Origin of the sequence: Cryobacterium sp. GrIS_2_6 (assembly GCF_035984545.1) — a bacterium.
Classification (GTDB): Bacteria; Actinomycetota; Actinomycetes; order Actinomycetales; family Microbacteriaceae; genus Cryobacterium.
Genome location: NZ_JAXCHP010000001.1, coordinates 3,247,321 through 3,303,792, shown reverse-complemented (window position 1 = coordinate 3,303,792; position 56,472 = coordinate 3,247,321). Strand labels below are relative to the sequence as shown.

Sequence of the window (56,472 nt, the reverse complement as noted above, 5' to 3'; positions counted from 1 at the left end):
GAGTCCACAGGTTGTGCACAAGCCTCGCGGCGTTTCGCCCTCATTCTGCACAGTGTTATCCACAGGGTGGTTTGTTTCATGCGGAAAGCGGTCCGTATGGTGGGCACGCGGCCGGATTTCGAGGTGTGCCGGAATCGTCCGATGGTGTCGGCGGTCCCTGATAGAACATCACCACGGACAGAGGAGGCACGGTTGTCGATCGCACACCTGGGTCTGGCGGACAAACGCGGTACCGATCTGCGCAACGGCACAGAGACCCGGCACACCGAACGAACGCTCCCCCACGACCTCCTCGCCGAACAGAGCGCGCTCGGCGGCATGATGCTGAGCAAGGACGCCGTCGCAGACGTCGTCGAGACCGTTCGCGCCGCGGACTTCTACATCCCAAAGCACGAGCTGATCTTCGATGCGATCCTGTCGCTTTACGCGCAGGGTGAGCCGACGGACGTCATCGCCGTCACCGACGAACTCACGAAACTCGGCGAACTCTCCCGAGCCGGCGGCGCAGACTACCTGCACACCCTCACGAGCCTCGTCCCGACCGCCGCCAACGCGGGCTTCTACTCCTCCATCGTCGCCGAGCGGGCCCTGCTGCGCCGCCTCGTCGAGGCCGGTACCCGCATCGCGCAGATGGGGTACTCGGGCGAAGGCGAGGTGCTCGACCTCGTCAACAACGCCCAGGCCGAGATCTACGCCGTCACGGGCAGCACCGAGACCGAAGACTACGTGCCCCTCACCGACGCCGTGACTGCGGCAATCGACGAGATCGAGGCCGCCAAGGGCAAAGACGGCCAGATGACCGGCGTGCCGACCGGCTTCGCGGACATGGACGAGCTCACCAACGGGTTCCACCCCGGCCAGCTCATCATCGTCGCGGCACGTCCGGCCCTCGGAAAGTCGACGCTAGCGCTCGACTTCGCGCGCTCGGCCTCGATCAAGCACAACATGCCGAGCATCTTCTTCTCACTGGAAATGGGTCGCAGCGAAATCGCGATGCGCCTGCTCTCTGCCGAGGCATCCGTGCCCCTGCAGAGCATGCGAAAGGGCACGGTCGACGCGCGCGACTGGACCACAATCGCGGCGACCCGCGGACGCATCAACGACGCCCCGCTCTACATCGACGACAGCCCCAACATGACCCTCGTCGAGATCAGGGCCAAGTGCCGCAGGCTCAAGCAGCGCGTCGGACTCAAAATGGTCATCATCGATTACCTGCAGCTGATGACCTCCGGCAAGAAGGTCGAGTCCCGCCAGCAGGAAGTCAGCGAGTTCTCCCGGGCGCTCAAGCTCATGGCCAAGGAGCTGCAGGTGCCCGTGATCGCCCTCTCTCAGCTCAACCGTGGACCGGAACAGCGTGCGGACAAGATGCCGGCGATCTCCGACCTCCGGGAGTCCGGTTCGCTCGAGCAGGACGCCGACATGGTCATCCTGTTGCATCGCGAGAGCGCATATGAGAAGGACAACCCCCGGGCGGGCGAGGCCGACCTGATCGTGGCCAAGCACCGTAACGGGCCGACGCGAACCGTCACCGTCGCCTTCCACGGGCACTATTCGCGCTTCGCCGATCTCGCGCCCGGTTCGTAGATTCCGCGTTAAAGCGACCCCCGCATCCCCGGTACGCTAGCGGAAGGGCGGTAAAACCGCGCAAGCTTTCGGGTTGTCCGGATTTGCTCGTGGCTGGCCGCCGCGAAGGAGATACCCGCGTGAAGGTTGGCATTGGGCGAGAGCGCATCGAGGGAGAGCGGCGGGTCGCCGCGACACCGGAGACTGTGCAGCAACTACGGGGCCTCGGTGTCGAGGTCCTGATCGAGGCCGGCGCCGGAATCGCTGCAGGATTCTCCGATCGCTCATACACGGATGCCGGTGCCACCGTCGTCCCCGAGCTCGCGCTCGATGACCTCGACGTCTACTGCCACGTGCGCCCGCTCACCCCCTCCCGTGCCGCCAAGCTCCACTCCGGCCTCGTCACGGTCGGACTCGCGGCCCCCGCAAACGAACTTCCGACCGTCACGGCTCTCGCCGCGGCCGGCGTCACCGCCTTTGCCCTCGAACTCGTGCCGCGCATCAGCCGCGCCCAGTCGATGGACGCGCTGACCTCGCAGGCCCTCGTCGCCGGCTACCGGGTCGTTCTCGAGGCGGCCATCCGCTTCCCGCGGTTCTTCCCGATGTACATGACCGCTGCCGGCACCATCCCGCCCGCCCGTGTCCTCGTCCTCGGCGCCGGCGTCGCGGGCCTGCAGGCGATCGCGACGGCCAAGCGCCTCGGCGCGCGCGTCTCCGCGTACGACGTGCGCCCGGCATCCGCCAACGAGGTCACCTCGATGGGCGGAACCTTCGTGACGCTCGACCTGGATGCCGTCGAGGGCGCGGGCGGGTACGCCCGCGAGCTCAGCGAAGACCGCGCGGTCCGCCAGCGCGAGCTCCTCGCCCCCCACGTCGCCGCGGCGGATGTCCTCATCACCACGGCCGCGATTCCCGGCCGCCCCGCACCCCTGCTCGTGACGCACGACATGGTCGCCGGCATGCGGCCCGGCTCCGTCATCGTCGACCTCGCCGCCGAAACCGGCGGAAACGTCGAAGGCGTCGTCGCCGGCGTCGACACCCTCGTGCCGGTCGCGAGCGGGGACGGGACCGTCACCCTCGTCGGGATGAAGGACGCGGCATCCACGATGCCCGCAGACTCCTCACGCCTGTACGCGAAGAACGTCGCGAACCTCCTCGCTCTCATGACGAGCGAGGGCACGGTCGCCCCCGATTTCACCGACGAGGTCATCGCCGGCGCATGCCTCACCCACTCGGGCGAAGTGACGCACGAACCGACCAAGGCCGCCCTCGCGGCCCAGGCCGCGCTGCAAGGAGAAGACTGATGGATCCGATCACCCTGTTGACCGTGGTGGTGCTGGCGGTCTTCGTCGGCTTTGAAGTGGTCTCGAAGGTCTCGAGCACCCTGCACACCCCGCTGATGAGCGGCGCGAACGCCATTCACGGCATCATCCTGATCGGCGCGATCACCGTCGCTGGCCAGACGACCAACATCTGGCTGCTGGTCGTGGCGCTGCTCGCCGTGCTCCTCGCGACAGCGAACCTCGTCGGCGGCTTCGTCGTCACCGACCGGATGCTCAAAATGTTCGCCCCCCGCAAACCGGCCGGCACCGACGCGAAGGACACCGCCAAATGAGCCTGCTCAGCCCCGAATGGACCGGGCTTCTCTACCTGGTCTCCGCCGTCTGCTTCATCCTCGCCCTGCGCGGGCTGTCCTCGCCCAAGACCGCCAGGCGCGGCAACCTGATCGGCGCCGCCGGAGCGCTCCTCGCCGTCATTACGGTGTTCTTCTCGGTCCGGATGGACAACATCCCCGCCATCATCGTGGCCATCGCCGTCGGTTCGGCCATCGCCGCCCCGATCTCCCGCCGCGTGCAGATGACGCAGATGCCCCAGCTCGTCGCCCTCTTCAACGGCGTCGGCGGCGGCGCAGCCGCCCTGGTGGCCATGCTCGAGCTCGGTGAAAGCGCCAATGGCTGGACCAGGGTCGCCGTCGTCTTCACGATGCTCGTCGGCGCGGTGTCCTTCGCCGGCTCCGCCGTCACGGTCGGCAAGCTCCAGGGCCTGATCAGCTCCCGCCCGCTCGTGTTCCCCGGGCTGGCCTGGGTCATGGGCGGCATCGTCCTCCTGGCGCTCGTCACCGGCGGCTTCGTCGTCGGCACCGGTGCCGCCGGCTGGGCGGTCGTGCTGCTCGTTCTCGGCCTCGTCGTCGGCGCGCTGCTCGTGCTGCCGGTCGGCGGCGCGGACGTGCCCATCGTCATCTCCCTGCTGAACGCATTCACCGGGCTCGCCGTCGCGGCCTCGGGCATCGTGATCGGCAACCTCCTGCTCGTCGTCGCCGGCACCCTCGTCGGTGCAAGCGGCACGATCCTGACCCGCGCGATGGCCGCGGCAATGGGCCGCGGAGTCAGCGGTATCATGTTCGGCGCCTTCAAGGGTGGCTCGACCGCGGGCTCGACCACGCAGAGCGACCGTCCTGTCCGGTCCTCCAGCCCCGAAGACGTCGCCGTGCTGCTCAACTACGCCCAGCGGGTCGTCATCGTTCCTGGCTACGGTCTTGCCGTCGCCCAGGGCCAGCACACGATCGCCGAACTCGCAACGACCCTGCAGGCCAGGGGTGTCGAGGTCGTCTTCGCGATCCACCCGGTCGCCGGGCGGATGCCGGGACACATGAACGTGCTCCTTGCCGAGGCGAACGTTCCGTACGAGTCGCTCAAGGAAATGGCCGAGGTCAACCCCGAGTTCAAGAACACCGACGTCGCCCTCGTCGTCGGCGCGAACGACGTGGTCAACCCCGCGGCCAAGACCTCGCCCGGCTCGCCGATCTACGGGATGCCGATCCTCGACGTCGGCGATGCCCGCCAGGTCGTCTTCCTTAAACGCTCGATGCGCCCCGGTTTCGCGGGCATCGAGAACGAGCTGCTCTACGACCCGAAGACGACGCTGCTCTTCGGCGACGCCAAGGATTCCCTCACCAAGATCCTCGGCGCGGTCAACGCGCTCTAGGCTCTGTCCCCGAGCGGATGCTCCGAGCCGGCCCGCGTAGACTTGGCCAGTCTCGCCACCCGATAACGAGCATCCGCTACCGGCAGGAAGCCGCAGGCAGGAAAGGGGTCTTCGCATGGCCGACGCACCGGACAATGCCCGCACGGACCACCGCACCGCGGGCTATTGGACAGTGCCCCTCGTGCGCGCTGCGATCGCCGTCGTCCCGGCCGTCCTGATCACCTTCACCGCGAACCACTCTCCGGAATTCGGGCTCCTGGTGTTCGGCGCGTTCGCCTTCGTGAGCGGCGTCGCCGTCGCCGTGCTGAGCCGCCGCACTCTCGCAGACTCCCGTGAACGCGGCGCCTTCCTCGTGCAGGGCGTCGCCGGTGTGGTAGCCGGGGTGCTCGCGCTCGGCTTCCACGGCGGTGGGCTCGGCTTCTTCCTCTACCTCGTCACGGTCTGGGGCGTCGTGACCGGCTTCCTGGAACTGTCGAGCGGCATCCGCGCCCGGCGCAGGGACCCTGCAGACCGTGACTGGCTCGTGATGGGCGCGGCGACCGTGCTGTTCGCGATCGTTGTGCTGGTGCTACCGCCGAACGTCGTCGTCTCCGTCGGCCTGCTCGGCGCCTATCTCGTGATGCTCGCGGTCTACCTCGGCATCGCAGCGTTCTCGCTCAAGTGGGCCGTGGCGGCCGGCGCCGCCCAGGCACCCCTCGACTCGATTCACCCCGCAGCACCCAACGATTCGGACACTCAGTGACCCAGAACACGCCGCGCAAGCCCAGCCGCTCCGAAGTACTGAAGCCGCTCGAACTGGTCGGCCTCGCCGGCGTGATGGCCCTCTTCCTCGGGCTCGTCGTGCTGATGAGCACCAGGGAGCCGCTGCTCGCCCTGGTCGGGTTCGGCATCACGTTCATCGTGGTGCTCGTCGTGATCGCGATGCTCGTGCTCAACATCAAGCCCAACGACGCCGAGAAGACCGACATCGACGAGCAGGACAAGGGCCAGCAGCCCTAAGCCGGTCAGCCGAGGTAGTCGACGAGGCTGTCGGCGAGGCCGACGTATGCCGCGGGAGTCAGCGCGAGCAGGCGGGCCCGGGCATCCTCCCCGATCTCGAGCCCGGAGACGAAGGCGACGAGGTCTGCCTGGTTGATCCGCTTGCCACGGGTGAGCTCCTTGAGCAGCGCGTAGGGGTCTGCGATCGTCGACCGGCCGGCCGAGACCTCCGCCCGGATCACGGTCTGGATGGCCTCGCCGAGGATCTCCCAGTTGACGTCGAGATCGTGAGCGAGCAGGGCCCTGTCGATGTCGATCTCGCCGAGCCCGCGCACGATGTTGTCGAGGGCGAGCAGGGAGTGGCCGAAGCCGACGCCGATGTTGCGCTGGGTCGTCGAATCGGTCAGGTCCCGCTGCATGCGCGAGGTGACCAGGGTCGCGGCGAGCGAGTCGAGGATCGCCGAGGACAGTTCGAGGTTCGCCTCGGCGTTCTCGAAGCGGATCGGGTTGATCTTGTGCGGCATCGTCGATGAGCCGGTCGCGCCGGCCTGCGGGATCTGCCGGAAGTAGCCGAGGGAGATGTAGGTCCAGACGTCCGTTGCGAGGTTGTGCAGCACCCGGTTGACGTGGGACACCTTCGAGTACAGCTCGGCCTGCCAGTCGTGCGATTCGATCTGGGTCGTGAGCGGATTCCAGGTCAGCCCGAGGCCCTCGACGAAGGTGCGGGACACTGCCGGCCAGTCGATCGTAGGATCCGCAGCGACGTGCGCCGCGAACGTTCCGGTCGCACCGCTGAATTTGCCGAGATAGTCGTTGGCCTCGACCTGCGCGGCCAGGCGCTCGAGCCGGTACACGAAGACCGCGATCTCCTTGCCGACGGTCGTCGGCGTTGCCGGCTGGCCGTGGGTGCGGGCGAGCATCGCGTCCGCCCGGTATTCGAGGGCGCGCAGCCGGAGCAGTCCGATGGTCGCGCGGAGCTTGGGCAGCCAGACCTCGCGCACGGCGGAGCTCACGGTGAGGGCGTACGCGAGGTTGTTGATGTCCTCGCTCGTCGCGGCGAAGTGGGTGAGCTCGCTGATCCGGTCGAGACCGAGCGTGGTCAGGCGGCGGCGCACGAGGTACTCGACCGCCTTGACGTCGTGGCGGGTAGTGGCCTCGAGAACGGCGAGTTCGTCGATCTCGGCCTGGCCGAAGTCGGTGACGAGGGCGCGCAGCGAGGCCTTGTGTCCGGCGTCGAGCGGAGTCGAACCGAACAGGCTGCGATCGGTGAGGGTGATCAGCCACTCGACCTCGACGTGCACCCGCGCGCGGTTGAGTCCGGCCTCCGACAGGTACTCCCCGAGTTCGGTGACGGCGGTCCGGTAGCGGCCGTCTAGCGGGCTGAGGACCTGGGGGGGTAGTGGACTCATCGGACTCCCTGTCGAATTGCGGGCTCTAGTTGCGCGAAGAGCGCGAGGTTTGCCTTCTCAATCATGCCCAATACCGAGTCAAACAACGCATCGTCGGAATAGTACGGGTCCGGCACGTCGTGCAGGGACGCCTGTTCCTGGTCGAAGCTGAGCAACAGGCGTACCTTGCTCCTGTCCCGGTCGCTCACCGCCCAGTTGCGCAGGATGCGCTCCTGGGTGCGGTCGAGCACGACGACGAGGTCGTAGTCGCTGAACCAGACCGGGTCGAACTGGCGGGCGCGATGGTGGCTGCCGTCATACCCCTGCCGTTTGAGGGCGGTGACCGTGCGGGCATCCGCCTGCTCGCCGACGTGCCAGTCGCCGGTGCCCGCAGAGCTCGTGAAGATCAGCCGGCCCAGCCCGGACCGGGTGACCAGGTCGCGCAGGGTGATCTCCGCCATCGGCGAGCGGCAGATGTTGCCGGTGCAGACGAAGATGATCCGAAAGGGCGTCGCCTCGTCGGGGCGGATCGCCGAGAAGGTCATGGCTCCATTGTCCGTCACTTTCGCCTCCTCCACACCTGCTCGGGGGACCTCGCTTTCCCCAGGTTCCCGTCGGCCGGTGCTCCGGAGGTCACGGGCGCACAGGATCGGTCTGTCGGGGCCCGCCGGGTCGGCCTCGCGGAAGGGCAGGCCGATGCAGTGGTGGCAGTATCCGCCGGAAACCGACCGGTTGACCGAACTGCGGCACCAGCGGATGCTGCTGCGCACCCTGGCCGACGACATCGCCCTCGCGGCGCGCCGGCTTCTCCCCGCCGGAGCCCCGGCAGAGTGGCGCTCCGAGGCGCAGCGCGCCTATCTCGAACGCCGCTGGGAACTCGCCGCGCTCCTGGCCGGGGCGGAGCGGAGCATCGAGGAGACGCTCACCGCGGTGCTGGCGCGAATCGACGGTGTGAAGGCGCAACTCGCGGCCGAGGAGGTGGCGGCAGCGGCCGCTGCGACGACGTCGGTGCCGCAGGCACCTGGCGGAACCCGGGCGACCTCCGGAGGATGGTCTGAGTGAGCGGGCCGGGGTCGGGCGAGGGACTGCTGATCTCCAGTGGTGGCGGGACCCTCGTCGCGACGGACGCCGTTCTCGCCGAGGCGGCCGTGCTCCGGGCGCTTCAGACGGAATCCGAGTCCTGGCGCGCCCGGCTCGCCCGGATCCGGGCGCTCGACTCCTCGCCGACCCCCGCCGTGCGCTGGACGGACGCCGACCCGGGCCTCGGCATCCTGCGGACCGACACGGTGCTCGCCGACATCAGTGAGCGGAGCAGGACGCTCGCAGACGCCCTCGTGACGGCCGCGGAAGGATACGGGCGCGTCGAGCGGGTGGTGGAGCGGGCGAGTGGCGTCGCGGGAGCGTGGCTCGGCTACCTCGTGGGGCGTGCAGCCCCGCTGATGATCCTCGGTGCGCTGCCGAACCTCGCGGCCTTCGTCCTCGGCGGACTCGTGAGCAGGGCGCTCTTCGGCGGCGCCGTGGCCGGAGGGAGCCTGGCGGAGGTCGCGGCCTGGTTCCAGGCAAACCCGGGAGTGTTGAGCGACCCGGCCGTCGTCGCCGCGGTGCGCGTGCTCGTGTCCTCCGCCGACGACGCAGCCGTCGGCGCGCTCGGGTTGCCGTTTCCCGCCGCACTCGAACTGGGCGACGAGGGGCTCGGCCTGCTCGGTGTCTCGTCCGTCGCGGGGGCGGCGCTGCTCCTGGTCCGCCCGTTCGGCCTCCTCGCGGAGACGCCGGTGAGCGTGCACCGGGTGACCGAGACCGGAAGCCCGCTGCATCCGGCCGTCCTCGCGGCCCTGGCCCCTGACGGGTTCGGGGAGCTCGCCCGGCGAATCCCCGACGCGAGGGCCGACGGTCCGCAGATCCGGATCGAGCGCTACGCCGGCGCCGCAGGCTCCCCGCCGTCCTGGATCGTCTATGTCGGCGGCACCGCGGAGTGGGACCCGACCGGCACCGTGCAGCCGTTCGACCTGACCAGCGATGTCGCCGGCGCGGCGGCGGGCGACGCGGGTTCGGGCACCGGCAACCTCGGCCCCTCCGGTTCGTATCGCGCCGCCGTCGAGGCGATGCACGCGGCCGGGATCCAGCCGCAGGACCCGGTGCTCCCGGTCGGGCACTCCCTCGGCGGCCAGATCGCGGTCCAGCTCGCGGAGTCCGGAGAATTCAACACCGTCGGCGTCGCCTCCTTCGGCGGCCCGACGGCAGCGCTCGCCATTCCGGCCGGGGTGGAGGCCGTCACCGTCGAGCACACCGACGACATCGTTCCGGCGTTCGGCGGCATGCCGCCAGGGGTCGACGACCGGGTCCTCGTGCGCAGCCGGGCGTTCGCCGCCGGTGAGGCGCCGACGGGGCAGGCGTTGCCTGCGCATTCCCTCACGAGCTACCAGGCCACCGCTCGCCTGATGGACGGGTCGGCGGAGCCGAACCTGCTGCGCTTCCGGGACACCCTGGCCGGGGTCGGCGCAACGGGACCGGCCGAGGTCACCCGGTGGCGCGGCATCCGCGTGACGGGGCCGTTAACCCGGGCCGTGAACCCCGTACGTGAACCCGGTACGGGGGGCGGGTTACTGGCGGCCGGTGGCGGGACGCGCGAGCACACCGAGCAGCCAGCTGATGATGCCGAGAACGAGTGCCCCGAGCACCCCGGTCCAGAAGCCGTCGACCTGCAACCCGAAGCCGAGGCCGTCGGAGATCAGGGCCACGAGCATGAGGAGCAGTCCGTTGACGATCAGCGCGAGGAGGCCGAGGGTCAGCACGTAGAGCGGGAAGGCGATGACACGTACAAAACCGCCGATCACGCCGTTGACGAGACCGAAGATGAGGGCGATGAGGAGATAGGTCACGACGATGGCGCCGGTGTCCGGCGCATAGGGTTCGACGCTCACCCCCGACACGAGGAGGGTGGTGAGCCACAGGGCGACGGCATTGAGGATCAGCTTGATCAGAAATCGGGCCATGCGACCACTATGGCACCTGGCCAGCCGCTGCGCACTCGTCGCGCTGACGGTTGCGCTGCCGGTTGCACGGCCGGTCTCCGCGCAGCCCATGCGGCCGCGCGAATACGCCCCGGCGTAGAATCGCCGAGTGAGCCCCACAGACCAGTCAGCGGTGCGACTGCGCCCCGAAATCATCGCCCTCCCGGCCTACAGGCAGGGAAAGGCGGCAGCCGCGAGTGCCTTCAAGCTCTCGAGCAACGAGAACCCGTTCGGGCCGCTGCCCGGTGTGATCGCTGCCGTCGGCGCCGAGACGACGTACAATCGCTATCCGGATGCCTCCGCGTCCGAACTCCGGGAACGCCTCGCCGCACGCTACGGGCTTTCGCCGGACGAGGTGCACGTGGGCAGCGGTTCCGTCGCCCTGCTCTCCCAGCTCATCCTCGCCGCGGCGGGCCCAGGGGACGAAGTCGTCTATTCCTGGCGCTCCTTCGAGGCATACCCGAGCCTCGTCACCGTCGCAGGCGCGACGAGCGTGCAGGTGCCCAACCGGCCGGATCACGGCCACGACCTCACTGCCCTGGCCGCCGCGATCACCGAGCGCACCCGCGTGCTCATCGTCTGCAGCCCGAACAACCCGACCGGCACGATCGTGCGCGCTGCGGAGTTCGAGGCCTTCATGGCGGTCGTCCCCTCGACGCTGCTCGTCATCCTCGACGAGGCGTACGCCGAGTTCGTGACCGACCCCGACGCCGTCAGGGGCATCTCCCTGCTGGGCCGCTACCCGAACCTCGTCGTGCTCCGCACCTTCTCCAAGGCCTACGGCCTCGCCGGGCTCCGGGTCGGCTACGGTCTCGGGCCGGTCGCGATCCTCGATGCTGCCCGTGCGACGGCGATTCCGCTGTCGGTCACGGGGGTCGCCAGTGCTGCCGCGATCGCATCGCTCGATGTCGATGACGAACTCATGGAACGGGTGCGCACCATCGGCATCCGTCGTGACACGATCTGGAGAGCGCTCACCGAGCAGGGCTGGAACACTCCCGCACCCCAGGGCAACTTCATCTGGTTGCCGACGGGCGCGGAAACCGGTGTCGCCGCCGAGGCGCTCGGTGCGGCCGGACTCGTGGTGCGGCCCTTCCCCGAGGGGATCCGGATCTCAATCGGCGAGGAAGAATCTGTGGAAGAACTACTGCGAACCTGCGCGGAACTTGTACAAAATCTACCAATAGGGCATTCGGCCCGGCGGCTAGGTTAGTACGATGGCAGCGCGCGAGAACGACTCACCCCTGGTTCAGGTGCTCTCCACGAGCGGGCTCGTCGAGCCGAGCGAGGCGGCGGCTGAGTTCATGCCCTACCTCGACCGACTGACCGAAGACGACCTCCGCAGGTTCTACCGCGACATGGTCGTCGTCCGTCGTTTCGATAAGGAGGCGGCGAACCTGCAGCGGCAGGGCCAGCTCGCCCTCTGGGTGCCGAGCCACGGCCAGGAGGCCGCCCAGGTCGGAAGCGCGTACGCCACCCGCCCCCAGGACCACGTCTTCCCCTCCTACCGTGAGCACGTCGTCGGCATGATCCGCGGGCTTGACCTCGTCGACATCCTGCGGATGCTGCGCGGCGTCACCCTCGGCGGCTGGACCCCCGAGGACCACGGCAACTTCCATCTCTACACTCTCGTTCTCGCCTCGCAGACCCTGCACGCGACCGGATACGCGATGGGCATGCAGCTCGACGGCACGACCGCGACCGGCAACCCCGAAACCGATGAGGCGGTCATCGTCTACTACGGTGACGGGGCCTCCTCCCAGGGCGACGCGAACGAGGCCCTCGTCTTCGCGGCGAGTTACCAGACCCCGCAGGTCTTCTTCCTGCAGAACAACCACTGGGCGATCTCGGTGCCGGTCACCCGGCAGTCGCGCACCCCGCTCTACCTCCGCGCCGGCGGCTTCGGCATGCCCGGCACCCAGGTCGACGGCAATGACGTGCTCGCGAGCTACGCCGTCACCGCCAAGCACCTCGACGACGCGCGCGCGGGCAAGGGCCCCGCCCTGATCGAGGCGATGACCTACCGGGTCGGTGCGCACACCACCGCAGACGACCCCACCAAGTACCGGGACCCGGAGGAACTCGCCGCCTGGGTCGCGAAAGACCCGATCGTCCGGTTCCGCGCCTACCTGCAGGGCCTCGGCGTCGAGCAGGACTTCCTCGACGCCGTCGACGAGGAGGCCGAGGACCACGCAGCGGATGTCCGCCGCCGCGCCCTCGAGATCCGCTCGCCGGAGCGTTCCGTCATCTTCGACAACGTCTACGCCGAACCCCACCCGCTGATCCAGGAACAGAAGGCCTGGCTCGACCGATACGAAGCATCCTTCGAAGGAGGCGACGCGTGAGCGACACGATCGTGACCGAGACCCCGGTCCGGGAGCCGGCCGCGTCTGCAGTGCCCGCGGCAGCATCCGCCGTTCCGGCCACCTCGGCTAACCTCCCGATGGCCAAGGCCCTGAACGCCGGCCTCCGCCAGGCGATGCTCGACAATCCGAAGGTCCTGATGATGGGCGAGGACATCGGACCGCTCGGCGGCGTGTTCCGCGTCACCGAGGGCCTGCACGCCGAATTCGGCGACAAGCGCGTGCTCGACACCCCGCTCGCAGAGTCCGGCATCGTCGGCACCGCAATCGGCCTCGCCCTCCGCGGCTACCGTCCCGTCTGCGAGATCCAGTTCGACGGCTTCGTCTTCCCCGGCTTCGACCAGATCACCAGCCAGCTCTCCCGGATGCGCAACCGGCACGAGGGCCAGGTCACGATGCCCGTCGTGATCCGGATTCCCTACGGCGGACACATCGGCTCGATCGAGCACCACCAGGAGAGCCCGGAGGCGTACTTCGCGCACACCCCCGGCCTGCGCGTTGTGAGCCCCTCGAACCCGCACGACGCCTATTGGATGATGCAGGAGGCGATCGCCTCCGACGACCCGATCATCTTCTTCGAGCCGAAGAGCCGCTACTGGCCCAAGGGCGAGGTCCGTTTTGGCGCGAGCGGGATTCCCCTGCACGCGAGCCGGGTTGTCCGCGCCGGCGCCGACGTCACCCTCGTCGGCCACGGCGCCATGGTCACGGTCCTGCTGCAGGCCGCCGAACTCGCCGCGGTCGAGGGCATCAGCATCGAGGTCATCGACCTGCGCTCGATCTCCCCGATCGACTACGGTCCCATCCTCACCTCCGTGGAGAAGACCGGCCACCTGGTCGTCGCTCAGGAAGCATACGGCTTCGTGAGCGTCGGCTCGGAAATCGCCGCGACCGTCACGGAGCGCTCGTTCTACCACCTCGAGGCTCCTGTGCTGCGGGTTTCCGGCTTCGACACCCCCTTCCCGCCCGCGGCCGTCGAGACCCATTTCCTGCCGTCCCCCGACCGGGTCCTCGAAGCGGTCGATCGTTCCCTCGCCTACTGACATGCACCGCCCCGCACCTCGCATGACCCACAGCAAGGAACCCAGATGAGCGTCCTGAACTTCACCCTTCCCGATGTCGGTGAGGGCCTCACCGAGGCTGAAATCGTCGAGTGGCGGGTCGCCCCCGGCGACACCGTGTCGATCAACCAGGTGCTCGTCGAGATCGAGACGGCCAAGTCGCTCGTCGAACTGCCGTCCCCCTTCGTCGGCGTCGTCGGCGACATCCTCGTCGAGGTCGGAACGACCGTGGACGTCGGAACGGTGATCATCACCATCGTCCCTGCCGAGGAGCCCGCCGCCGTCAGTGCGGCTCCTGCCGCTGCAGCCGCTGCCGTGCCGGCGGATGCCGGAGCAGGGAAGGTACCCGCCGTAAACGTCACCGAGCTGGCCGGCGCAGCCCTCGACACCGGGTCGACCATCACCGCTGAGGAGCCGAAGGTGCTCGTCGGCCGGGGAGCCGCTCCGAGCGTGCCGACCCGACGCCGTCGGGGATCCGACGGTGCCGCGCCGCACGCCTCGATCGCCCCTCCCGCGATCGAAACGCCCCGGCCGGCGGCCGCAGCCCAGGCGCGGGCGCCGCGCGCGGCATCCGCCGGGCCCGTCATTGCCAAGCCCCCGATTCGCAAGCTCGCGAAGGACCTCGGCGTCGATCTCGCCCTCGTCGAGGCGACCGGCCCCGTCGGCGACGTCACCCGCGAGGACGTGCTGCGCGGGGCGACCCAGGCCAGCGTGTTCCGCAACATCCAGACGCCCGAGTGGCCGAGCGACCGTGAGGAGCACATCCCGGTCAAGGGCGTGCGCAAGGCGATCGCGCAGGCCATGGTCGGCAGCGCCTTCACCGCGCCGCATGTCAGCCTGTTCGTCGATGTCGACGCCACGCGCACGATGGAGTTCGTCAAGCGCCTCAAGGCCTCGACCGACTTCGCCGGGGTGCGGGTCTCGCCGATGCTGATCATGGCCAAGGCGATGATCTGGGCCGTGCGCCGCAACCCGACCGTCAACTCGGTCTTCACCGACGACGAGATCATCATCAAGCACTACGTGAACCTCGGCATCGCCGCGGCCACCCCGCGCGGGCTGATCGTGCCGAACGTCAAAGAGGCCCAGGACATGAGCCTGCTCGAACTCGCTCGCGCCCTCGAGACGCTCACCCTCACGGCCCGCGACGGCAAGACGACGCCGGCAGACCAGGCCGGGGGCACGATCACGATCACGAACATCGGCGTCTTCGGCATGGACACCGGCACCCCGATCCTCAACTCCGGCGAAGCCGGGATCGTCGCACTCGGCACGATCAAGCCCAAGCCCTGGGTCGTCGACGGTGAGGTGCGCGTGCGCCAGGTCACGACGATCGGCGCGAGCTTCGACCACCGGGTCGTCGACGGTGACGTGGCGAGCCGCTTCCTGGCGGATGTCGCGAGCATCATCGAGGAACCGGCCCTCCTCCTCGAATAGGCGTCCCGAACAGCGCACAAACTTTGGGAAGCCTTACCTCACCAGCTCTTTAACGCGCTGGTGAGGTAAGGCTTTCCACGCTGGCGGACGCGGATTCCCTGTGGTCTGATGTTCCAATGACCTCCATCGCCCCCGCCAGAATCGCCCCCGTCGCTCCTGCAGTCGAAGCCGCAGCCGACGACCGGAAGCGCACCGAGAGCCACGCCGGCCGCCTGAACTGGCTCCGCGCCGGGGTGCTCGGCGCCAACGACGGCATCGTCTCCGTCGCGGCCCTCGTCGTCGGCGTCGCCGGCGCGAGCGGCTCGACAGCAGTCATCGCCGCGGCCGGCACAGCCGGTCTCGTCGGCGGGGCGATCTCGATGGCCCTCGGTGAATACGTCTCCGTCAGCAGCCAGAGCGACAGCCAGCGCACCCTGATCGCGCGCGAGAAGCAGGAACTGAGCGTCGACCCGCAGGGCGAGCTCGAGGAACTCGCGAAACTCTACGAAAAGCAGGGCCTCGCGCCCGCGACGGCCCGCCAGGTCGCCACGGAATTCACCGCGATCGACCCCGTGCGCGCCCACCTGCTCGCCGAGCACAGCATCACGGAAGACGACGTCGTCAGCGCCTGGCATGCCGCCTGGGTCTCCGCCGCGGCGTTCACCCTCGGCGCGCTGCTCCCGTTCCTGGCGATCCTGCTCCTGCCCGCGAGCGTGCGCATCCCGATCACCTTCGGCGCCGTGCTCGTCGCCCTCGCCGCCCTCGGGGCGACCGGCGCCCACCTCGGCGGCAGCCCCAAGCTGCGGGCGATCATCCGCGTCGTGCTCGGCGGCTCCGCCGCGCTCGTGGTCACCTTCCTGATCGGATCCCTGCTCGGCACCTCCGGCGTCGTCTAGCCCGCCAGTCACCGAGTGGTGGCGAGCCCACCTAATGGTTTTGACAATCATTATCAATAGGGATAGCGTCGCTTACGTGACCCCCTCGAAACTCCTCGTACCCGCACTCCTGGCCGCGGCCGCGCTCACCCTCAGCGGATGCTCGGCCACGACGCCCGGTTCGGCCGGAGGCTCCGGAGGAGCATCGGGCGACCTCCGGGTCGTCGCGACGACCACCCAGGTTGCCGACCTCGCCCGCAACGTGATCGGCGACGCCCCGGGCGTCACGCTGACCCAGCTCATCCAGCCGAACCAGAGCGCGCACAGCTACGACCCGTCCGCGGCCGACCTGACCGCCCTCGGCCGCGCCGACGTGCTCGTGATCAACGGCGTCGGCCTTGAGGAATGGCTCACCGACGCGATCGACGCCTCCGGCTTCCACGGCGTCACGATCGACTCCGACGCGGGCATCACGATCGCAGAGAGCGGCGCCGGAAACGACGAGGCCCCCCACACGGCGGATGCCGCACACGACCACGCGGGCGGCAACCCGCACATCTGGACCGACGTCGCCAACGCGGAAGCCATGACCCGCACCATCGCCGCCGGTCTCGCGTCCGCGAGTGCCTCCGACGCCGACCGGGCAGCTGCCTTCACGGCCGACGCCACCGGCTACGGAAGCACGCTCGCCGCGCTCGACGGCTGGATCCGCGCGAACATCGACCCCGTCCCCGCCGCGGAGCGGCTTCTCGTCAGCAACCACGACGCCTTCGGCTATTTCACGGCCGCATACGGCATCACCTACGTCGGCAGTGTGATCCCGAGCTTCGACGACAACGCCGAACCGAGCGCAACCGAAATTGACCAGCTCGTCACGAAGATCAAGGCCACCGGCGTCAAGGCCGTGTTCTCCGAGGCCTCGATCAGCCCCAAGGCCGCCGACACGATCGCCCGGCAGGCCGGCGTCACCGTGTACTCCGGCGACGACGCCCTGTATGGCGATTCCCTCGGCCCGGCCGGCAGCGACGGTGCCACCTACGTCGCCTCCCAGCTGCACAATGTGCGCCTGATCCTCGAGTCCTGGGGCAGAGCCCCCACCGCCGTCCCGGCAGACCTGCGAGAGTGAACACGTGAACGAGAACGATTCTCAACCGCGGACCACCGCGCCGCTCGCCCTCCACGTGGCCGGGGCATCCTTCGCATACGCCCAGGCGCCCGCGCTCGAAGACGTCACCTTCGACCTGCGCGCGGGCGAGGCCGTCGCCCTGATCGGGCCGAACGGTTCGGGAAAGTCGACCCTGCTCAAGGGAGTGCTCGGCCTGATCCATCGCACAGCAGGCACGGTCGAGGTGCTCGGTGAATCCCCTGCCCCCGCAGGCGCGGTCGGGTACGTGCCCCAGGCCGACGAGCTCGACCCGGAATTCCCGGTCACCCTCGAGCAGGTGGTGATGATGGGGCGGTACCGTTCCCTCGGCTGGCTGCGCCTGCCCGGCAAACGCGACCGCGCGCACGTCGCCGCGGCCCTCGAGGCCGTCGGGCTCTCCGAACGCGCCAGGACCCGGTTCGGCGAACTCTCCGGGGGCCAGCAGCAGCGCGGCCTCCTCGCCCGCGCCCTCGCATCCGGGCCCCGCCTGCTCCTGCTCGACGAACCGTTCAACGGACTCGATCAGGAGAACCGCAACGCGCTCGTGGACACCGTGAAGCGACTCAAGACCGATGGCGTTGCCGTGCTCATCTCGACGCACGACCTCGAACTCGCCCGCGACGTCTGCGAATCGGTCCTCCTGCTGAACGGCGGCCAGGTCGCCTTCGGCCCGCTCGACGAGGTGCTCAGCCTCGAGAACGTCCAGCGCACCTTCCGGTCCGTCGGGGTCGAACTCGACGAGCACACCGTCGTCGTGCCCAGCCACACGGGGCACTGAGTGGATGCCTGGGGCGCGCTTCTCGACGCCTTCTCCCTGCCGTTCATGTCCCGCGCCCTCGTAGTGCTCCTCGTGCTGAGCCTCGTCGCGGGCATCGTCGGCGTGCTCGTCAACCTGCGCGGGCTCGAATTCATCAGCGACGGGCTCACGCACGCGGTGTTTCCCGGCATCGCGATCGGGTTCGTCTGGGGCGGCCGTGAGGGCCTCTTCGCCGGGGCGATCGTCGCGGCCGTGCTCACCGCGATCGTGTTGGCGGTGCTGATGCGCAAGGCAGTGCCGGTCGACGCCGCGATCGCGATCGTGTTCACGGCCATGTTCAGCATCGGCGTGATCGTCGTGTCCCGGCAGACCAACTATGTCGGCCAGCTCGAACAGCTCCTGTTCGGGCGGCTGCTCACGATCAGCGTGGTCGAGGTCGTCCAGACGGTCGTGATCTGCGCGATCGCCCTCCTCCTCGTGGGAGTCACACTCAAGGAGCAACTCTTCCGCGCCTTCGACCGCACCGGGTTCTCCGCCGTCGGCTACCGGCCCTTCGTGCTCGACCTCGTGCTCAACGTGGCGATCGCGCTCGTCGTCGTCGCCGCGTCGAGCGCCGTCGGAACCCTGCTCGTGCTCGCGGTGCTGATCGTTCCCGGTGCGGTCGCACGGCTCGTGACCGTGCGCCTGTGGCTGCTGTTCCCGGTCGCGGCGGTGTTCGCCGCCGTCGCGGCGTGGCTCGGCCTCTCCCTCGGTTACATGGCATCGGTGGGGGCCGGCATCAACCTGCCGAGCGGCGCGACCGTCGTGCTCGTGCTCGTCGCCGGCTATGCCTTCGCCCTCGTCGGCCGACTCCTGCTCGACCGGCTCCGGCACGGCAGGCTCCGGCATGACCGGCTGCGCGCGCCGCAGCCTCGGCCTGCGGCGGTGCGCTGATGGACTACTTCAGCACCGCCCTCATCGCCGCGACCGTGATCGGCGCACTGTGCGGCCTCGTCGGCTCCCTCGTCGTGCTGCGCCGGCGCACCTTCTTCGCCCAGGCCCTCACCCACGCCACCTTCCCCGGCGCGGTCGCCGCGGCGATGCTCGGGCTGAGCATTCCGCTCGGGGCCTTCGTCGCGAGCATCGCCATCGTCGGAATCATGACCGTGATCGGCCGGGTGCGCCGCCAGGGCAGCCAGGTGGCCTCTGGCATCGTCCTCACGGCGGGCTTCGCGCTCGGGGTGCTCCTGCAGGCGCTCAACCCGTCGCTACCCGTTCACGTCGATTCGTTCCTCGTCGGATCCATCCTGACCACGACCGGTTCCGACATCGGCCTCGCCGGCGGCGTCCTCGTGGTCGCCGTTCTGGTGATCGTCTTCTTCGGCAAGGAACTGCTGTTCTCGACCTTCGATGCGAGTGGATACCGCGCGGCCGGATACCGGGAATGGCCGATGGAACTTCTGACCCTGGGCCTCATCACCGCGACCGTCGTCACCGCGATGCCCGCGGTCGGCGCAATCCTCGCGATCGCCCTGATCGCAGCCCCCGCGGCCGCCGCGCGCCTGCTCGCCCGCACCGCGGGTCAGATCCTCATCGCGGCACCCGTCCTCGGGGCGACGGCCGGGATCAGCGGGGTACTGCTCTCGCGCGCCCTCGACGTCGCCGCCGGGCCCGCGATCGCGCTCACCGCAGCAGCGTTCTTCCTCCTGGCTCTCGCCGTGCGTCAGCTCCGCTCCCGGGCCGGCCGTTCCCGGACCGCCGCCCTGCCCACCCGGCCGGCTTCCGGTCGTGCCGCCGCCCGGGCGAGCCTAGGGTGGGAGTCATGAAGCGCAACACCTGGCAGCGCGAGGCCGTGCGCACCGCCCTCAGCGACACGGTCGGATTCGTGAGCGTGCAAGGCCTGCACACCCGCCTGCACGCCACCGGATCCCCGATCGGGCTCGCGACGGTCTACCGCGCCCTCGCCGACCTCGCGGGCGAAGGCGAGGCCGACTGCCTGCAGTCGCCCGACGGCGAAAGCCTCTACCGGGCCTGCAGCACGACAGAGCACCACCACCACCTGATCTGCCGGCACTGCGGCCTCACCGTTGAAATCGAAGCGGATGCCGTCGAAACCTGGGCGAAAAACGTCGCCGCCGAGCACGGCTTCACCCAGGCCGCCCACGTCGTCGACGTATTCGGCCTGTGCGCGGCGTGCACCGCGGCATCCGCCGCCGTTATCGCCTGAGCCGAGTTGCGCGGACACCCGTCGACCCGTAGAGTTGGCGGTTGCTGCGCATATCTTTGCGTGCACTGCCGGAATGCATCGGCTTCGCTTCCTGAACCAGTGAAGTGAAACTGCTGCGTACGGCCGACAAGAGATCTTGGGAAGGGCATTCGCCCTTCGGTATTGGAGGAGAACCATGGCAGCAACCTGCCAGGTGACCGGAGCCGTTCCCGGCTTTGGACACAACGTTTCGCACTCGCACCGACGCACCAAGCGTCGTTTCGACCCGAACGTACAGACCAAAAAGTACTACGTGCCTTCGTTGCGCCGTAACGTCACCCTGACCCTCTCGGTCAAGGGAATCAAGGTTATCGATGCTCGTGGCATTGAGTCGGTCGTCAAGGACCTGCTCGCCCGTGGGGAGAAAATCTAATGGCCAAGCAGCATGACGTCCGCCCGATCATCAAGCTCCGCTCGACGGCCGGCACCGGTTACACATATGTGACCCGCAAGAACCGTCGTAACGACCCCGACCGTCTCGTGCTCAAGAAGTACGACCCCGTAGTGCGCAAGCACGTTGACTTCCGAGAGGAGCGCTAACACATGGCCAAGAAGAGCAAGATCGCCCGTAACGAACAGCGCAAGATCGTTGTTGCCCGTTACGCCGTCAAGCGCCTGGAGCTGAAGAAGGCCCTCGTCGACGAGTCCGGTACGGACGAGTCGCGCGAGGCAGCCCGCCTCGGCCTCCAGAAGCTTCCCCGCAACGCTTCGCCGGTGCGCGTGCGCAACCGCGACGCCGTCGACGGTCGCCCCCGTGGCCACCTCTCCAAGTTCGGCATCTCGCGCGTGCGTTTCCGCGACATGGCGCACCGCGGCGAGCTGCCCGGCATCACCAAGTCCAGCTGGTAACACCCGCTGAATCGCTTCGCTGAACTCCGGTTACGCGAATGAGGGGATGTCGACTTCGGTCGACATCCCCTTTCTCGTACCCGGGCGGATGTCTCGTCGAGGGACCCCGGATTCCGCGTACAGCGGAAATGGCACTCCCGGAAGGGCAAAAAGCGCCCCAAGATGCCGAAAAACGCCGGAAATACGCGGAAGTTCCCGGAACTCTGTTAGATTCAACGCGGTCCAACCGACCAACGGATGCGCCTTCTGGCGTCGCCCGCATTACCCGCATACCTGTTTTTTACAGACGAAGGTCCGAGGAGGACACTCAATGGCTGACAAGTCGCTGAACAAGACCGAGCTCGTTGCCAAGGTTGCCGCAGACTCTGGCCAGAGCCAGGTTGCCGTCGACAGCGTGCTCAACGCTTTCTTTGCCGCACTCGCCGAAACCGTCGCGAGCGACGGCAAGGTCACCATCCCGGGCTGGCTCGGCGTCGAGCGCACCGCCACCGCGGCGCGCACCGGCCGCAACCCGCAGACCGGCGAAGAAATCGCCATCGCAGCAGGCCACCGCGTCAAGCTGACCGCCGGCAGCAAGCTGAAGGCCGCCGCCAAGTAACATCGGCACCCGTTCCACCCGTTCCACCTGCTTCACCTGCTTCACCTGCTTCACCTGCTTCACCTGCTTCACCTGCTTCACCTGCTTCATACAGAGGAGGGCGTCGGCTTCGGCCGGCGCCCTCCTCTGCGTCCGGTCCGCGGCATCCGCTCTCGGCATACCCACCCGGCTGGCCGGTTAAGCTGGAGCCGTGTCTCGTCTCGTGCGGATCTCCGGTCCTGCAGCCCTCCTCCTGGTGGCCGTGCTCTCGACCCTGCTGGCCCTCGCCTACGGCGGCGGCGCTGCTGCGCAACTGCTCGCCGACCCGGGGCCGCTCGTGCGCTGGGGACTCCCGGTGGCGAAGCTGCTCGTCAACCTGGGTGCCGCGGGCACGATCGGCGCCCTCGTGCTCGCCTGCTTCGCGCTCAGCCCCCGCGAGAGCGCATACGGCACCTCGCTCGACTTCGCCGCGGGAGCCGCGGCACTCTTCACCGCCGCCTCCGCGCTCACCGGGTTCCTGACGTTCCTGCAGGTGACGGATGTCCCGTTGGCCTTCGACGACCGCTTCAGCGCGACCGCCGGCCAGTTCTTCAGCCAGATCGAACTCGGCCAGGCCTGGCTCGCGACCACGCTCATCGCCGCGGGCGTCACGGTGCTGTGCTTCGCGGTGCGCAGCCAGACCGGGCTCGTTTTCGTCACGGCCCTCGCGATCGGCGCCCTCGTTCCGATGGCGCTCCAGGGCCACGCAGCGGGCAGCCAGGGCCACGACGTCGCGATCACGGCACTCGGCCTGCACCTCGTGTTCGCGGCGATCTGGCTCGGCGGGCTCCTGACGGTCGTCGTGCTCCGCAAACAGCTCGACGGCACGCGCATCAACGCCGTCATCGGCCGGTATTCGACGCTCGCCCTCGTGAGTTTCATCGTCGTCGCGGCCTCCGGTTACGTCAGCGCCGAACTGCGGATCGGCAGTATCGACCGGCTTCTGACGCCGTACGGCATCCTCGTGCTCGTGAAGGTCGTCGCCCTCATCACGCTCGGCGGTTTCGGCGTGCTGCAACGCCGGTTCCTCGTCGAGCGGATGCGCCGGGCCACGCTCGCGGGACCGGGCGCCGCCGGCCGCAGCGCTGGCACCTGGTTCTGGTGGCTCGTGGTCGGCGAGCTCGCTTTCATGGGACTCGCCTCAGGGGTTGCTGCGGCGCTCGCCCGTACCGCGACCCCGGTCGCCCAGGTCGTGGCGACCCAGGTCGCCACCTCGACCCCCGCGCAGATCCTCACCGGCGAGCTGCTGCCGCCAGAGCTGACCTTCGCCCGGTACTTCACCGAGTGGGACTTCGACCTGGCCTGGGTGCTGTTCTGCGCCTTCGGGCTCTTCTTCTACCTGGCCGGGGTGTACCGGCTGCGGGGGCGCGGCGACTCCTGGCCTGTCTACCGGACCGTCTCCTGGGTGGTCGGGATGCTCATCCTCTTCTACATCACCAACGGCGGCGCCAACCTGTACGCGAAGTACCTGTTCTCGTCGCACATGCTGATGCACATGGCGCTCACCATGCTCGTGCCGGTGTTCCTCGTGCCCGGCGCCCCGATCACCCTCGCCGCCCGGGCCATCCACAAGCGCACAGACGAGAGCCGCGGAGCCCGCGAGTGGATCCTCCTCGCGGTGCACTCCCGGTACGCCGGCGTCCTGACGAACCCGATCGTCGCCGCGGTGCTCTGGGCCGGGTCCCTCTGGGTGTTCTACTACTCGAACCTGTTCAGCTGGGCGACGACCGACCACATCGGGCACGAGTGGATGGTCGTGCACTTCCTGATCACCGGGTATCTGTTCGTGCAGTCCCTGATCGGCATCGACCCGGTGCCGTACCGGCTGCCCTACGCCTTCCGGCTGCTGCTGCTCCTCGGCACGATGGCATTCCACGCCTTCTTCGGGGTCGCCCTGATGACAGGGACGGGCCTGCTCCTCGCCGACTGGTACGGCGCGATGGGCCGCACCTGGGGGGTCAGTGCGATCGCCGACCAACAGCTGGGCGGCGGCATCGCCTGGAGCGTCGGCGAGATCCCGACGATCGCACTCGCGATCGCCGTCGCGATCCAGTGGTCCCGCAGCGACGAGAAGGAAACCCGGCGCAAGGACCGCAACGCCGACCGGACCGGCGAGGCCGAGCTCATCCGCTACAACGCCCAGCTCAAGCGGCTCGCCTCGCGCGACACCCGCCAGCCCTAGTCCCTGCTGGAACCGGTCAGCGGAGCTGGATCGCGAGCGCCCCGTCGGCCCCGACCACGACCTGGATCGCGACCGCGAACGGAACGTCCTCGTCCCGGGTGCTGAGGTCCCCGTCGAAGAGCGACTGCACGGCGACCTTGATGTGCGCCCTGCCTGCCGTCGCCGGCATGTCGAAGGCGGTGTCCCCGGCGGCGAGCGTCACGGCCGGGTATTCGGGAATCGACCAGGTCGGCACCGACTTGACCCTGTCGTTGATCTCGATCCCGAAGGGGCAATCCGAGGGCTGCAGGACCGTCTGCGTCGCGCAGGAATCGAGGAAGGCGTTGAGCTCAGACTGGACCTGCCCGACGAAGGACGCGTTCGGTTCGGCGTCGACCGAGACATCCGTCGCCCCGGACTGCGTCACGGGAACCGACTGCGGCGCCGCGCTCAGCAGGGCCGACTCGTGCGCGATCGTGTACCGGGCCGGGGCGAACGCGAGGTACGCGGCCTGGTTCGAGAACGTCACCGGGGCGTCGGCCGCCGCGTGCGCGCGCGTATCGAGGGTGAGGCCGTTGACCGAGAAACTCGCCTCGTGCAAGACCGTGACGCCGAGCACCGCGAGGGGGCTGGTGTCGAAGCGCCACGAGTCGAAGACCGCCGCGTACGTTCCAGCCCTGGCCACCCGGAACTCCATCGTCTGCGGCGCGCCGTCGAGGTCGAAGGCGTAGGTCACGGTGTGCACCTCGGCGGTGCCGGTGCCGGTGCCTGTGTCGGCTGCGTCCGGCTTCACCGTGTCGCTGACGAGCCTGATCGCAGTGATCGAACTGAGCACGGATGCCCGAAGCAGCGTGTCGGCAAGTTCCGTCGGCAGGCCGGCCGCCGTGAGCTCTGCCGTTGTCGGGGTCACCCCCGGCAGGCTCAGTGCGCTCGCGGTGTCGTGCCTGGCCAGGGCGTCGAGGTACTGGCGCACAAAACCACCCGCGCTGTATACCTCGCGGTTGAGCGAGCCGATCGCCGCGAACAGCGCGGCGACGAGGAGGACGACAACCACGACGATGGCGACGAGGGTTCGACCCCGGTCGCGCAGGGCCGTGCGGTCGCGGTTGCTCACGTCCACATTCTACGGGCGCGATTCTGAGGTGCCGGCGTGCGTGAGTGCGGGCCGGGAGCTGCGTCGTCCACGGATGCCCGGCATCCGCCCCCGGCACCGGCCAGGGCGGATACAGTGGAATGCTCCCTCCATTCCTACTGAAAGCGACCCGTGTCCCCGATTTCGTTGTCGCGTGAGCAGGCCGAGGTCTATCAGGCCATCGAGAACACGCGCCAGAATGTCTTCGTGACCGGGCGCGCCGGCACCGGCAAGTCGACGCTGCTGAACCACCTGTCGTGGAACACCAGCAAGCAGATCGTGATCGCCGCCCCGACCGGTGTCGCGGCGCTCAACGTGGGCGGGCAGACGATCCATTCGCTCTTCCGGCTGCCGATCGGCGTCATCGCCGACCACGCGATCGACCAGAACGACCAGGTCAAGAAGCTGCTCAACACGATCGACACCGTCGTGATCGACGAGGTCTCGATGGTCAACGCCGACCTGATGGACGCGATCGACCGCAGCCTCCGGCAGGCCAGGCAGCGCCCGAACGACAGCTTCGGCGGTGTTCAGATCGTGCTGTTCGGCGACCCGTACCAGCTCGCGCCCGTCCCCGGCGATTCCGACGAGCGGGCGTACTTCACCGACACCTACCGGTCGATGTGGTTCTTCGACGCGAAGGTCTGGAAGGGCGCTGAACTGCGCATCTTCGAACTCACCGAGGTGCACCGGCAGCGGGACGCCGACTTCCGGCACATGCTGAACGCCGTGCGCTACGGGCAGGTGACCGCGGAGATCGGCGGCGCGCTCAACGCGGCGGGCGCCCGCACCCCGCCTGCAGAGGGCGTGATCACCCTCGCCACCCGCAACGACGCGGTCAACCGGATCAACGCGGCCGCGCTCAAGCGACTGCCGGGCAAGGCGCTCACCGCGAAGGCAGAGGTCACCGGTGACTTCGGCGGCCGCACCTATCCAGCGGACGCGGTGCTCGAGCTCAAGGTGGGCGCCCAGGTGATGTTCCTGCGCAACGACTCCCCGCTCGACGGCGGCCCGCGCTGGGTCAACGGCAGCATCGGCACGGTCACGAAGGTGGATTCGACGGTTTACGTCGAGATCGACGGGACGACGCACGAGGTCGAGCCGGCCGTGTGGGAGAAGTACAAGTACAGCTACAACCAGGCGACGAAGAAGCTCAGCAGGGACGTCGTCGCCGAGTTCACCCAGTTCCCGCTGCGGCTGGCCTGGGCGGTCACCATCCACAAGTCCCAGGGCGCGACGTACGAACGGGCGATCGTCGACCTCGGCACCCGGGCCTTCAGCCCCGGCCAGACCTACGTTGCCCTCAGCCGGCTGACCGGCCTCGACGGCCTCTACCTCACCCGGCCGCTGCGGCCGAGCGACATCATCGTCGACGAGGACGTGCAGCGGTTCATGGGCAGCCAGGGCGCCCTGCCCGCGTCCTGACCCGCGTCTAGTGGTGGTGGCTGGCCGGGGTCTCGGGGGTCGGGGCCGAGGGAAGACCGTGGGAGCCGTGCGGGACGGCGTGCGCGCCGGCATCCGTTGCGGCAAGCGCCGGGGTAGTGAGCCCGGAGACGACGATGGCGGCGAGCATGAGGGCCGCGAGAAAGCGCCACCCGCCCGGTTCCGCGGTGGCGGCCGCCCCTGGTTCGGGTACTGCGGCGGCTCGACGCGCGGCTACGGCGAGGCCGCCCGCCAGAAAGAGGTCGAAGAGGGTGGCGGTGGCCATCGGCTGGAGCGGGAGACCGGTCGCGGTCGCCGGCACGCCGAGGCCGCTGCCGAGGGTTGCGACGGCGCCCCAGACGAAGACGGGGATCAGGGCTCCGAAGAGCGCTGCCCCTGGGGCGAGTGCCCGCCCCCGGACCAACGTTACGGCGCCCCAGCCGAGCTCGGCAGCGCCGAGCCCGACCAGGGTGATCATGAGGAGCACCGGGGCGCTCGCACCCACGGCGAGGTGGATCGTTCCCGCGCCGATGGCGGCAGAGGAGAGCCAGAGGCGGCTGATCGGGGTCATCGAAGCTCCTGTTCGTGGATGCGGGGTTCGGGGTGCGGCGTGCTTCGTGGCGAATGCCGGTGTAGAGGGGCCGGCGGTTCAGGCGACCGCGGAGTGGCGAACGACCTTGTCGGCGGCGAGGCCCGCCCCGAGCAGCACGATCGCGCTCGCGAGGTGCAGGAAGTGGTCTGCCGTGTTCAGGGCCAGGATGTTGAGCGCTGAGCTCGCGATGAAGAACCCGACGATGCCGAGGAGCAGGTAGACCGCACCGATCGTGGTGTTGACGGACTTGGCCGCGGTGACGCCCGAGAGTCCGGCGATGAGCAGTGCGGCGCCGATCAGCAGGTGGGCGACATTGTGCAGCGGGTTGACGGCGAAGAGGCCGAGCAGGAGCCCGCCCTGGGTGGCGATGAAGCTGACCCCGCCCGTGACGGCGAAGCCGAGCAGGCCGACGAGCAGGTAGACGGCTCCGAAGACGGTGGCGACGAGGCGGTTCGGTGAAGTGCGCATGAGATTTCCTCCTGGTAGAGACCGCGGGGGTGCGGTTGCCAGTAGTTCGGAATGAACCTCACAGCGGATTGGTAGGCTCGCGGCATGAATATTCCCCCGGACACCAAGGACTGGACCTGGGTGCTCAAGCACCCCTGCCCCGAGTGCGGTTTCGTCGCCGCCGAAGTCGTCTTCGAGGACATCCCGCGGCTGATCCGCGAGAACGCCGCGGCCTGGCTGCCCGTGCTCGAGCGAGCGGATGTCGCGGTGCGGCCGAACGAGCACGCCTGGTCCGCCCTGGAGTACGCCGCCCACGTTCGCGATGTGTTCCGCATCTTCACCGTCCGGCTCGCGCTGATGCGCATCGAGGACGACCCCCTGTTCCCGAACTGGGACCAGGACGCGACGGCGGTGGCGGAACGGTACGGCGAGCAGGCCCCGGAACGGGTCGCCGTCGAACTGGCCGAGGCCGCGTCATCCGCGGCCGTTGCGTTTGCCGCGGTTCCCGCCGCCGACCTTGGCCGCGTCGGCAGGCGCAGCGACGGCGCCCGGTTCACGGTGACGACGATGGGACAGTACTTCGTGCATGACCCGGTGCATCACCTGCACGACGTCACCGCGATGTCAGAGCACCTCTAGGGTGGCGGCTACCGTTTCTGAGGCGGGCAGCGCAGGTGACGGTGGTGATGCACCGGGCGTTTCCGGCCGCCGCTACGCGGTGTGCCTCCGGTTGACGACGGCGCCATAGATCAGCAGCACGATGATCGACCCTGCGATGGCGAGCAACCAGCTGGACAGCTGGAAGAAATCGCCGATGCCGACGCCGAAGAGGAGGGACCCGAGCCAGCCGCCGAGGACCGCGCCGACCACTCCGAGGAGCAGGGTCACGAACCAGCCGCCGCCCTGGGTGCCGGGCAGGATGGCCTTGGCGATCGCGCCGGCGATCAGGCCGAGAAGTAGAAATCCGATGAAACTCATGTCAAGCGTCCTTTCGCTTACAAGCGTTGTCTCACATGGTGTGTCATCACATGCCTGCCCGCAGACTCTGGCGCGGATGCAGGCCAGCCTCCATCTCCGTCTTACTCATCGAGTCTGCCACGATTCGGTATCCCGGTCACGGGGTCGCGGCCCGAATGCAACCCGATTCGGGAATATGCCGTGAGTTACGATTGCCCTGCGCCCTGCAACTGATCACCCCCGGTCTCAGCGACTGCAGTGGCACCCCCGTTCTCGCGGCGGACGCCCCGGCGCAGATCGACGGAGGCCCTCTTGTCCGACAGAACACTGCCCGTGGTCATCCAGGGCGGCATGGGCATGGCCGTCTCGTCCTGGCGGCTCGCCAATGCGGTGGCCCGCACCGGCCAGCTCGGCGTCGTCTCCGGCGTCGCCCTCGACTCCGTCCTCACGCGCAGGCTTCAGGACGGCGACGCCGGCGGACACATCCGCCGTGCGCTCGCCGCGTTCCCGGTTCCCGCCCTGGTCGCGCCCGTCCTCGAGCGCTACTTCCAGGCCGAGGGCCGCGCGGAGGGCGAGCCGTACCTTCCTGTGCCCAAACTGTCCCTGAAGCCGACCCGCGAGCAGCAGGAGCTCAGCGTGCTCGGCAACTTCACCGAGGTCTGGCTGGCCAAGGAGGGCCACACCGGGATCGTCGGGATCAACTACATGGAGAAGGTGCAGATGGCGACCCCGCCGGCCGCACTCGGCGCCATGCTCGCCGGGGCCGACTACGTCCTGATGGGCGCCGGCATCCCGCGCCAGATCCCGCACCTCCTCGATGAGCTCGCCGCCGGCCGGGTCGGCACGATCGACATCGACGTGCACGGGGCCGAAGCGGATGCCGTCCACACCGTGAGCGTGGATCCCGTCGACGTCCTCGGGCTGACGCCGGAGACCTTCCCGCCGTTACTCCGCCCGTTCTTCCTCGCCATCGTCTCGGCGCACGTGCTCGCGTTCTACCTCGCGCGCGATGCGGACATCCGCCCGGACGGGTTCATCATCGAGGGCCCGACGGCCGGCGGGCACAACGCACCCCCGCGCGGCCGGCTCACCCTTGACGACGACGACCAGCCGATTTATGGCCCGCGCGACGACGCGAACATCGTCAAGATCGCCGAACTCGGCCTGCCGTTCTGGCTCGCCGGCGGCTACGGCCAGCCGGAACGCCTCGCCGTCGCGCTCGCCGCGGGAGCACAGGGCGTGCAGGTCGGCACCCTGTTCGCGCTCAGCCAGGAGTCCGGCCTCGCCCCCGAACTGCGCGACCAGGTGCTCGGCCGCCTCGACGCGACGGAGCTCTCGATCCGCACCGACGCCGCCGCCTCGCCGACGGGATTCCCGTTCAAGGTCGCCCAGCTGCCGGGCACGTTGTCCGAACCGGCGGTCTACGCCGACCGGGTGCGTCTCTGCGACCTCAGCTACCTGCGCGAGCCCTATGCGAAGAAGGACGGCACGGTCGGGTTCCGCTGCCCGAGCGAACCCGTGCACATGTACGTGCGCAAGGGCGGCACCGCCGCGGATGCCGCCGGCCGCGCCTGCCTCTGCAACGCGCTCACCGCGACCGTCGGCCTCGGCCAGACCCGCAAGACCGGCTACGTCGAGGCGCCGCTTCTGACGCTCGGCAACGACACCGACGGGGCCGCCGTGCTCCTCGCTGCACATCCGGAAGGGTGGAGCGCCGCGGACGCCATCGGCTGGCTGCTCCGCGACGCCCCGGTCTCCCCGACCGCCTGAATCAGGCCGTGACCGTGAACTCCGCCGTCATCGTGTGGCTCGCGCCGGGGGCCAGGGTGATCGCGTCGGCGCCCACGTTGCAGGTCTCGACGCAGACCATGCCGGTCCATTCCTGCGAGCCGAAGTCCGCCATCGCCGCAGCCTTGTCGATCCACGGGTTCCAGACGACGGTGCTCTCGGAGCCGGTCTTCGCGATGGCGATGCTGCGCGTTCCGTCCTTGATGACCGTGGTGGCCGTGGTGCCGGGGTAGACCCGGTCGGTCTCCGCCACGAAGCCCATGGGGCCGTCGGACCCTTGCTCGAGCGTGCCGCCCGCGACCTTGTCGAGGAGCGGGGCGCCCTCGAGCCCGGCGATCGTCGTCCGGTGGATGTCGTCGATCGCAAAGTAGCTGTGCAGCGCCTCCTCCACGGTCACGGCCACCGTGTCCCGGTTGGTCACGGTCAGTTCGAGGCGCAGCGTCGCACCGACGGTAACGGTGTAGCGGGCCTCGAACGGATGCGGCCACGCCGACGCGCGCGTCGCGGGCGAGTCCGTCAGGTGGAAGGTCAGCACCACATCGTCAGCGACCTCGGCGGCGCCGGACAGCTGCCACTCGGTCAAGCGGGCGAACCCATGGGCCGGTGCCGTCGCATCCGCTGCGTTCGGACCGAACCAGGGGAAGCAGATCGGGATGCCGCCGCGGATGGCGGTGCCCGGGGTGAAGCGGCTCGCCGCGCTCATCCAGAGCACGGGGGCGCCGCCGGCCGGAACCCAGGAGGCGACGTGCGCGCCGTGCAGGTACACCTCGGCCGACCCGGCGCGGCCGGTGACACGGACGATGGGGAGGCCGCCGACGCCGGGGGCGAGGTGGACGGACGCCGGCAGGACGGGAAGCGCTGTGGGAACGGTTGACATGGGAAACCTCCAGGGTTCACCCGATTTTCCCACACCTGCCTGACAGCCGGTCAGGGCCTTGACCCGCACTGAACAAGTGTTTAGCATGTTGAACATGCGTACAGCTCGTCCCTCTCCACCGGAGGATCTCACGGCGCGGGCCTTGATCCGGGATGCCGCGATCGTTCATTTCGCTCAGGACGGCTTCCGCAAATCGAGCCTGCGGGCGATCGCCGCCACCGCCGGCGTGAGCGCGAGCCTTGTCGTGCATCACTTCGGCAGTAAGGAGCGCCTCCGCGGGGAGTGCGATGAATTCGTGATCGGTACTATGCTGGCCGCGGCGCGCGACAAGGCGAGCCCGGCGGGACTCCAGGCCGTGATCCAGGGATACCTCGCGAACCCCGCGGAGTACGAGGTCGACGTCGCCTACCTGTCGCGGGCGATCGCGGAGGAGACGGCGGCCGGCCGGAACTTCGTGGACACCATCGTCGACGAGACCGAGGCGATCGTCCGGGCCGGAATCGCGGACGGAAGCATGAACCCCTCCTCTGACCCGCGCGCTGTGGCGGTCCTGGTCGCGATGACGAGCCTGGCGATGATGACGATGAGCACACACCTCGCCCGGTCGCTCGGCTTCGAGGGCCGGGGCCTCGGCCAGGTGACGATGCGGCGGCTCGCGCTGCCGTCGGTCGAGCTGTACACCCACGGGCTCTACACCGACGAGACCGTGCTGAACGTCACCCGGAACGCGCTCGCGGCCACTCCGGAGCCCGCTGCTGAGCCCGGGGCGGCACCCGCAGCAGAGACCATGCCGGCCCAGGAATACCCCAGTCGAGAGGACACCCGATGAGTCACGTCGAAACAGCGAGCTGGCCACATCCCGGCGCGTCGTCCCCGCCCACGGATGCCGCGATCCAGGCTTTCGAGATCACCAAGCGCTTCGGCAGCACCCAGGCCCTCCATAGGGTGACCTTCACGGTTCCCCGGGGCAGCGTCTTCGGGGTGATCGGCCCCAACGGAGCGGGCAAGACCACGACCATGCGCGCCCTGCTCGACATCATCCGGCCGAGCTCCGGGCACGCGACCGTTCTCGGCACCGACTCGCGCAACGCCGGCCCCGAGTTGCGCCGGCGGATCGGCTTCCTGCCCGGGGAGCTCATCCTCGAGGGCCGCATCACCGGACGGAAGCTCCTGCAGCACTACGCCGACATCTCCGGTCCCGTCCGCACCGGGCACATTGAAGAACTCGCCGAACGGTTCCACCTCGACCTCGCACAGCCGGTGCGCAAGCTCTCCCGCGGCAACAAGCAGAAGCTCGGGATCGTGCAGGCGTTCATGCACGAGCCGGAACTTCTCGTGCTCGACGAACCGACGAGCGGTCTCGACCCCCTGATGCAGCAGGAGTTCCTGCTGCTCGTCAAGGAGGCCCGCGACGCCGGCCAGACCGTATTCCTGTCCTCGCATGTGATCAGCGAGATCCAGCAGGCCGCCGACGAGGTCGCGATCCTCCGGGACGGGCGCATCATCACCGTCGCGAGCGTCGAGGCCCTGCGCCAGACGGCCGTGCGTCACTTGCGGATGACGGCCACCGGCATCCGCCCCGCCGACCTCTCCGAGCGGCTGGGCCGGCTCGACGGCATGGCCGGGCTCGTCTGCACGGCCGTCACGAGCCCCGCTGGGGCCGCAGCCATCGAGGCGACCGCGACCCTCGAGGGTGCGATCCAGCCCTTCATCCAGGCCGTCTCCACGCTCGACCTCACGGACCTCGTTCTCGAGGAACCCGACCTCGAGGAATCCGTGCTCGCGCTGTACACCGCGCCGGAGGATTCCGCAGAGTCGCACCGGCCCTCCCGGGCGAGCCGAACCGCCCGCGGGACCCGCGCGGAAAGGAAGGAACCGAAATGACCGCGTCCGCGAAGACGGATGTCCGCCGCGCGCCCCTGCCGATCTTCGGCAAGGCGTTCGCAGACGGTCGGCGTGCCCTGCTCGGCTGGGGAATCGGCATTGCGGCGGCGATCTTCCTCTACCTGCCGCTCTACCCGAGCATGATCGGCACGTCCGAGATGCAGAAGCTCATCGACTCGCTGCCGCGCGCCCTGATCCGCACCCTCAACTACGACCAGATCAGTACCGGCGCCGGCTACACCCAGGCGACGGTCTTCGGCCTGATCGGGTTCCTTCTGATCAGCATCGCCTCGATCGGCTGGGGCGCGGCCATGCTCGGCGGCGACGAGGAGTCCGGCCAGCTCGAGCTGACCCTCGCCCACGGCGTCACCCGGGTGCAGGTGGTCGTGGAGCGGTTCGCGGCGATCATGCTGAAGGTTCTGTTGATCACCGCCCTGATGTTCGTGCTCATCGCGCTCCTCGACGGCCCGAGCCAGCTCGGCATCGACGTCGGGTACCTGGCCCAGACCTGCCTGCTCTTCGCGGGCCTCGTGCTGCTCTGCGGCAGTGTCGCGATGCTCGGCGGCGCGCTCACGGGCCGCAGGGTGTGGGGCATCGGCGCCGGCGCGTTCGTCGCGGTCGTCGGCTACGTCTTCAACGCCCTCGGCAACCAGAGCGCCGACCTCGAGTGGTTGCACGGGCTCTCGCCCTATTACTGGGCGTTCGGAAACTACCCGATGACGAACGGGGCCCAGCCGCTTGCGCTCCTTGCGTTCTACGGCGGTTCCCTGCTCGTCGCGGCGGTGACGGCCCTCGTGCTGCGCCAGCGCGACATCGGAGTCTGAGCGGAGTAAGTAGGCCCGGGCGCGGTAGCGTGAGGCTTTCACCACGTTCAGCAAGGGAGCGCTCATGAAGGTCGTCGTCACCGGTGCCAACGGAAAAGTCGGTCGGGCCGCCGTCCAGGCGCTGCTCGCAGCAGGTCACGACGTGACGGGGGTCGACCTCGCCCGCCCGGTCTTCGAGCGGGCGGTGGAGGGCGCGGCGCGCTACCAGATGGCCGACCTGACGGATGCCGGTGAGGCCTTCGCGGTGATCCGCGGCGCCGACGCTGTCGTGCACACCGCCGCGATCCCGGACCCGACCGCGAACCCCGCCCACGTCGTGTTCCGCACCAACCTGATGGCGACCTTCAACGTTCTCGAGGCCGCCGTCCGCTTCGGTGTCCCACGCTTCGTGAATATCTCGAGCGAGACGGTGCCGGGATTCCTGTTCGCCGAGCGCGGCTTCCTGCCTGAGTACGCTCCCGTCGACGAGGACCACCCGGCGCACCCGCAGGACCCGTACGCGCTCACCAAACTCTTCGGGGAGCAGCTGATGGATGCCGCCGTCGCACGTTCGGACATCCGGTGCATCTCCCTGCGGCCGAGCTGGGTGCAGAACGAGGACAACTACGAGCAGAACCTCGGGCCGCTCGTGCGCGACGCCGCGCTGGCCAGCGGCAACCTGTGGAGCTACACCGATGCATCCGACCTCGCGGACGCGATCGTGCTCGCCGCCGAATCGGAGCTGCCCGGCCATGAGGTGTTCTACATCGCCGCGCCGGACACTGCCGGCGGGCGCGACTTCGCCGCGATCCTGCACGCGCACTTTGGTGACACGATCCCGCTGCGGCCCCTCTCCCGCCCGGATGCCTCTGGCATCTCGAGCGCGAAGGCGCAGCGCCTGCTCGGCTGGGCGCCGAAGCGGTCCTGGCGGGACTACCTCGACGCCGACGGCAGGGCTCTGGCGCACTCGTGACCCTCGTTCGTAACATGGAAGAGTTAGGCTGACGCCATTCCAGTCTCCGGTACACCCGTTCCCGTCCGTCCCTCCGCCGAGCCGCAAATCGAGCCAACGGGCATCCCCCGTGGCTCCGGTTCCGGCGCCGTCGTGCTCGGCGCGCACTCCTATCCCGCCGCCCTCGTCGCCCGCGTGCGTGAGGCGACGGATGCCGCTGCGGCGGCCTGCCTGCCCTGGCTCGGCCGGGGCGACAAGATCGCCATCGACGACGCCGCCGTCACGGCCATGCGGGCCGTGCTCGCCGATGCTCCGTTCCAGGGCACCGTCGTCATCGGCGAGGGCGAAAAGGATGCGGCCCCGATGCTGGCCAACGGCGAGGCGCTCGGCCAGGGCGGCGCCCCGCTCTGCGACGTCGCCGTCGACCCGCTCGACGGCACCCGCCTCGCGGCCTCCGGTCTCCCCGGCTCGATCTGCGTGATCGCGCTCGCCCCGCGCGGCACGATGTTCGATCCCGTCCACGTCTTCTATATGGACAAGCTCATCTGCGGCGCGGCCGGCCACGGGGTCGTCGACATCCGCCGCCCGATCGCCGAGAACCTGGCCAGGCTCGCCGCCGTCACCGGGGTCGCCGTGAGCGACCTCGTCGTCGTCGTGCTCGACAAGCCCCGCCACGGGGCGCTCATCGCCGAGATCCTCGCGACCGGCGCCGAGCTCCGGCTCGTCGGAGAGGGCGATATCGTCGCCGCCGTCGCGGCCGCGACCTCAGGGACCGACGTCGACGTCGTCGTCGGCATCGGCGGGACACCCGAGGGCATCATCGCGGCCTGCGCCGTGCGGGCACTCGGCGGATTCATGCAGGGTCGCCTCGCGCCCCAGACGCCTGAGCAGCACGCCGCGGCGCTCGCAGCCGGGCACGACCTCGACCGGGTGCTGGAGCTCGACGACCTCGTCGCGAGCGAGGCCGTGCTGTTCGTCTCGAGTGCCGTCGGCTGAGCCGGCTGGCTCAGGCGGCGCCCTCCGCGCCCCCGTCCGTGCCGCCGTCCGCGCCGCCGTACCGCTCGGTCCGAATCCGGGCGGGATCCCGGCCAGCCCGCACGAGGGCGTCCGCCACGAACTCGACGAAGGGGGTCGCGCCGCACACGAACGTGAGCGCGTCGTTGCCGAGGGGCTGGACGCTCGCCGCGAGGCGGGTGACGTCGAGGCGGCCGGGTGCGTGGGGCCATCCGCTCGGGGCACGCCGGGTGTACACCCAGTCGAGGTCGAAGCGCGGGGAGACCCGGGTGAGCTCCTCGAGTTCTGCGCGGTAGTACACCATCTCCGGTGAGCGCACCGAGTAGAGCAGGCGGAACGGAGCCGGGTGCGCGGCCGCCTCATGGGCGCGGATCATGGCCATCAGCGGAACGATGCCGGAGCCGCCTGCGATGAGGTGCACCGGCGCGGGTTCCTCCTCGCGCCAGACGAACCAGCCGCCGATCGGTCCGCGGATCTCGAGCCGGTCGCCGACATCGAGGCCGCGCACGAGATACGGCGATACCTCGCCATCGTCGAGTTCCTCAACGGTGATCTCGAGGAGCCCACCCGGTGCGGCAGAGGCGAGCGAGTACGAGCGTACTGCGGTGTAGCCGTCCGGTGCGGTCAGGCGAACGTCGATGTGCTGGCCCGCGACGAGCCCGGGCAGTGGCGGCAGGGCAGTTGAGGCGGGCGGTCGCATCTGGATCGTGCGTGCCGTCGGGGTTTCGGCGTAGGCCTCGACGACCAGGGCGTCGTGCCAGTCCGACGCGTTCCACGTGGAACGGGCGGCACTCGCCGGGAAGTCACTCACCAGTACCGTTCTTCACGCCAGGGGTCGCCGTGCATGTGGTACCCGTTCTGTTCCCAGAAACCGGGATCGTTGCGGGTCGACAGCTCAATGCTCCGCACCCACTTCGCGCTCTTCCAGAAGTACAGCGCGGGCACGAGCAGCCGGGCAGGGCCGCCGTGCTCCGGAGCGAGCGGGGCGCCGTCGAACTGGAGCGCCACCCAGGCCTTGCCGCCGCGCAGCTCGTCGAGCGGCACGTTGGTCGTGTACCCGCCGTAACTGCGGGCCATCGCGAACCCGGCCCGGGTGTCGACGCCGTCGAGCAGCGTGTCGAGGGAGACGCCGCGCCAGCCGGTGCCGAACTTCGACCAGCTCGTCACACAGTGGATGTCGACGGTCACGTCTTCCTGCGGCAGCGCCTGGAATTCGTCCCAGGTCCAGGTGGTCATCAGCCCGGACTCGCTCGTGATGCTGAAGCGCCATTCCTGGGTGGACACCCGCGGGGTGGGTCCGATCGAGAGCACCGGGAAGTCCGTGACGAGGTGCTGTCCCGGCGGCAGCCCGGGGACGGGTTCGCGGCGACGGCCCAGGAAACCGGGCGAAAAGAGACCCATGGTGACTCCTCCAGAGATGCGAAAGCCGGTTGCGCACAGCCTAGCGGCGCGATTGTCAGGACGCACCTGACGGAATACCCTGAGGTCATGTGCGGACGCTTCGCGATGGACAAGGACACCGACGATCTGATCCAGGAGTTCGTCGCGACCGGCGGCGACTTTCGGGACTGGCGGCCGTCGTACAACATCGCGCCGACCGACCGGGTTCCGGTGGTCCGCGAGTGGGAACACGACGGCACGATCACCCGCGAGGTGGACGCGGCGACCTGGGGGCTCACGCCGGCCTGGTCGACCGGTGGCAAACGACCCGCGCCGATCAACGCACGCCTCGAGACCGTTGCCACCAACGGGATGTTCCGCACGGCCTTCGATTCCCGCCGCTGCATCGTCCCGATGACGGGTTACTACGAGTGGGAGGACCTCCCAGACGGCAAGCAGCCGCACTTCATCCACGGCGACGGGCTCCTCGCCGCGGCCGGACTCTACGCGGCGCGCAAGGAGCGTAACGACTCCTGGTCCCACAACATGACGATCATCACGAGGGAGGCCCGCGACGCTTCGGGCGAGATCCACGACCGGATGCCTGCATTCCTCGAACGGAACGTATGGGACGAGTGGCTCAAGCCGGGAAAGCTCACCGACCCTAATCACCTGCTTGACCTCCTTGACCGAACGTCTATCTCCGTCGCAGCCCACATCGAGAGCTACCCGGTGTCCCGGCGGGTGAACAGCGTGCGGGTGCCCAGCGCCGAACGGCAGGACCCGGCGCTCATCCGGCCGCTGTCCTGAGGCGCACAATGGAAGGGCGGCCGTCGAATCGGGCCGCAGCTGGAGATATTCCGTGCCCGTCCCGTCCGCCCAACCGGCAGCATCCGTTCTGCACACCCCGCTCGCCCCGAGTCGCGCACTACTCGCGCGGGCGCATCGCGTCATCGTGATCGCCGGCGCCGGGATGAGCGCCGACATCGGAACGCCGGTCTACTGGACCGGGGACAACGCGGCATACGGTGACACCGTCTCGCACTATGGCCACACCAACCTCGAGCACTCCTGCGCGCCGCTCTGGCTCGAGGAACCCGACCAGCAGGCTGCGTTCTTCCGGGAGACCTGGCGGGACATGCGCGAATCGGAGAAGCCCTCCCGGCCCGCAGACCCGTACTTCGTGGTCCAGGACTGGCTGGATGCCGCCGCGAAGGACTACTTCGTACTCACCTCCAATGTCGACACCGCGTTCACCGACCACGGCTTCCCTGCCGAGAAGCTCCTCGAGATCCACGGCGCCTACGATCGCTCCCAGTGCCTGGCCGAACCGGAGGCACACGGCGTCTTCCCGACCGTCGACCCGACGCTTGCCACCACCTTCTGTCCCACCTGCGGGAGCCTGGCCCGGCCGAACGTGCTCTTCTTCGACGACTACTGGTTCAACAACGCCGCAAACGAACTCCAGGAGGACGACTTCCTCGACTATCAGCGCCCCCTTGCAGCGGAGGACCTCGGCAGCTCGGTCATCCTCGAGATCGGGGTCGGCCTCACCGTGATGAACCTGCGCAACCTGACCTGGGACCTGCACTCTCGGTACGACATCCCGATCGTGCGCATCAACCCGTTCCACGTCGGCCGCGGCGATGACACCTCCTCAGGGAACGCGCCCATCTATGAGCACCAGCTCACCGCGCTCGTCGGCCTTCGCGCCCTGCTCGAGTAGCCGCGCGCCAGCCAGGACTAAGACGACGGCCCGGCGGCCAGCCACTCGTCGAATGTCGTGGGAGCCTCGGCCTCGTCCCCGGTGCCGCGCAGCACCCCGGAACGCAGGCCGCGCCAGTACGCGCCGGGCAGGGACACCCCGAGTGCCGGCATCCGTCGCCCGTCGGCCCGGATGACCGTGCGCGCCATGTCGAGGAGGTTCTCGTCGCGCGGCCCGCGCAGGTCGCGGTGACGTCCCCGCTCGGTGCCCTCGGCGATCGCAATGAGGGCGTCGGCCACGTCGGCCGCCGCAATCGGACGCAGCAGTCCGGCGGGGACCAGAGCGATCGGGCCGAACGACGCGCGTCCGAGCACCTGCCGCACGAACTCATGGAACTGGGTGGTTCGCAGGATGCTGAACGGCACCGGCCCGGCGGTGACGAGGCGCTCCTGCTCGACCTTCCCTGCGTAGTACCCGAGTGGAAGGTAGTCGATTCCGACGATCGATAGCGCCACGTGGTGTCCCACCGACTGGCGCACTTCCGCGGCGAGCAGGTGCCTGGTCGCCGCGCTGAAGAACTCGGCGGATGCTGCGGCTGAGGTGCTCGCCACGCTCATGACGTCGATCACGGCATCCGCTCCCGTGAGCGCCGCGTCGAGTCCGACGCCGGTGCTGACGTCCTGCCCGGTCGAGCGTGACAGCGGGACGACCTCATAACCACGGCGCTCGGCGGCAAGGACGACGTGCCTTCCGACGGTGCCGGTCGCCCCGGCTACGACGATCCTCATGATGCGACCCCCGCCTATAACGCCGTGAGTTGCTTGACCATCTCGAGTTCCCGGGTCGTCGGGTCGAGGTCGTAGGGCGCGGTCATGCCGGTTGCCGTGAAGCCGCGATGCTCGTAGGCGGCGCGGGCGCGGTCGTTGTGCTCGTGCACGTGCAACGTGAGCCGACCCGATTCCGTGAGCGCCCAGTACTCGATGCGCGACAGGAGGGCATCCGTCACGCCGGCCGCCCCGCCGCGGTAGTCCGGCGCAACGTAGACACCGACGAGCAGCGCACCCGTCGCCTCGTCGGGAACGTAGCCGCCCATCGTCCCGACCCAGCGCCCAGAGGGCGCGATCGCCACGACGACGATCGAATGCTCATCGGTGCCGCGTGCTCCGCGCATGGTCCATTCGGCCTCGTCGTGGGCGAGCGCGGCGTCGAAGGTCTCCCCGAAGCCGAGGGGCGTGTCGCGGAGCATCTCCAGTCGAAGTTCCCGGATCTCGCGCCAGTCTGCCGCCGTCGTGCGGCGAATCGTGAACCCCTCGGTCATCATCCACGCACGATAGCAGGGAAGCGCGCCGGGCCGAGGTCGAGCGCCGCGCTCGCCGGGTTGGTGCCGCTGGCCTGACAATGAGGTCGCGCCGATGCGCCCTCGCGAGAGGACGACGATGTACTCATCCACAGCACCCGCGGTGACCGACGCCACCCCACCAGCCAGCGCCAGCGGCGACCCGCAACTCCCGGTCGTTGCCTCCGGTCGGCAACCCGTCCTGGTCGTGATGGGTGTCTGCGGGTCGGGCACGTCGACGGTGGCTGCTCTGCTCGCCGGCCGGCTCGGGTGGGACTTCGCCGAGGGTGACGATCTGCATCCCGAGGCGAACGTCAACAAGATGGCGTCGGGTACCCCGCTCACCGACGACGACCGCTGGCCATGGCTCGACACCGTGTCGTCATGGATCATCGAGCACACGATGGCCGATGTTCCCGGCATCATCACCTGCTCGGCGCACGGATGTCCGCTCGGCTCGACCTCTTCATGCCGACGACCCTCCTTGATTCGCAGCTCGACACGCTGGAGCCTCTGGATTCCGACGAACGAGGCATCCTCATCGATGTCGCCAGGCCGCCCGCCGAGGAGGCCGCCAGGAAGGAAAAGAGCCGGATCCGCCAGCTCTACGCCGAAGGCCTAGCCGACCGCGAGCAACTTCTCGAGGCCGAGACGGCGTCGTACCACTCCGCAGGCACCTGCACCTTCTACGGAACCCCGTGATCCCCGTCGTCGTCATCGAGGATGCCGACCGCGCGGTGGCACTGGCTCGGGCACTCGTCGCGGGTGGCCTTCCGGTCATCGAGGTGACGCTGCGCACCCCGGCTGCACTGCGTGCGGTCAGCGCCATCGCCGACCAGGTGCCCGACGCCGTCGTCGGCGCCGGAACGGTCAACAATCCGCACCTCGTGAGTCGGGCCGTCGAAGCCAGGGCTCGGTTCCTGATTTCTCCCGGGTCGACCGATGCCCTGCTCGACGCGATGGACGCATCCGGTCTGCCCTACCTGCCGGGCGCCGCGATCGCGCCGGAGCTCCTGCGGCTGATCGAGCGCGGACACCCGGAGATGAAGTTCTTCTCCGCAGAGGCTTCCGGCGGCCACGCCGTGCTGCGCTCACTCGCGGCGCCCCTGCCGGAAGCGCGGTTCTGTCCGACGGGCGGGATCACGCTCGCGAGCGCGCCGTCTACCTCGCGCTGCCCAACGTTGGGTACATCGGCGGCACATGGATCACTCCGCTGGATGCCATTGAACTCGGCGACTGGACGCGCATCGAAGGGCTGGCCCGCCAGGCCGCCGGCCTGCGGCCCTGAACGCCGGCACTGGGCTTGGGCTTTGGCGAGGCCGAGCCCAGGCCTAGCCCAGGCCCGCGATCCGGTTCAGGGCGGCACGCATGATGAGCTCGGCGGGGTCGTCGAGGACCTCGTGGTTGAGGTAAAACGCTTCGAACCACGCGCGCACTTCCTCCTCGGGGAGCCCGACCGCAACCCAGTCGACCCCGGCGACCGCTTCGGAGACCGGTTCCCCCGTACCGGCATCGAGCCACGCCCGCACAATCGGCGTCTCGGGGTCCGCGTCCTCCGGGTTCCAGGTGAGGATCAGGCTGCGTGCCTCGTCGTCCGTGTGCAGGTGGTCTGTGCGCCCGGACCCCAGCCAGGGCAGCATCATCTGCTCGCCGGGAATGGCAACGTCCACGATCTCCAGGGGCACCGCGCCAAAGTCGCGGGCGTAGACCCGAAGCCCCTCGTGGTGCCAGTCGGCGGCCTCTTCGGCGTCCTCCGCGAGATCTTCGAGCAGAGGGAGAGTGTGCTTCACGAGCGCCAGGGCCCACGCCACCAGTTCCCTCGTCTCCCGCTTCGGCCACGGGCTGCGATCACTCTCTTCCCCGTCGGCGCCATGGAAGTGGTGCTCGACACCGTCAGGCGTCGTTTCCAGGTGCAGCTCACCGCCCTCAAACCCGAGGGAGAACACGGCCACTTCTTCTTCGTCGTTCTCGCCTTCACCGTCGACGAACCAGTCGGCGTTCAGCACCGGGTTCCGGAACCGGGTCGGCAGCGGCGGAGCCTCCAACGGCAGGTCGCCCAGGTCCAGCACCGCCCGCAAAACAGTGTCCGGCATTCGCAAGGTGGGGTCAGTCACAGGTACTCCTCAGTCCGCGTCGAGAATACCGGAAACGAGGCGTCGGGAAGTGACACGGAGCGGATGACGGGAATCGAACCCGCGCTATCAGCTTGGGAAGCTGAAGTTCTACCATTGAACTACATCCGCGCGTCCGGTCGCGGGCAGTGCCTGCACCGGAACCGTGCCAGCATATCAAGTCCTCGCCGTTAGGCTGGACCCGTGCTGCTCTCCGATCGTGATATCAAGGCCGAAATCAACGCGGGACGAATCGGGCTCGAGCCCTACGCTCCGGAGATGATCCAGCCCTCGAGCGTCGACGTGCGCATCGATCGGTACTTCCGGTTGTTCGACAACCACAAGTACCCTTATATCGATCCGGCGGAGGACCAGCCCGAACTCACCCGGCTGATCGAGATCCCCCACGACGAACCGTTCATCCTGCACCCCGGTGAATTCGTGCTCGGCTCCACCTATGAAAAGGTCAGCCTCGCCGACACGATCGCGGCCCGCCTCGAGGGCAAGAGCTCGCTCGGCCGCCTCGGCCTCCTCACCCATTCGACGGCCGGATTCATCGACCCGGGCTTCACCGGCCACGTGACCCTCGAACTCAGCAACGTCGCCACCCTGCCGATCAAACTCTGGCCCGGCATGAAGATCGGCCAGCTCTGCTTCTTCCAGCTGAGCTCCGCCGCCGAACGCCCGTACGGCTCCAGCCAGTACAGCTCGCGCTACCAGGGCCAGCGCGGGCCGACGGCGTCGCGCTCGTTCCAGAACTTCCACCGCACGGATGTCTCCATCGCCCCGACCGCGGACGTCGAGTAGCCGCAGCTCCCGTTCCGATCTCGCCGGAAAAGACCTGATCCAGAGCGAGAGGACGCGTTCACACGGGCGCAACACGCGGCCGGTAAAATCGCAAGCATGACGACGACATCCGTACCCGGTTTTGCCCAGGCGCTCATCGCGCCCGGCCCGACGCCCGAATACCCGGGCCGGATGCGTCGCTTCGGCCGGCTCGTCGGCAGCTGGGCCGCGAAGGGCTCACGCCTCGACGAGGCCACCGGCGACTGGCACGAGCGCCAGTTCACCTGGATCGTCGAATTCGTGCTCGATGGGCGTGCGGTGCAGGACGTCGAGGTCGTCGACGTCCCCGTGAGCGACACGCATCCGTACGGCCGGGAAACCGTGGCCATGGCCGTGCGCGTCTACGACCCGCACGCCGGCGCGTGGCGGGTCAGCTACTTCGCCCCAGCCATCGGCGAGTACTGCCACCTCGTCGCGACCCCGCACCGCAATGGCCTGCGCCAGGACGGCACCGGCACCGACGGCCGGCCGATCCGTTGGAACTTCGTGTCCATCACCGAGGACGCCTACTCGTGGGAGGGCTGGGTCTCCAACGACGAGGGCGCGACCTGGGTGCTCGTCGAGCACAACGAGGCCACCCGCATCCGCTGACACCCGCAAATGCGGCTACGGGACCGCTACCGCGAGACGCGCTCGCGGGCCGGCGTGAGCCCGCGCACCATGCGGGGTGCCAGGCCGAGCAGGGCGTAGACGAGGATGAGTTCGAGTGCGCCGAGGGCGAAGTACACCGGCTGCAGGTCCGAGTACTGCCTGATCACGGCGATCTCGACGAAGATCCAGATCATCATGCCGAACCCGGCGACGACCGCGGCGATCAGCGCCCAGCTGTTGCGGCGCAGCAGTCCGACCGCGGCGAGGAGCTGCGTGCCTCCGCCGATCACGCCGAGGACGAGCCCGGGCACGACGTACGACGAGAACGGGGTGCCGTCGAGGTACGCGAGCGGGATGCCTCCCCCGTTCGCCACCGACAGCAGGATCATGCCGGCAAACGACGACACCGCTCCGAACATGAGCAGACCGATCAGGAAGCCGCGGACTAGCACGGCGGAGACACTGAATTTCATGTCGGGAGACCTCTCACTTTCTCCCGAGCATATTCCTCATCCCGCCGCGCCGACGACCACGCGCTGACGCTAGAGCGAGAAGGGAAATCCCAGATCGTCCGGGTATTCCCCGAGAGAGGTGAGCTGGGTTGCCGAGCGCTGGAGTGCGGCGAGCGTGAGGCCGAGCGTGCCGGGCCCGAAGCTCACCCGGGAGACCCCGAGTTCGGCGAGGCGGGCCAGGGGAACGGCGCCCGGGTGCCCGATCACAGACACGCGTCCGTTGACCTCGTCGAGTGCTCGCTTGACCTTGTCTTCGTCGCCGAGACCGAGGAAGAAGATCACGTCGGCACCGGCGTCGAGGTATGCGTTGGCGCGGGCGACGGCCTCGCTCCACTCGCCGCCGCCCGCCAGGGTGTCCACCCTGGCGTTGATCACGAGCGGCACGCCGGCGGCGTCGGCCCCGGTGCGCGCGGCGGCCACCCGGGCGGCCGCGGTCTGGATGTCGTACTGCGGGGCCTTCGCGGCGCCGATCGAGTCCTCGAGGTTGATGCCCGAGGCGCCGGCCTCCTCGATCAGGCGACGGACATTGCGGGCGACTCCCGCGGCATCCGCTGCGTAGCCCTTCTCGAAGTCGACCGAAACGGGCAGGTCGACCGCGCCGATGATGATGCGGGCCGCCGCGATCGCCTCGTCGACCGTGAGGCCGCCGCCGTCTTCGAGGCCGCGCACATTGGACACGGAGTGCGAAGCCGTGGCAAGGGCCTTCACGCCGGGAGCCTCCGACACGATCTTCGCGGTGATGGCGTCCCAGACGTTCGTCACGATGAGCGGTGTGCCCGGGACGTGGAGCGCGTTGAGAAGTTCGGCCTTCTGAATCTGCTGAGTTGTCATGACTTCAGCCTGACAAAAAACCCGGCCGTCGGCGAGATCACAGCGGATGTCCAGACGATGAACAGAGGCCGTTCAGCTAACCGATGTGGTGCTGCGCCGATTTCACCGGGATAAGCATCAGCAGGCCCACGAGGAGAACGAGGGCAATGCCGAGGATGCCCCAGACCTGGCTGCCCGAGAGGCTGACGAAAAGGGCGAAGAGCGTCGGCGCGAGGAACGTCGCCGCCTTGCCGGTCGTCGCGTAGAGGCCGAAGATCTCGCCCTCGCGCCCGGCCGGGATGCCGCGGGCGAGGAAGCTGCGGCTCGCGGACTGGGCCGGGCCGACGAACACGCACATCAGCAGGCCGAAGATCCAGAACATCGTCGCGCCGCCGGTCGCGAAGAAGAAGACGGCGAGTCCGGCGACGATGGTGCCGGACAGGGCGACCACCATCACGTTCTTGGCCCCGAGGCGGTCATCGAGGCGTCCGACGAGCACCGTAGAGATTCCGGCGATGATATTGGCGACGATGGCGAAGATGATCACGTCGCCGCTCGAGAATCCGAAGGTGCCTGCCGCGAGGATGCCGCCGAACTGGAACACCCCGGTCAGCCCGTCGCGGAAGACCGCGCTCGCGATCAGGAAGAGGGCCAGCTGGCGGTTGTTGCGCCAGAGCGCGGCGATATCGCGCCCGAGCAGGACATAGGAACGGAAGAAGCCGACCCGCTCACGCCGGGCGGTGGTGGGAGCCGCGTACTCGGGCACCCGGAAGAGAAGCGGCAGGGCGAACAGGCCGAACCAGGCTGCCGCGATGAGCATCGACACCCGCACCGACAGCCCGTTGGCGTCGGTGACGCCGAAGAGACCGACGTCGGGGTGGATGAAGCCGAAGAAGAGGATGAGCAGCAGCACGATGCCGCCGAAGTAGCCCATCGACCAGCCGAAGCCGCTGACCCTGCCGATCGTCTTCGGCGTGGAGACCTGGCCGAGCATCGCGTTGTAGTTGACGGTCGCGAATTCGTAGAACACGGTCCCGGCGGAGAGGAGGATCAGTCCGAGCAGCAGGAAGTCGGGCGAGGCCTGCACGAAGAACATCGCGGCGGTGAGGCCGACGACGATGAAGGTATTGACGCCGAGCCAGAGTTTGCGGCGACCGGAGGCGTCGGAGCGCTGCCCCGTGATCGGCGCGAGCAGGGCCACGAGCAGGCCGGCGATCGCGAGCGCCCAGCCGAGCTGGGCCGAGATGACGTCCTTGTCGCCGAACGACGGCCCGGTGAGGTACACCGTGAAGACGAAGGTCGTGACGACGGCGTTGAACGCGGCCGAACCGCCGTCCCAGAGGCTCCAGGCGATCACGCCGCGCCCGGCCGGGGTGGGGTGTTCTGCCGTGCCTCGCTGTTCCGCTGTCCCAGTCATGCGCTCAGAGTAGTGGCCGCCGGGGAACAGTGGGGAAATTGATCGGGAATTCAAAGTTGAGTCACTCACACTCAACTTTCAGCTGGCTGGCTTGACTCCGATTTCGGGCGGTGCCACACTTGAGTCAATACCGCTCAACTCTGGTCGATCATACCGATTGTCCCGTTGAGCTCACACTTTGAAGGAGAACGCACACATGGCCCGTGCAGTAGGCATCGACCTCGGAACCACCAACTCGGTGGTGGCCGTCCTCGAGGGTGGAGAACCCACCGTTATCGCGAACGCCGAAGGCTTCCGCACCACCCCGTCCGTCGTCGCATTCACCAAGGACGGCGAGGTTCTCGTCGGTGAGACCGCCAAGCGCCAGGCCGTCACCAACGTCGACCGCACCATTTCTTCCGTCAAGCGCCACATGGGAACCGACTGGACCGTCGGCATCGACGACAAGAAGTACACCCCGCAGGAGATCTCCGCCCGCATCCTCGCCAAGCTGAAGCGCGACGCCGAGCAGTACCTCGGCGACAAGGTGACGGATGCTGTCATCACCGTCCCCGCGTACTTCAACGACGCCGAGCGCCAGGCCACGAAGGAGGCCGGAGAGATCTCGGGCCTCAACGTGCTTCGCATCATCAACGAGCCGACCGCAGCAGCACTCGCCTACGGCCTGGACAAGGGCAAGGAAGACGAGCTCATCCTGGTCTTCGACCTCGGCGGCGGAACGTTCGACGTCTCCCTCCTCGAGGTGGGCAAGGACGACGACTTCTCGACCATCCAGGTGCGTTCGACCGCCGGTGACAACCGCCTCGGCGGCGACGACTGGGACCAGCGCATCGTCGACTACCTGATCAAGAAGTTCAAGGAAACCACCGGCGTCGACGTCTCCAAGGACAAGATCGCCAAGCAGCGCCTCAAGGAAGCCGCGGAGCAGGCCAAGAAGGAACTCTCCAGCAGCATGTCCACGAGCATCCAGCTGCCGTACCTCTCCCTGACCGAGAACGGCCCGGCCAACCTCGACGAGACGCTGACCCGCGCCCAGTTCGAGAAGATGACCGAAGACCTCCTCGACCGCACCAAGAAGCCGTTCCAGGACGTCATCCGTGAAGCCGGCGTCAAGGTGGGCGATATCGCCCACGTCGTGCTCGTCGGTGGTTCGACGCGGATGCCCGCCGTCTACGAACTCGTCAAGAGCGAGACCGGCGGCAAGGACCCGAACAAGGGCGTCAACCCGGACGAGGTCGTCGCCGTCGGCGCCGCACTCCAGGCCGGCGTGCTGAAGGGCGAGCGCAAGGACGTCCTCCTGATCGACGTCACCCCGCTGAGCCTCGGCATCGAGACCAAGGGCGGCATCATGACGCGCCTCATCGAGCGCAACACGGCCATCCCGACCAAGCGCAGCGAGACCTTCACCACGGCAGACGACAACCAGCCGTCCGTCGCGATCCAGGTCTTCCAGGGCGAGCGCGAGTTCACGCGCGACAACAAGAACCTCGGCACCTTCGAGCTGACCGGCATCGCGCCGGCCCCGCGCGGCATCCCGCAGGTCGAGGTCACCTTCGACCTCGACGCCAACGGCATCGTGCACGTGTCCGCCAAGGACAAGGGCACCGGCAAGGAGCAGTCCATGACCATCACGGGCGGTTCCTCGCTCGCGAAGGAAGACATCGAGCGCATGGTGCGCGAGGGCGAAGAGCACGCCGCAGAAGACAAGCGTCGTCGCGAAACCGCCGAGACCCGCAACACCGCTGAGCAGCTCGCGTACTCGATCGAGAAGCTCCTCAAGGAAAACGACGAGAAGCTGCCGGCCGAGGTCAAGACCGAGGTCCAGGCCGACGTGGACGCACTCAAGTCGGCGCTCGCCGGGGACGACGAGGCCGCGGTGAAGACCGCGTACGACAAGCTCAACGAGAGCCAGGGCAAGATCGGCGAGGCCATCTACAAGTCGAGCCAGGCGGATGCCGCGACGCCCCCCACCGAATCCGGCGAACCGACCGCTGACGCGGGCAAGTCCGACGAAGACGTGGTTGACGCCGAGGTTGTCGACGACGAGGAAGAAACCAAGAAGTAATGGCCAAGGACAAGGGTCCGGTCAACGGGCCGTCCGACGAGGAGGTGGAGCCGGTCGCCGCGGAGGAATCTGCGGCAGCCGAGGCATCCGCCGACTCCGAGGCCGCTGCATCCGCTGAGGGCATTGAGGAAGACGAGCTGACGGTCCAGGACATCCTGGACGCCGCCACGCGCGAGGTCGCAGAGCCGACGAGCGAACATCTCGCCGACCTCAAGCGGGTCACCGCCGAGTATGCGAACTACCGCAAGCGCACCGAGGCGAACCGCGAGATCGAGCGTGAGCGCGTGACGGTGGACGTCGTCAAGGGCCTGATCCCGGTGCTCGACGACCTGGACCGTGCCGAGAAGCACGGCGACCTCGTCGCAGACACCGCATTCAGCACCATCGCAGCCAAACTGCGCACGAGCGTGGAGCGCCTCGGCGTGAAGCCGTTCGGCACGGTCGGCGAACCGTTCGACCCCACCGTGCACGAGGCCATCTTCCAGATGCCCACGCCCGATGTGACGGTCGACACGGTCGGCGAGGTGGTCGAGACCGGCTATTTCCTGGGCTCGACGCTGCTGCGTGTTGCCAAGGTCGTAGTCCAGGTACCGAGCGATGGCTAGCCAGGACTGGTTCGACAAAGACTTTTACAAGGTCCTCGGCGTCTCGAAAGACGTGACGCCGGCCGACCTCAAGAAGGCCTATCGCAAGCTCGCCCGCAAGTATCACCCGGACTCCAATCCGGGCAATCCTGCGGCCGAAGCGAAGTTCAAGGAAATCAGCGAGGCTCACTCGGTGATCGGCGACCCCGCACAGCGGAAGGAATACGACGCTGTGCGGGCCATGGGCGGTGGAGCACGCTTCACCGCCCCCGGTGGCGGAGGCGCCCAACAGGGTGGCGGTTTCGACGACGTCTTCGGCGGCATGTTCGGTGGGGGTGCCCGGCAACAGGGCTACTCCTACCAGCAGCAGGGCGGGTTTGACGACCTGCTCGGCGGCATGTTCGGCCGGGGCGGCGCCGGAGGCGGCGGTTTCGGAACGTCCACGGGAGGGTTCCGCGGTTACGGCGGACCGACCCGCGGGCGGGACGTGATCGCGTCGACGACGGTCGACTTCATCACCGCGACCCACGGCGACCAGATCACCCTGCAGACGCAGGATGGCCGGGCCATCAAGGTCAGGATTCCCGCCGGCGTCGCCGACGGGCAGAAGATCAAGCTCCGCGGCCAGGGCCAGCACAGCCCGGACGGCGGCGAGGCCGGTGACATCGTCCTCACCGTGACGGTGCGCAAGCACCCCGTCTTCGAGCGTGACGGCCTGAACCTCAGGCTGCACGTGCCCGTGACGTTCGTCGAGGCAGCTCTCGGCGCGACGATCGAAGTGCCGACCCTGGGCGGAGCGCCGGTCAAACTGCGCATCGCCCCCGGCACACCGAGCGGGCGGGTCCTGCGGGTCAAGGGACGCGGCGTTGTGACTCCGAAGGGCACCGGCGACTTGCTCGCCGAGGTCCAGGTCGCGGTGCCGTCGCACCTGTCGAAGGACGCCGAGGAGAAGCTCGCTGCTTTCGCGGCGGCCCTTTCCGACGAGAACCCGCGCGACGAACTGCTGGCGAGAGCGAGAGACTGACGGTGGACGAGAACTCCCGGGTGTTCGTCATTTCGACGGCCGCAGAGCTTGCGGGCATGCACCCGCAGACGCTGCGACAGTACGATCGCCTGGGACTGGTGAGTCCGGACCGCACCCCGGGCCGGTCTCGCCGGTATTCGATGCGTGATGTGGTGAAACTGCGTGAAATCGCGGAGCTGGGTGCCGAAGGCGTGAGCCTCGAGGGCATCCGGCGGATCATCGCGCTCGAGGACCACGTGCGCCGTCTCGAATCGCGTTTGCGCGAACTCGAAGCGGCCCTCGCCGATGAACTGCTGAACCGGTCGGGTCGCCGCGTCTTCGCGGCCGGCTCGGCCGGTGAGGTCATCTCGATGCGCGCGGGCACCCGAACCCGCCGCGCGAACCAGATGGTCATCTGGCGCCCGCTTGACGGCCGCTGATCCCGTGGTGCCCGACCCCACTGCTTTCGACCCCACTGCGTTCGACTTCGCCGCGCTCCGGCGTTTCCCCGACGTCGAGGCCTCCAACCTTTTTGCCGTCGACGCGAGCGACCGGCTGATCCTCGACGAGGCGGCGGCGAGCCTTCCCGCCGAACGGCTCGTTGTCGTCGACGACCGGTATGGCGCCCTCACCCTCGGCGCCGCTGCGCTCTTCGGGGCCACCGGCATCCGCGTGCACCAGGACGCACTCTCGGGCGAGGCGGCCCTGGCCCGGAATGCCCACGAGTTCGGTCTCACCGACCGCTACCGCTCGTTCCCACTGGGCCACGAGCTCCTGACCGGCGCGACCCTTGTCCTCCTCCAGCTGCCCCGCAGCCTCGCCGCGCTCGACGAGATCGCCGAGGCGATCGCCCGGTACGCCGATCCCGCGGTCGTCGTTGTCGCCGGCGGGCGGCTCAAGCACATGACCCCGGCCATGAACGAGGTCCTCGCGCGGCACTTCGAGCGGCTCCAGGTCTCCCCGGCCCGGCAGAAGTCCCGGGTCTTGCATGCCTCCGGTCCCCTCCGGGCGACGGAATCGGCGAGCCAGGCCTGGCCGCACGTCAGCAGGCACGACGACCTGGGTCTGACCGTGTGCGCGCACGGCGCCGCGTTCGCCGGCACCACGATCGACATCGGCACCCGGTACCTGCTCGAATTCCTTGACCGCATGAAACCGGATGCCGTCCGCGCGATCGACCTCGGCTGCGGCACGGGTGTGCTCGCGGCCGCGCTCGCGCTACGCCGAACCGGACTCACGATGATCGCGAGCGACCAGTCGGCCGCCGCCGTCGCATCCGCCGGGGCCACAATGATCGCCAACGGGGTCGCCGATCGGGTCACGGTCGTGCGCGATGATGCGCTCGGATCCCAGGCGGATGCTTCCAGTGAGTTGATCCTGTTGAATCCGCCGTTCCACATCGGATCCTCCGTGCACGCCGGCATCGCGCTCAAGCTCTTCGCCGACGCCGCGCGGGTGCTCCGGCCCGGCGGTGAGCTCTGGACGGTGTGGAACACACACCTCGGCTACCGGCCGGCGCTCACCCGCCTGGTCGGGCCGACGCACCAGGTCGGTCGGAACGCCAAGTTCACGGTCACGGTTTCCGTGCGCCGGTAGGCAGCCGCAGGGTTTCGGAAGGCATTCAGGGGCGCGAAACCTTCCCGAAACAGGGGTGCAATCTTTCCGACACGCCCGGGATGTGACCGGGAGTTGCGGCCCCCCACGGTTCACCGTAAAGTCATCTAAGTCACCCCACAGGTTCGGAAAGCCGAAGCGCTTACCGGCCTCAAGCGGGACCACTTCCAATCCCGATCAGCGCGTAAATTCGATGATCGAGATTGATGGCGTTTCACCAGATTCCCTTAGCGGGGGACCGAGCGAAACGACACGAAAGAAGAATAAGGAATTGCCTCGGAGCGACAGCCTGCAAGGGCCTGAAGCCGAGGTGTCCGATCCTTGAGAACTCAACAGCGTGCACAATGTCAAATGCCAAAAACCTCGTGGTTTGGATCCGTTTCTAGCGGTGAAGAATCAAGAGATTCCTTTGGAAAACATTTATAACAACAAAGCAAGTCAGTAATGATTTGTTCTGTCAGTTTCAAACTTGTGTCTGGTTCGCCTATTCCGGCGGTCAGTCACACTAGATGTGCCGGGGCTTTCGGGTCTTGTGCAATCAAACATTTACGGAGAGTTTGATCCTGGCTCAGGACGAACGCTGGCGGCGTGCTTAACACATGCAAGTCGAACGATGATGGAGAGCTTGCTCTTCGGATTAGTGGCGAACGGGTGAGTAACACGTGAGCAATCTGCCCTTGACTCTGGGATAAGCGTTGGAAACGACGTCTAATACCGGATACGACCCTTGGAGGCATCTCTGGGGGTGGAAAGAATTTTGGTCAGGGATGAGCTCGCGGCCTATCAGCTAGTTGGTGAGGTAATGGCTCACCAAGGCGACGACGGGTAGCCGGCCTGAGAGGGTGACCGGCCACACTGGGACTGAGACACGGCCCAGACTCCTACGGGAGGCAGCAGTGGGGAATATTGCACAATGGGCGAAAGCCTGATGCAGCAACGCCGCGTGAGGGACGACGGCCTTCGGGTTGTAAACCTCTTTTAGTAGGGAAGAAGCGAAAGTGACGGTACCTGCAGAAAAAGCACCGGCTAACTACGTGCCAGCAGCCGCGGTAATACGTAGGGTGCAAGCGTTGTCCGGAATTATTGGGCGTAAAGAGCTCGTAGGCGGTTTGTCGCGTCTGCTGTGAAAACCCGAGGCTCAACCTCGGGCCTGCAGTGGGTACGGGCAGACTAGAGTGCGGTAGGGGAGATTGGAATTCCTGGTGTAGCGGTGGAATGCGCAGATATCAGGAGGAACACCAATGGCGAAGGCAGATCTCTGGGCCGTAACTGACGCTGAGGAGCGAAAGCATGGGGAGCGAACAGGATTAGATACCCTGGTAGTCCATGCCGTAAACGTTGGGAACTAGATGTGGGGACCATTCCACGGTCTCCGTGTCGCAGCTAACGCATTAAGTTCCCCGCCTGGGGAGTACGGCCGCAAGGCTAAAACTCAAAGGAATTGACGGGGGCCCGCACAAGCGGCGGAGCATGCGGATTAATTCGATGCAACGCGAAGAACCTTACCAAGGCTTGACATATAGAGGAAACGGCTGGAAACAGTCGCCCCGCAAGGTCTCTATACAGGTGGTGCATGGTTGTCGTCAGCTCGTGTCGTGAGATGTTGGGTTAAGTCCCGCAACGAGCGCAACCCTCGTCCTATGTTGCCAGCACGTAATGGTGGGAACTCATGGGATACTGCCGGGGTCAACTCGGAGGAAGGTGGGGATGACGTCAAATCATCATGCCCCTTATGTCTTGGGCTTCACGCATGCTACAATGGCCGGTACAAAGGGCTGCAATACCGCAAGGTGGAGCGAATCCCAAAAAGCCGGTCTCAGTTCGGATTGAGGTCTGCAACTCGACCTCATGAAGTCGGAGTCGCTAGTAATCGCAGATCAGCAACGCTGCGGTGAATACGTTCCCGGGCCTTGTACACACCGCCCGTCAAGTCATGAAAGTCGGTAACACCCGAAGCCGGTGGCCTAACCCTCACGGGAAGGAGCTGTCGAAGGTGGGATCGGTGATTAGGACTAAGTCGTAACAAGGTAGCCGTACCGGAAGGTGCGGCTGGATCACCTCCTTTCTAAGGAGCACAGCAGTGCCGTCTGTATACAGCGGAGTAACACTGCCAAGCCATACGAAGACGAATGTTCTTCGATGGCGCTCATGGGTGGAACATTGACATTGATACGAGGAGTTCGCTTCTTGATCCAGTACGCCTGGTACCGCTTGCGGTGCCTCGTTGGAAAGGTCGGGTTGCGTAAGGAGACGTATATGCACGCTGTTGGGTCCTGAGGGACCGGAACGACTGGGTTTTGCCTGGTTGGACTGTTTCTCTGGACCTTTTCTCAGTCACATCAATCGTGGCTGGGTGAGGGTACCGCCCGTACTTTGAGAACTACACAGTGGACGCGAGCATCTTAAATTTGACAGTCTTCGGACTGCAAATTACAAAGATCTATTTATAGATCATTGGTCAATTTCGATCGTGAGACGAAAGTTTTACGATTCTTAATCGATTCAAACTCATGTGATTTCAAATTTCTAAGAGCAAACGGTGAATGCCTTGGCATGTAGAGCCGAAGAAGGACGTAGTAATCTGCGATAAGCCTCGGGGAGTTGATAAACGAACTGTGATCCGAGGATGTCCGAATGGGGAAACCCCGCCAGGCCCGTGAGGTGACCTGGTGACTCCCGCCTGAATATATAGGGCGGGTAGAGGGAACGTGGGGAAGTGAAACATCTCAGTACCCACAGGAAGAGAAAACAATAGTGATTCCGTTAGTAGTGGCGAGCGAACCCGGATGAGGCTAAACCGATCATGTGTGATAGCCGGCAGGCGTTGCATGGTCGGGGTTGCGGGACTTTTCTGCTGATTCTGCCGAACAGTGAGGGTTAGAGCGTTGTATAGACGAACAGGATTGAAAGCCTGGTCATAGAGGGTGCGAACCCCGTAGTCGAAATGCAGTAATCGCCCGAAGAGTATCCCAAGTAGCACGGGGCCCGAGAAATCCCGTGTGAATCTGTCAGGACCACCTGATAAGCCTAAATACTCCTACATGACCGATAGTGAACAAGTACCGTGAGGGAAAGGTGAAAAGTACCCCGGGAGGGGAGTGAAATAGTACCTGAAACCGTTTGCTTACAAACCGTTGGAGCCAGTCTGATTCTGGTGACAGCGTGCCTTTTGAAGAATGAGCCTGCGAGTTAGTGATATGTGGCGAGCTTAACCCGAGAGGGGAATGCGTAGCGAAAGCGAGTCTGAATAGGGCGATTCAGTCGCATGTCCTAGACCCGAAGCGAAGTGATCTATCCATGGCCAGGTTGAAGCGACGGTAAGACGTCGTGGAGGACCGAACCCACTTCAGTTGAAAATGGAGGGGATGAGCTGTGGATAGGGGTGAAAGGCCAATCAAACTTCGTGATAGCTGGTTCTCTCCGAAATGCATTTAGGTGCAGCGTTGCGTGTTTCTTGCCGGAGGTAGAGCTACTGGATGGCCGATGGGGCCTAAAAGCTTACTGACGTCAGCCAAACTCCGAATGCCGGTAAGTGAGAGCGCAGCAGTGAGACGGTGGGGGATAAGCTTCATCGTCGAGAGGGAAACAACCCAGACCACCAACTAAGGTCCCAAAGCGCGTGCTAAGTGGGAAAGGATGTGGAGTTGCACAGACAACCAGGAGGTTGGCTTAGAAGCAGCCACCCTTGAAAGAGTGCGTAATAGCTCACTGGTCAAGTGATTCCGCGCCGACAATGTAACGGGGCTCAAGCACGCCACCGAAGTTGTGGCATTGATATTTTTGGTAAGCCGCACACTTGTTGTGTTGGTTCAGCCGTGTTGATGGGTAGGAGAGCGTCGTGTGGCCAGCGAAGCGGCGGTGTAAACCAGCCGTGGAGGCTACACGAGTGAGAATGCAGGCATGAGTAGCGAAAGACGGGTGAGAAACCCGTCCTCCGAAAGATCAAGGTTTCCAGGGCCAGGCTAATCCGCCCTGGGTAAGTCGGGACCTAAGGCGAGGCCGACAGGCGTAGTCGATGGACAACGGGTTTATATTCCCGTACTGGCGAAAAACCGTCCAAGCTAATCCAGTAATGCTAAGCATCTGAATCCTCTAGATGGATCCCTTCGGGGTGAAGCGTGAGGCCTAGCGTGCGACCCTATGCTGGTGCGGTTAGCGTATTAACAGGTGTGACGCAGGAAGGTAGCTGAGCCGGGCGATGGTTGTCCCGGTCTAAGGATGTAGGCCGAGAGATAGGCAAATCCGTCTCTCATATAAGGCTGAGACCCGATGGGTAGCCCGTAAGGGCGAAATCAGTGATCCTATGCTGCCAAGAAAAGCATCGACGCGAGGTTTTAGTCACCCGTACCCCAAACCGACTCAGGTGATCAGGTAGAGAATACTAAGGAGATCGAGAGAATCGTGGTTAAGGAACTCGGCAAAATGCCCCCGTAACTTCGGGAGAAGGGGGGCCGGAGGCGTGAAGGGATTTACTCCTGGAGCGTTCGAAGGCCGCAGAGACCAGTGGGAAGCGACTGTTTACTAAAAACACAGGTCCGTGCCAAGTCGCAAGACGATGTATACGGACTGACGCCTGCCCGGTGCTGGAAGGTTAAGAGGAACGGTTAGCCGCAAGGCGAAGCTGAGAATTTAAGCCCCAGTAAACGGCGGTGGTAACTATAACCATCCTAAGGTAGCGAAATTCCTTGTCGGGTAAGTTCCGACCTGCACGAATGGCGTAACGACTTCCCAGCTGTCTCAACCGCGAACTCGGCGAAATTGCATTACGAGTAAAGATGCTCGTTACGCGCAGCAGGACGGAAAGACCCCGTGACCTTTACTACAGCTTGGTATTGGTGTTCGGTGTGGCTTGTGTAGGATAGGTGGGAGACTGTGAAGCTTGGACGCTAGTTCAGGTGGAGTCAACGTTGAAATACCACTCTGGTCATATTGGATATCTAACTTCGAACCGTGATCCGGTTCAGGGACAGTGCCTGGTGGGTAGTTTAACTGGGGCGGTTGCCTCCTAAAAAGTAACGGAGGCGCCCAAAGGTTCCCTCAACCTGGTTGGCAATCAGGTGTCGAGTGTAAGTGCACAAGGGAGCTTGACTGTGAGACTGACAAGTCGAGCAGGGACGAAAGTCGGGACTAGTGATCCGGCAGTGGCTTGTGGAAGCGCTGTCGCTCAACGGATAAAAGGTACCTCGGGGATAACAGGCTGATCTTGCCCAAGAGTCCATAT

Annotated in this window: 55 protein-coding genes, 1 tRNA gene, 2 rRNA genes and 2 pseudogenes (1 of these 60 only partly in view); 42 read left to right on the top strand and 18 right to left on the bottom strand. The window is 67.3% G+C overall.

The annotated features are described in order from the left end of the window. The first annotated feature begins 192 nt into the window (after window positions 1-192). The 6 genes from dnaB (at window position 193) to RCH22_RS16065 (ending at window position 5,547) form a co-directional block, all read left to right on the top strand. On the top strand, window positions 193-1,584 hold the full coding sequence (gene dnaB, locus RCH22_RS16090; protein WP_327014692.1) for a replicative DNA helicase: 1,392 nt from the start codon (window positions 193-195) through the stop codon (window positions 1,582-1,584). A 119-nt stretch (window positions 1,585-1,703) separates the two neighbouring features. Continuing rightward, complete coding sequence (locus RCH22_RS16085) at window positions 1,704-2,867, top strand: Re/Si-specific NAD(P)(+) transhydrogenase subunit alpha (RefSeq protein ID WP_327014691.1); 1,164 nt, start codon at window positions 1,704-1,706, stop codon at window positions 2,865-2,867. Then, entirely contained in the window at window positions 2,867-3,178 is a 312-nt protein-coding gene (locus RCH22_RS16080; RefSeq protein ID WP_327014690.1) for an NAD(P) transhydrogenase subunit alpha, read from the top strand. Before RCH22_RS16085 ends, RCH22_RS16080 begins: the two co-directional genes overlap by 1 nt. After that, window positions 3,175-4,548 (top strand): NAD(P)(+) transhydrogenase (Re/Si-specific) subunit beta, encoded by a 1,374-nt coding sequence (locus RCH22_RS16075; protein WP_134448525.1) that lies wholly within the window; start codon window positions 3,175-3,177, stop codon window positions 4,546-4,548. Before RCH22_RS16080 ends, RCH22_RS16075 begins: the two co-directional genes overlap by 4 nt. Before the next feature lie 115 nt (window positions 4,549-4,663). Further along, complete coding sequence (locus tag RCH22_RS16070; protein WP_327014689.1) at window positions 4,664-5,290, top strand: hypothetical protein; 627 nt, start codon at window positions 4,664-4,666, stop codon at window positions 5,288-5,290. Next, window positions 5,287-5,547 (top strand): hypothetical protein, encoded by a 261-nt coding sequence (locus RCH22_RS16065; RefSeq protein WP_327014688.1) that lies wholly within the window; start codon window positions 5,287-5,289, stop codon window positions 5,545-5,547. The genes RCH22_RS16070 and RCH22_RS16065 overlap by 4 nt, the downstream gene beginning before the upstream one ends. Window positions 5,548-5,552: 5 nt before the next feature. On the opposite strand, the gene purB is transcribed toward RCH22_RS16065, so the two are convergent. The 4 genes from purB to RCH22_RS16045 all read right to left on the bottom strand — a co-directional run bounded on the left by purB (window position 5,553) and on the right by RCH22_RS16045 (window position 9,907). Then, complete coding sequence (purB, locus tag RCH22_RS16060) at window positions 5,553-6,935, bottom strand: adenylosuccinate lyase (RefSeq protein WP_327014687.1); 1,383 nt, start codon at window positions 6,933-6,935, stop codon at window positions 5,553-5,555. Next, complete coding sequence (locus RCH22_RS16055) at window positions 6,932-7,459, bottom strand: low molecular weight protein-tyrosine-phosphatase (protein WP_327015552.1); 528 nt, start codon at window positions 7,457-7,459, stop codon at window positions 6,932-6,934. The genes purB and RCH22_RS16055 overlap by 4 nt, the downstream gene beginning before the upstream one ends. A gap of 309 nt (window positions 7,460-7,768) precedes the next feature. Beyond that, window positions 7,769-9,319 carry a hypothetical protein gene (locus tag RCH22_RS16050; RefSeq protein ID WP_327014686.1) on the bottom strand — a complete coding sequence of 517 codons (1,551 nt, stop codon included), beginning with the start codon at window positions 9,317-9,319 and terminating at the stop codon, window positions 7,769-7,771. Window positions 9,320-9,514: 195 nt separating this feature from the next. After that, window positions 9,515-9,907 carry a phage holin family protein gene (locus RCH22_RS16045; RefSeq protein ID WP_327014685.1) on the bottom strand — a complete coding sequence of 131 codons (393 nt, stop codon included), beginning with the start codon at window positions 9,905-9,907 and terminating at the stop codon, window positions 9,515-9,517. 127 nt (window positions 9,908-10,034) lie between these two features. Here RCH22_RS16045 and RCH22_RS16040 point away from each other — a divergent pair, with 127 nt between their 5' ends. From RCH22_RS16040 to RCH22_RS15970, 15 genes are all read left to right on the top strand, one after another. Further along, a complete protein-coding gene (locus tag RCH22_RS16040; RefSeq protein ID WP_327014684.1) occupies window positions 10,035-11,138 on the top strand; it encodes a histidinol-phosphate transaminase in 1,104 nt (367 codons plus the stop codon). A 4-nt stretch (window positions 11,139-11,142) separates the two neighbouring features. Beyond that, window positions 11,143-12,270: a pyruvate dehydrogenase (acetyl-transferring) E1 component subunit alpha gene (gene pdhA / locus RCH22_RS16035; protein WP_134448510.1), complete on the top strand. Its 1,128-nt coding sequence runs from the start codon at window positions 11,143-11,145 to the stop codon at window positions 12,268-12,270. Between the two features lie 98 nt (window positions 12,271-12,368). Then, complete coding sequence (locus tag RCH22_RS16030) at window positions 12,369-13,328, top strand: alpha-ketoacid dehydrogenase subunit beta (RefSeq protein ID WP_327015551.1); 960 nt, start codon at window positions 12,369-12,371, stop codon at window positions 13,326-13,328. A 45-nt stretch (window positions 13,329-13,373) separates the two neighbouring features. Further along, on the top strand, window positions 13,374-14,783 hold the full coding sequence (locus RCH22_RS16025) for a dihydrolipoamide acetyltransferase family protein (RefSeq protein WP_327014683.1): 1,410 nt from the start codon (window positions 13,374-13,376) through the stop codon (window positions 14,781-14,783). Between the two features lie 116 nt (window positions 14,784-14,899). Further along, window positions 14,900-15,658 (top strand): VIT1/CCC1 transporter family protein, encoded by a 759-nt coding sequence (locus tag RCH22_RS16020; protein ID WP_327014682.1) that lies wholly within the window; start codon window positions 14,900-14,902, stop codon window positions 15,656-15,658. A gap of 76 nt (window positions 15,659-15,734) precedes the next feature. Further along, window positions 15,735-16,763 carry a metal ABC transporter substrate-binding protein gene (locus tag RCH22_RS16015; protein ID WP_327014681.1) on the top strand — a complete coding sequence of 343 codons (1,029 nt, stop codon included), beginning with the start codon at window positions 15,735-15,737 and terminating at the stop codon, window positions 16,761-16,763. Window positions 16,764-16,767: 4 nt separating this feature from the next. Beyond that, a complete protein-coding gene (locus RCH22_RS16010; protein ID WP_327014680.1) occupies window positions 16,768-17,559 on the top strand; it encodes a metal ABC transporter ATP-binding protein in 792 nt (263 codons plus the stop codon). Beyond that, on the top strand, window positions 17,560-18,471 hold the full coding sequence (locus tag RCH22_RS16005; protein WP_327014679.1) for a metal ABC transporter permease: 912 nt from the start codon (window positions 17,560-17,562) through the stop codon (window positions 18,469-18,471). Beyond that, complete coding sequence (locus tag RCH22_RS16000) at window positions 18,471-19,343, top strand: metal ABC transporter permease (protein WP_327014678.1); 873 nt, start codon at window positions 18,471-18,473, stop codon at window positions 19,341-19,343. Before RCH22_RS16005 ends, RCH22_RS16000 begins: the two co-directional genes overlap by 1 nt. Then, window positions 19,340-19,744 (top strand): transcriptional repressor, encoded by a 405-nt coding sequence (locus tag RCH22_RS15995; RefSeq protein WP_327014677.1) that lies wholly within the window; start codon window positions 19,340-19,342, stop codon window positions 19,742-19,744. Before RCH22_RS16000 ends, RCH22_RS15995 begins: the two co-directional genes overlap by 4 nt. 175 nt (window positions 19,745-19,919) lie before the next feature. Continuing rightward, window positions 19,920-20,156 carry a 50S ribosomal protein L28 gene (gene rpmB, locus RCH22_RS15990; protein ID WP_134448494.1) on the top strand — a complete coding sequence of 79 codons (237 nt, stop codon included), beginning with the start codon at window positions 19,920-19,922 and terminating at the stop codon, window positions 20,154-20,156. Further along, window positions 20,156-20,323, top strand: coding sequence for a 50S ribosomal protein L33 (rpmG, locus tag RCH22_RS15985; protein ID WP_092322741.1), 168 nt, complete (start codon window positions 20,156-20,158; stop codon window positions 20,321-20,323). The genes rpmB and rpmG overlap by 1 nt, the downstream gene beginning before the upstream one ends. A 3-nt stretch (window positions 20,324-20,326) precedes the next feature. Next, the gene (rpsN, locus tag RCH22_RS15980) at window positions 20,327-20,632 is read left to right on the top strand and encodes a 30S ribosomal protein S14 (RefSeq protein ID WP_134448490.1); all 306 of its coding nucleotides are present in this window, start codon (window positions 20,327-20,329) and stop codon (window positions 20,630-20,632) included. Window positions 20,633-20,942: 310 nt separating this feature from the next. After that, on the top strand, window positions 20,943-21,230 hold the full coding sequence (locus RCH22_RS15975; RefSeq protein WP_134448488.1) for an HU family DNA-binding protein: 288 nt from the start codon (window positions 20,943-20,945) through the stop codon (window positions 21,228-21,230). A gap of 190 nt (window positions 21,231-21,420) precedes the next feature. After that, window positions 21,421-23,430: a cytochrome c oxidase assembly protein gene (locus tag RCH22_RS15970; RefSeq protein WP_327014676.1), complete on the top strand. Its 2,010-nt coding sequence runs from the start codon at window positions 21,421-21,423 to the stop codon at window positions 23,428-23,430. A 16-nt stretch (window positions 23,431-23,446) separates the two neighbouring features. Here RCH22_RS15970 and RCH22_RS15965 read toward each other — a convergent pair whose 3' ends face one another. Beyond that, window positions 23,447-24,523: a hypothetical protein gene (locus RCH22_RS15965; protein WP_327014675.1), complete on the bottom strand. Its 1,077-nt coding sequence runs from the start codon at window positions 24,521-24,523 to the stop codon at window positions 23,447-23,449. Window positions 24,524-24,673: 150 nt separating this feature from the next. Here RCH22_RS15965 and RCH22_RS15960 point away from each other — a divergent pair, with 150 nt between their 5' ends. Next, complete coding sequence (locus tag RCH22_RS15960) at window positions 24,674-25,966, top strand: AAA family ATPase (RefSeq protein WP_327014674.1); 1,293 nt, start codon at window positions 24,674-24,676, stop codon at window positions 25,964-25,966. Window positions 25,967-25,973: 7 nt separating this feature from the next. On the opposite strand, the gene RCH22_RS15955 is transcribed toward RCH22_RS15960, so the two are convergent. Next, complete coding sequence (locus RCH22_RS15955; RefSeq protein ID WP_327014673.1) at window positions 25,974-26,534, bottom strand: hypothetical protein; 561 nt, start codon at window positions 26,532-26,534, stop codon at window positions 25,974-25,976. Between the two features lie 78 nt (window positions 26,535-26,612). Then, entirely contained in the window at window positions 26,613-27,023 is a 411-nt protein-coding gene (locus tag RCH22_RS15950; protein WP_327014672.1) for a DUF4383 domain-containing protein, read from the bottom strand. A gap of 84 nt (window positions 27,024-27,107) precedes the next feature. Between RCH22_RS15950 and RCH22_RS15945 the strand changes: the two genes are divergently transcribed. Then, window positions 27,108-27,641 carry a DinB family protein gene (locus tag RCH22_RS15945; RefSeq protein ID WP_327014671.1) on the top strand — a complete coding sequence of 178 codons (534 nt, stop codon included), beginning with the start codon at window positions 27,108-27,110 and terminating at the stop codon, window positions 27,639-27,641. A 72-nt stretch (window positions 27,642-27,713) separates the two neighbouring features. Here RCH22_RS15945 and RCH22_RS15940 read toward each other — a convergent pair whose 3' ends face one another. After that, window positions 27,714-27,980: a GlsB/YeaQ/YmgE family stress response membrane protein gene (locus tag RCH22_RS15940; RefSeq protein WP_327014670.1), complete on the bottom strand. Its 267-nt coding sequence runs from the start codon at window positions 27,978-27,980 to the stop codon at window positions 27,714-27,716. A 291-nt stretch (window positions 27,981-28,271) separates the two neighbouring features. Between RCH22_RS15940 and RCH22_RS15935 the strand changes: the two genes are divergently transcribed. After that, the gene (locus RCH22_RS15935; protein WP_327014669.1) at window positions 28,272-29,729 is read left to right on the top strand and encodes a nitronate monooxygenase; all 1,458 of its coding nucleotides are present in this window, start codon (window positions 28,272-28,274) and stop codon (window positions 29,727-29,729) included. 1 nt (window position 29,730) lies between these two features. Here RCH22_RS15935 and RCH22_RS15930 read toward each other — a convergent pair whose 3' ends face one another. Continuing rightward, the gene (locus RCH22_RS15930) at window positions 29,731-30,624 is read right to left on the bottom strand and encodes a D-hexose-6-phosphate mutarotase (protein WP_327014668.1); all 894 of its coding nucleotides are present in this window, start codon (window positions 30,622-30,624) and stop codon (window positions 29,731-29,733) included. A gap of 94 nt (window positions 30,625-30,718) precedes the next feature. Between RCH22_RS15930 and RCH22_RS15925 the strand changes: the two genes are divergently transcribed. The 5 genes from RCH22_RS15925 to RCH22_RS15905 all read left to right on the top strand — a co-directional run bounded on the left by RCH22_RS15925 (window position 30,719) and on the right by RCH22_RS15905 (window position 35,259). After that, window positions 30,719-31,453, top strand: a complete 735-nt coding sequence (locus RCH22_RS15925; protein WP_327014667.1) for a TetR family transcriptional regulator — start codon at window positions 30,719-30,721, stop codon at window positions 31,451-31,453. Then, the gene (locus RCH22_RS15920) at window positions 31,450-32,508 is read left to right on the top strand and encodes an ABC transporter ATP-binding protein (RefSeq protein WP_327014666.1); all 1,059 of its coding nucleotides are present in this window, start codon (window positions 31,450-31,452) and stop codon (window positions 32,506-32,508) included. Before RCH22_RS15925 ends, RCH22_RS15920 begins: the two co-directional genes overlap by 4 nt. Further along, window positions 32,505-33,332, top strand: a complete 828-nt coding sequence (locus RCH22_RS15915) for an ABC transporter permease subunit (RefSeq protein ID WP_327014665.1) — start codon at window positions 32,505-32,507, stop codon at window positions 33,330-33,332. The genes RCH22_RS15920 and RCH22_RS15915 overlap by 4 nt, the downstream gene beginning before the upstream one ends. A gap of 64 nt (window positions 33,333-33,396) precedes the next feature. Further along, complete coding sequence (locus tag RCH22_RS15910) at window positions 33,397-34,284, top strand: NAD(P)-dependent oxidoreductase (RefSeq protein WP_327014664.1); 888 nt, start codon at window positions 33,397-33,399, stop codon at window positions 34,282-34,284. A gap of 132 nt (window positions 34,285-34,416) precedes the next feature. Beyond that, window positions 34,417-35,259 (top strand): fructose-bisphosphatase class II, encoded by an 843-nt coding sequence (locus RCH22_RS15905; RefSeq protein WP_327014663.1) that lies wholly within the window; start codon window positions 34,417-34,419, stop codon window positions 35,257-35,259. A gap of 10 nt (window positions 35,260-35,269) precedes the next feature. Here the strand turns inward: RCH22_RS15905 and RCH22_RS15900 are convergent, their stop codons facing one another. Together RCH22_RS15900 and RCH22_RS15895 are read right to left on the bottom strand one after the other, a co-directional pair. Further along, window positions 35,270-36,088, bottom strand: coding sequence for a ferredoxin reductase (locus RCH22_RS15900; protein WP_327014662.1), 819 nt, complete (start codon window positions 36,086-36,088; stop codon window positions 35,270-35,272). Next, complete coding sequence (locus RCH22_RS15895) at window positions 36,085-36,678, bottom strand: sulfite oxidase-like oxidoreductase (protein ID WP_327014661.1); 594 nt, start codon at window positions 36,676-36,678, stop codon at window positions 36,085-36,087. The genes RCH22_RS15900 and RCH22_RS15895 overlap by 4 nt, the downstream gene beginning before the upstream one ends. 87 nt (window positions 36,679-36,765) lie before the next feature. Between RCH22_RS15895 and RCH22_RS15890 the strand changes: the two genes are divergently transcribed. Next, complete coding sequence (locus RCH22_RS15890) at window positions 36,766-37,467, top strand: SOS response-associated peptidase (protein WP_327014660.1); 702 nt, start codon at window positions 36,766-36,768, stop codon at window positions 37,465-37,467. A 52-nt stretch (window positions 37,468-37,519) separates the two neighbouring features. Next, window positions 37,520-38,383 (top strand): Sir2 family NAD-dependent protein deacetylase, encoded by an 864-nt coding sequence (locus RCH22_RS15885; protein ID WP_327014659.1) that lies wholly within the window; start codon window positions 37,520-37,522, stop codon window positions 38,381-38,383. Between the two features lie 17 nt (window positions 38,384-38,400). Here RCH22_RS15885 and RCH22_RS15880 read toward each other — a convergent pair whose 3' ends face one another. Next, window positions 38,401-39,150: an SDR family oxidoreductase gene (locus RCH22_RS15880; RefSeq protein WP_327014658.1), complete on the bottom strand. Its 750-nt coding sequence runs from the start codon at window positions 39,148-39,150 to the stop codon at window positions 38,401-38,403. 14 nt (window positions 39,151-39,164) lie between these two features. Next, entirely contained in the window at window positions 39,165-39,683 is a 519-nt protein-coding gene (locus tag RCH22_RS15875) for a GNAT family N-acetyltransferase (protein ID WP_327014657.1), read from the bottom strand. Window positions 39,684-39,909: 226 nt separating this feature from the next. On the opposite strand from RCH22_RS15875, the pseudogene RCH22_RS15870 reads away from it, so the two are divergent. Next, window positions 39,910-40,274, top strand: a pseudogene (locus tag RCH22_RS15870) (gluconokinase); the annotation flags it as partial. Between the two features lie 122 nt (window positions 40,275-40,396). Then, window positions 40,397-40,801: pseudogene (locus tag RCH22_RS15865) on the top strand (keto-deoxy-phosphogluconate aldolase); the annotation flags it as partial. Between the two features lie 228 nt (window positions 40,802-41,029). Here the strand turns inward: RCH22_RS15865 and RCH22_RS15860 are convergent. Both RCH22_RS15860 and RCH22_RS15855 read right to left on the bottom strand, forming a co-directional pair. Then, a complete protein-coding gene (locus RCH22_RS15860) occupies window positions 41,030-41,812 on the bottom strand; it encodes a hypothetical protein (RefSeq protein WP_327014656.1) in 783 nt (260 codons plus the stop codon). A gap of 58 nt (window positions 41,813-41,870) precedes the next feature. Beyond that, window positions 41,871-41,941: transfer RNA gene (locus RCH22_RS15855), tRNA-Gly, on the bottom strand. Window positions 41,942-42,013: 72 nt separating this feature from the next. Between RCH22_RS15855 and dcd the strand changes: the two genes are divergently transcribed. Together dcd and RCH22_RS15845 are read left to right on the top strand one after the other, a co-directional pair. Next, entirely contained in the window at window positions 42,014-42,616 is a 603-nt protein-coding gene (gene dcd / locus RCH22_RS15850; RefSeq protein ID WP_327014655.1) for a dCTP deaminase, read from the top strand. A 96-nt stretch (window positions 42,617-42,712) separates the two neighbouring features. Continuing rightward, window positions 42,713-43,246: a hypothetical protein gene (locus RCH22_RS15845; RefSeq protein WP_327014654.1), complete on the top strand. Its 534-nt coding sequence runs from the start codon at window positions 42,713-42,715 to the stop codon at window positions 43,244-43,246. Between the two features lie 26 nt (window positions 43,247-43,272). Here RCH22_RS15845 and RCH22_RS15840 read toward each other — a convergent pair whose 3' ends face one another. The 3 genes from RCH22_RS15840 to RCH22_RS15830 form a co-directional block, all read right to left on the bottom strand. Next, a complete protein-coding gene (locus RCH22_RS15840) occupies window positions 43,273-43,719 on the bottom strand; it encodes a hypothetical protein (RefSeq protein ID WP_327014653.1) in 447 nt (148 codons plus the stop codon). Window positions 43,720-43,788: 69 nt separating this feature from the next. After that, window positions 43,789-44,589, bottom strand: a complete 801-nt coding sequence (locus RCH22_RS15835; RefSeq protein ID WP_327014652.1) for an isocitrate lyase/phosphoenolpyruvate mutase family protein — start codon at window positions 44,587-44,589, stop codon at window positions 43,789-43,791. A 76-nt stretch (window positions 44,590-44,665) separates the two neighbouring features. Continuing rightward, complete coding sequence (locus tag RCH22_RS15830; protein WP_327014651.1) at window positions 44,666-45,985, bottom strand: MFS transporter; 1,320 nt, start codon at window positions 45,983-45,985, stop codon at window positions 44,666-44,668. A gap of 196 nt (window positions 45,986-46,181) precedes the next feature. On the opposite strand from RCH22_RS15830, the gene dnaK reads away from it, so the two are divergent. From dnaK to RCH22_RS15795, 7 genes are all read left to right on the top strand, one after another. Continuing rightward, on the top strand, window positions 46,182-48,050 hold the full coding sequence (gene dnaK / locus RCH22_RS15825) for a molecular chaperone DnaK (RefSeq protein ID WP_327014650.1): 1,869 nt from the start codon (window positions 46,182-46,184) through the stop codon (window positions 48,048-48,050). Then, on the top strand, window positions 48,050-48,655 hold the full coding sequence (locus RCH22_RS15820) for a nucleotide exchange factor GrpE (RefSeq protein WP_327014649.1): 606 nt from the start codon (window positions 48,050-48,052) through the stop codon (window positions 48,653-48,655). The genes dnaK and RCH22_RS15820 overlap by 1 nt, the downstream gene beginning before the upstream one ends. Beyond that, entirely contained in the window at window positions 48,648-49,658 is a 1,011-nt protein-coding gene (locus RCH22_RS15815) for a DnaJ C-terminal domain-containing protein (protein WP_327014648.1), read from the top strand. Before RCH22_RS15820 ends, RCH22_RS15815 begins: the two co-directional genes overlap by 8 nt. A gap of 2 nt (window positions 49,659-49,660) precedes the next feature. Next, a complete protein-coding gene (locus tag RCH22_RS15810) occupies window positions 49,661-50,077 on the top strand; it encodes a heat shock protein transcriptional repressor HspR (RefSeq protein ID WP_327014647.1) in 417 nt (138 codons plus the stop codon). Between the two features lie 7 nt (window positions 50,078-50,084). Beyond that, window positions 50,085-51,233, top strand: coding sequence for a methyltransferase (locus tag RCH22_RS15805; RefSeq protein ID WP_327015550.1), 1,149 nt, complete (start codon window positions 50,085-50,087; stop codon window positions 51,231-51,233). 563 nt (window positions 51,234-51,796) lie between these two features. Then, window positions 51,797-53,316: ribosomal RNA gene (locus RCH22_RS15800) — 16S ribosomal RNA — on the top strand. Between the two features lie 451 nt (window positions 53,317-53,767). Next, window positions 53,768-56,472 (top strand): 23S ribosomal RNA (locus tag RCH22_RS15795) (it continues 424 nt past the right edge of the window). The 16S and 23S rRNA genes sit together here, the layout of an rRNA operon.

Coding starts and splice junctions, on each gene's coding strand:
- RCH22_RS16080 (WP_327014690.1), top strand. CDS start 2,867: ATGGATCCGATCACCCTGTTGACCGTGGTGGTGCTGGCGGTCTTCGTC.
- RCH22_RS16075 (WP_134448525.1), top strand. CDS start 3,175: ATGAGCCTGCTCAGCCCCGAATGGACCGGGCTTCTCTACCTGGTCTCC.
- RCH22_RS16070 (WP_327014689.1), top strand. CDS start 4,664: ATGGCCGACGCACCGGACAATGCCCGCACGGACCACCGCACCGCGGGC.
- purB (WP_327014687.1), bottom strand. CDS start 6,935: ATGAGTCCACTACCCCCCCAGGTCCTCAGCCCGCTAGACGGCCGCTAC.
- RCH22_RS16055 (WP_327015552.1), bottom strand. CDS start 7,459: ATGACCTTCTCGGCGATCCGCCCCGACGAGGCGACGCCCTTTCGGATC.
- RCH22_RS16050 (WP_327014686.1), bottom strand. CDS start 9,319: ATGCGCAGGCAACGCCTGCCCCGTCGGCGCCTCACCGGCGGCGAACGC.
- RCH22_RS16045 (WP_327014685.1), bottom strand. CDS start 9,907: ATGGCCCGATTTCTGATCAAGCTGATCCTCAATGCCGTCGCCCTGTGG.
- pdhA (WP_134448510.1), top strand. CDS start 11,143: ATGGCAGCGCGCGAGAACGACTCACCCCTGGTTCAGGTGCTCTCCACG.
- RCH22_RS16030 (WP_327015551.1), top strand. CDS start 12,369: ATGGCCAAGGCCCTGAACGCCGGCCTCCGCCAGGCGATGCTCGACAAT.
- RCH22_RS16025 (WP_327014683.1), top strand. CDS start 13,374: ATGAGCGTCCTGAACTTCACCCTTCCCGATGTCGGTGAGGGCCTCACC.
- RCH22_RS16020 (WP_327014682.1), top strand. CDS start 14,900: ATGACCTCCATCGCCCCCGCCAGAATCGCCCCCGTCGCTCCTGCAGTC.
- RCH22_RS16000 (WP_327014678.1), top strand. CDS start 18,471: ATGGACTACTTCAGCACCGCCCTCATCGCCGCGACCGTGATCGGCGCA.
- RCH22_RS15995 (WP_327014677.1), top strand. CDS start 19,340: ATGAAGCGCAACACCTGGCAGCGCGAGGCCGTGCGCACCGCCCTCAGC.
- rpmB (WP_134448494.1), top strand. CDS start 19,920: ATGGCAGCAACCTGCCAGGTGACCGGAGCCGTTCCCGGCTTTGGACAC.
- rpmG (WP_092322741.1), top strand. CDS start 20,156: ATGGCCAAGCAGCATGACGTCCGCCCGATCATCAAGCTCCGCTCGACG.
- rpsN (WP_134448490.1), top strand. CDS start 20,327: ATGGCCAAGAAGAGCAAGATCGCCCGTAACGAACAGCGCAAGATCGTT.
- RCH22_RS15975 (WP_134448488.1), top strand. CDS start 20,943: ATGGCTGACAAGTCGCTGAACAAGACCGAGCTCGTTGCCAAGGTTGCC.
- RCH22_RS15955 (WP_327014673.1), bottom strand. CDS start 26,534: ATGACCCCGATCAGCCGCCTCTGGCTCTCCTCTGCCGCCATCGGCGCG.
- RCH22_RS15950 (WP_327014672.1), bottom strand. CDS start 27,023: ATGCGCACTTCACCGAACCGCCTCGTCGCCACCGTCTTCGGAGCCGTC.
- RCH22_RS15945 (WP_327014671.1), top strand. CDS start 27,108: ATGAATATTCCCCCGGACACCAAGGACTGGACCTGGGTGCTCAAGCAC.
- RCH22_RS15940 (WP_327014670.1), bottom strand. CDS start 27,980: ATGAGTTTCATCGGATTTCTACTTCTCGGCCTGATCGCCGGCGCGATC.
- RCH22_RS15930 (WP_327014668.1), bottom strand. CDS start 30,624: ATGTCAACCGTTCCCACAGCGCTTCCCGTCCTGCCGGCGTCCGTCCAC.
- RCH22_RS15925 (WP_327014667.1), top strand. CDS start 30,719: ATGCGTACAGCTCGTCCCTCTCCACCGGAGGATCTCACGGCGCGGGCC.
- RCH22_RS15920 (WP_327014666.1), top strand. CDS start 31,450: ATGAGTCACGTCGAAACAGCGAGCTGGCCACATCCCGGCGCGTCGTCC.
- RCH22_RS15915 (WP_327014665.1), top strand. CDS start 32,505: ATGACCGCGTCCGCGAAGACGGATGTCCGCCGCGCGCCCCTGCCGATC.
- RCH22_RS15910 (WP_327014664.1), top strand. CDS start 33,397: ATGAAGGTCGTCGTCACCGGTGCCAACGGAAAAGTCGGTCGGGCCGCC.
- RCH22_RS15895 (WP_327014661.1), bottom strand. CDS start 36,678: ATGGGTCTCTTTTCGCCCGGTTTCCTGGGCCGTCGCCGCGAACCCGTC.
- RCH22_RS15890 (WP_327014660.1), top strand. CDS start 36,766: ATGTGCGGACGCTTCGCGATGGACAAGGACACCGACGATCTGATCCAG.
- RCH22_RS15880 (WP_327014658.1), bottom strand. CDS start 39,150: ATGAGGATCGTCGTAGCCGGGGCGACCGGCACCGTCGGAAGGCACGTC.
- RCH22_RS15875 (WP_327014657.1), bottom strand. CDS start 39,683: ATGATGACCGAGGGGTTCACGATTCGCCGCACGACGGCGGCAGACTGG.
- RCH22_RS15845 (WP_327014654.1), top strand. CDS start 42,713: ATGACGACGACATCCGTACCCGGTTTTGCCCAGGCGCTCATCGCGCCC.
- RCH22_RS15840 (WP_327014653.1), bottom strand. CDS start 43,719: ATGAAATTCAGTGTCTCCGCCGTGCTAGTCCGCGGCTTCCTGATCGGT.
- RCH22_RS15835 (WP_327014652.1), bottom strand. CDS start 44,589: ATGACAACTCAGCAGATTCAGAAGGCCGAACTTCTCAACGCGCTCCAC.
- RCH22_RS15830 (WP_327014651.1), bottom strand. CDS start 45,985: ATGACTGGGACAGCGGAACAGCGAGGCACGGCAGAACACCCCACCCCG.
- dnaK (WP_327014650.1), top strand. CDS start 46,182: ATGGCCCGTGCAGTAGGCATCGACCTCGGAACCACCAACTCGGTGGTG.
- RCH22_RS15820 (WP_327014649.1), top strand. CDS start 48,050: ATGGCCAAGGACAAGGGTCCGGTCAACGGGCCGTCCGACGAGGAGGTG.
- RCH22_RS15815 (WP_327014648.1), top strand. CDS start 48,648: ATGGCTAGCCAGGACTGGTTCGACAAAGACTTTTACAAGGTCCTCGGC.